Annotated in this window: 60 protein-coding genes (2 of these 60 running past the window's edge); 28 read left to right on the top strand and 32 right to left on the bottom strand. The window is 66.2% G+C overall.

What is annotated here, in order from left to right; all coding sequences use genetic code 11:
* The 8 genes from Q8R75_RS05240 to Q8R75_RS05205 all read left to right on the top strand — a co-directional run.
* Nucleotides 1-311, top strand: partial view of a rod shape-determining protein gene (locus Q8R75_RS05240; RefSeq protein WP_305626650.1) — the final stretch only. Its footprint begins 733 nt before the window's first position; 311 of the gene's 1044 nt are visible here — the last part of the coding sequence; its start codon lies off the left edge, out of view; its stop codon occupies nucleotides 309-311.
* A gap of 107 nt (nucleotides 312-418) precedes the next feature.
* Nucleotides 419-1333: a rod shape-determining protein MreC gene (mreC, locus tag Q8R75_RS05235; protein WP_305612645.1), complete on the top strand. Its 915-nt coding sequence runs from the start codon at nucleotides 419-421 to the stop codon at nucleotides 1331-1333.
* Nucleotides 1330-1854, top strand: coding sequence for a rod shape-determining protein MreD (gene mreD, locus Q8R75_RS05230; RefSeq protein ID WP_305612643.1), 525 nt, complete (start codon nucleotides 1330-1332; stop codon nucleotides 1852-1854). Before mreC ends, mreD begins: the two co-directional genes overlap by 4 nt.
* Nucleotides 1855-1926: 72 nt before the next feature.
* The gene (gene mrdA, locus Q8R75_RS05225; protein ID WP_305612641.1) at nucleotides 1927-3816 is read left to right on the top strand and encodes a penicillin-binding protein 2; all 1890 of its coding nucleotides are present in this window, start codon (nucleotides 1927-1929) and stop codon (nucleotides 3814-3816) included.
* Entirely contained in the window at nucleotides 3797-4963 is a 1167-nt protein-coding gene (gene rodA / locus Q8R75_RS05220) for a rod shape-determining protein RodA (RefSeq protein ID WP_305612639.1), read from the top strand. The genes mrdA and rodA overlap by 20 nt, the downstream gene beginning before the upstream one ends.
* A 4-nt stretch (nucleotides 4964-4967) precedes the next feature.
* Complete coding sequence (locus tag Q8R75_RS05215) at nucleotides 4968-5966, top strand: septal ring lytic transglycosylase RlpA family protein (RefSeq protein WP_305626649.1); 999 nt, start codon at nucleotides 4968-4970, stop codon at nucleotides 5964-5966.
* 158 nt (nucleotides 5967-6124) lie between these two features.
* On the top strand, nucleotides 6125-6709 hold the full coding sequence (locus Q8R75_RS05210; protein ID WP_305613565.1) for a YMGG-like glycine zipper-containing protein: 585 nt from the start codon (nucleotides 6125-6127) through the stop codon (nucleotides 6707-6709).
* 32 nt (nucleotides 6710-6741) lie between these two features.
* Complete coding sequence (locus Q8R75_RS05205) at nucleotides 6742-7737, top strand: DUF6515 family protein (RefSeq protein ID WP_305613566.1); 996 nt, start codon at nucleotides 6742-6744, stop codon at nucleotides 7735-7737.
* A gap of 21 nt (nucleotides 7738-7758) precedes the next feature.
* Here Q8R75_RS05205 and Q8R75_RS05200 read toward each other — a convergent pair whose 3' ends face one another.
* Nucleotides 7759-9087, bottom strand: a complete 1329-nt coding sequence (locus Q8R75_RS05200) for a hemolysin family protein (RefSeq protein WP_305613567.1) — start codon at nucleotides 9085-9087, stop codon at nucleotides 7759-7761.
* A 191-nt stretch (nucleotides 9088-9278) separates the two neighbouring features.
* On the opposite strand from Q8R75_RS05200, the gene Q8R75_RS05195 reads away from it, so the two are divergent.
* From Q8R75_RS05195 to Q8R75_RS05160, 8 genes are all read left to right on the top strand, one after another.
* Nucleotides 9279-9575: a hypothetical protein gene (locus Q8R75_RS05195; RefSeq protein ID WP_305614133.1), complete on the top strand. Its 297-nt coding sequence runs from the start codon at nucleotides 9279-9281 to the stop codon at nucleotides 9573-9575.
* A 53-nt stretch (nucleotides 9576-9628) separates the two neighbouring features.
* On the top strand, nucleotides 9629-9994 hold the full coding sequence (locus Q8R75_RS05190; protein WP_305614132.1) for a hypothetical protein: 366 nt from the start codon (nucleotides 9629-9631) through the stop codon (nucleotides 9992-9994).
* Between the two features lie 113 nt (nucleotides 9995-10107).
* Nucleotides 10108-11316, top strand: a complete 1209-nt coding sequence (locus Q8R75_RS05185) for a TolC family protein (RefSeq protein ID WP_305614131.1) — start codon at nucleotides 10108-10110, stop codon at nucleotides 11314-11316.
* Nucleotides 11313-11933 (top strand): hypothetical protein, encoded by a 621-nt coding sequence (locus Q8R75_RS05180; protein WP_305614130.1) that lies wholly within the window; start codon nucleotides 11313-11315, stop codon nucleotides 11931-11933. Before Q8R75_RS05185 ends, Q8R75_RS05180 begins: the two co-directional genes overlap by 4 nt.
* Nucleotides 11930-13051 carry an HlyD family efflux transporter periplasmic adaptor subunit gene (locus tag Q8R75_RS05175; RefSeq protein WP_305614129.1) on the top strand — a complete coding sequence of 374 codons (1122 nt, stop codon included), beginning with the start codon at nucleotides 11930-11932 and terminating at the stop codon, nucleotides 13049-13051. The genes Q8R75_RS05180 and Q8R75_RS05175 overlap by 4 nt, the downstream gene beginning before the upstream one ends.
* A gap of 13 nt (nucleotides 13052-13064) precedes the next feature.
* Nucleotides 13065-16205, top strand: coding sequence for an efflux RND transporter permease subunit (locus tag Q8R75_RS05170; RefSeq protein WP_305626647.1), 3141 nt, complete (start codon nucleotides 13065-13067; stop codon nucleotides 16203-16205).
* Nucleotides 16206-16277: 72 nt separating this feature from the next.
* On the top strand, nucleotides 16278-16658 hold the full coding sequence (locus Q8R75_RS05165) for a hypothetical protein (protein WP_305614127.1): 381 nt from the start codon (nucleotides 16278-16280) through the stop codon (nucleotides 16656-16658).
* Nucleotides 16655-17725, top strand: a complete 1071-nt coding sequence (locus Q8R75_RS05160; RefSeq protein WP_305614126.1) for a DMT family transporter — start codon at nucleotides 16655-16657, stop codon at nucleotides 17723-17725. The genes Q8R75_RS05165 and Q8R75_RS05160 overlap by 4 nt, the downstream gene beginning before the upstream one ends.
* Before the next feature lie 43 nt (nucleotides 17726-17768).
* Here the strand turns inward: Q8R75_RS05160 and Q8R75_RS05155 are convergent, their stop codons facing one another.
* From Q8R75_RS05155 to Q8R75_RS05135, 5 genes are all read right to left on the bottom strand, one after another.
* Nucleotides 17769-18107: a P-II family nitrogen regulator gene (locus Q8R75_RS05155; RefSeq protein ID WP_305614125.1), complete on the bottom strand. Its 339-nt coding sequence runs from the start codon at nucleotides 18105-18107 to the stop codon at nucleotides 17769-17771.
* Nucleotides 18108-18123: 16 nt separating this feature from the next.
* Nucleotides 18124-21225, bottom strand: coding sequence for an efflux RND transporter permease subunit (locus tag Q8R75_RS05150; RefSeq protein ID WP_305614124.1), 3102 nt, complete (start codon nucleotides 21223-21225; stop codon nucleotides 18124-18126).
* A 49-nt stretch (nucleotides 21226-21274) separates the two neighbouring features.
* Nucleotides 21275-22429, bottom strand: coding sequence for an efflux RND transporter periplasmic adaptor subunit (locus tag Q8R75_RS05145; RefSeq protein WP_305614123.1), 1155 nt, complete (start codon nucleotides 22427-22429; stop codon nucleotides 21275-21277).
* A 56-nt stretch (nucleotides 22430-22485) separates the two neighbouring features.
* Nucleotides 22486-23709 (bottom strand): TolC family protein, encoded by a 1224-nt coding sequence (locus Q8R75_RS05140; protein ID WP_305614122.1) that lies wholly within the window; start codon nucleotides 23707-23709, stop codon nucleotides 22486-22488.
* Between the two features lie 119 nt (nucleotides 23710-23828).
* Nucleotides 23829-24164 carry a hypothetical protein gene (locus Q8R75_RS05135; RefSeq protein ID WP_305614121.1) on the bottom strand — a complete coding sequence of 112 codons (336 nt, stop codon included), beginning with the start codon at nucleotides 24162-24164 and terminating at the stop codon, nucleotides 23829-23831.
* A gap of 158 nt (nucleotides 24165-24322) precedes the next feature.
* Here Q8R75_RS05135 and Q8R75_RS05130 point away from each other — a divergent pair, with 158 nt between their 5' ends.
* The 7 genes from Q8R75_RS05130 to lipA all read left to right on the top strand — a co-directional run bounded on the left by Q8R75_RS05130 (nucleotide 24323) and on the right by lipA (nucleotide 28404).
* Nucleotides 24323-25468 (top strand): D-alanyl-D-alanine carboxypeptidase family protein, encoded by a 1146-nt coding sequence (locus tag Q8R75_RS05130; RefSeq protein ID WP_305614120.1) that lies wholly within the window; start codon nucleotides 24323-24325, stop codon nucleotides 25466-25468.
* 9 nt (nucleotides 25469-25477) lie between these two features.
* On the top strand, nucleotides 25478-25738 hold the full coding sequence (locus Q8R75_RS05125; protein ID WP_305614119.1) for a DUF493 domain-containing protein: 261 nt from the start codon (nucleotides 25478-25480) through the stop codon (nucleotides 25736-25738).
* The gene (gene lipB / locus Q8R75_RS05120; protein ID WP_305614118.1) at nucleotides 25735-26358 is read left to right on the top strand and encodes a lipoyl(octanoyl) transferase LipB; all 624 of its coding nucleotides are present in this window, start codon (nucleotides 25735-25737) and stop codon (nucleotides 26356-26358) included. The genes Q8R75_RS05125 and lipB overlap by 4 nt, the downstream gene beginning before the upstream one ends.
* A gap of 53 nt (nucleotides 26359-26411) precedes the next feature.
* Entirely contained in the window at nucleotides 26412-26756 is a 345-nt protein-coding gene (locus Q8R75_RS05115) for a hypothetical protein (protein WP_305614117.1), read from the top strand.
* A gap of 120 nt (nucleotides 26757-26876) precedes the next feature.
* Nucleotides 26877-27101: an addiction module protein gene (locus tag Q8R75_RS05110; protein ID WP_305614136.1), complete on the top strand. Its 225-nt coding sequence runs from the start codon at nucleotides 26877-26879 to the stop codon at nucleotides 27099-27101.
* Nucleotides 27098-27391 carry a type II toxin-antitoxin system RelE/ParE family toxin gene (locus Q8R75_RS05105; RefSeq protein ID WP_305614116.1) on the top strand — a complete coding sequence of 98 codons (294 nt, stop codon included), beginning with the start codon at nucleotides 27098-27100 and terminating at the stop codon, nucleotides 27389-27391. The genes Q8R75_RS05110 and Q8R75_RS05105 overlap by 4 nt, the downstream gene beginning before the upstream one ends.
* 41 nt (nucleotides 27392-27432) lie before the next feature.
* On the top strand, nucleotides 27433-28404 hold the full coding sequence (gene lipA, locus Q8R75_RS05100; RefSeq protein ID WP_305614115.1) for a lipoyl synthase: 972 nt from the start codon (nucleotides 27433-27435) through the stop codon (nucleotides 28402-28404).
* A gap of 208 nt (nucleotides 28405-28612) precedes the next feature.
* Here lipA and Q8R75_RS05095 read toward each other — a convergent pair whose 3' ends face one another.
* The 4 genes from Q8R75_RS05095 to Q8R75_RS05080 form a co-directional block, all read right to left on the bottom strand.
* Nucleotides 28613-29734: a glutaredoxin family protein gene (locus Q8R75_RS05095; protein ID WP_305614114.1), complete on the bottom strand. Its 1122-nt coding sequence runs from the start codon at nucleotides 29732-29734 to the stop codon at nucleotides 28613-28615.
* A gap of 44 nt (nucleotides 29735-29778) precedes the next feature.
* Complete coding sequence (locus Q8R75_RS05090) at nucleotides 29779-30327, bottom strand: rhodanese-like domain-containing protein (protein ID WP_305614113.1); 549 nt, start codon at nucleotides 30325-30327, stop codon at nucleotides 29779-29781.
* A gap of 166 nt (nucleotides 30328-30493) precedes the next feature.
* A complete protein-coding gene (locus Q8R75_RS05085; RefSeq protein ID WP_305614112.1) occupies nucleotides 30494-30862 on the bottom strand; it encodes a hypothetical protein in 369 nt (122 codons plus the stop codon).
* Nucleotides 30863-30872: 10 nt separating this feature from the next.
* Complete coding sequence (locus Q8R75_RS05080) at nucleotides 30873-32228, bottom strand: FAD/NAD(P)-binding oxidoreductase (RefSeq protein ID WP_305614111.1); 1356 nt, start codon at nucleotides 32226-32228, stop codon at nucleotides 30873-30875.
* Between the two features lie 319 nt (nucleotides 32229-32547).
* On the opposite strand from Q8R75_RS05080, the gene Q8R75_RS05075 reads away from it, so the two are divergent.
* On the top strand, nucleotides 32548-33891 hold the full coding sequence (locus Q8R75_RS05075; protein ID WP_305614110.1) for a sigma 54-interacting transcriptional regulator: 1344 nt from the start codon (nucleotides 32548-32550) through the stop codon (nucleotides 33889-33891).
* Nucleotides 33892-34199: 308 nt separating this feature from the next.
* Nucleotides 34200-34823, top strand: a complete 624-nt coding sequence (petA, locus tag Q8R75_RS05070) for a ubiquinol-cytochrome c reductase iron-sulfur subunit (RefSeq protein WP_305614109.1) — start codon at nucleotides 34200-34202, stop codon at nucleotides 34821-34823.
* A gap of 59 nt (nucleotides 34824-34882) precedes the next feature.
* Here the strand turns inward: petA and Q8R75_RS05065 are convergent, their stop codons facing one another.
* The 7 genes from Q8R75_RS05065 to Q8R75_RS05035 form a co-directional block, all read right to left on the bottom strand.
* A complete protein-coding gene (locus tag Q8R75_RS05065; protein ID WP_305614108.1) occupies nucleotides 34883-35245 on the bottom strand; it encodes a hypothetical protein in 363 nt (120 codons plus the stop codon).
* Nucleotides 35242-36282 (bottom strand): HNH endonuclease, encoded by a 1041-nt coding sequence (locus tag Q8R75_RS05060; protein WP_305614107.1) that lies wholly within the window; start codon nucleotides 36280-36282, stop codon nucleotides 35242-35244. The genes Q8R75_RS05065 and Q8R75_RS05060 overlap by 4 nt, the downstream gene beginning before the upstream one ends.
* Nucleotides 36279-36407, bottom strand: a complete 129-nt coding sequence (locus Q8R75_RS05055) for a hypothetical protein (RefSeq protein WP_305614106.1) — start codon at nucleotides 36405-36407, stop codon at nucleotides 36279-36281. The genes Q8R75_RS05060 and Q8R75_RS05055 overlap by 4 nt, the downstream gene beginning before the upstream one ends.
* 906 nt (nucleotides 36408-37313) lie before the next feature.
* A complete protein-coding gene (locus Q8R75_RS05050; RefSeq protein WP_305614105.1) occupies nucleotides 37314-37607 on the bottom strand; it encodes a type II toxin-antitoxin system RelE/ParE family toxin in 294 nt (97 codons plus the stop codon).
* Nucleotides 37604-37828 carry an addiction module protein gene (locus tag Q8R75_RS05045; protein WP_305614104.1) on the bottom strand — a complete coding sequence of 75 codons (225 nt, stop codon included), beginning with the start codon at nucleotides 37826-37828 and terminating at the stop codon, nucleotides 37604-37606. The genes Q8R75_RS05050 and Q8R75_RS05045 overlap by 4 nt, the downstream gene beginning before the upstream one ends.
* A 123-nt stretch (nucleotides 37829-37951) precedes the next feature.
* Entirely contained in the window at nucleotides 37952-38368 is a 417-nt protein-coding gene (locus tag Q8R75_RS05040; protein ID WP_305614103.1) for a hypothetical protein, read from the bottom strand.
* A gap of 36 nt (nucleotides 38369-38404) precedes the next feature.
* Nucleotides 38405-39085 (bottom strand): MBL fold metallo-hydrolase, encoded by a 681-nt coding sequence (locus tag Q8R75_RS05035; RefSeq protein WP_305614102.1) that lies wholly within the window; start codon nucleotides 39083-39085, stop codon nucleotides 38405-38407.
* A 393-nt stretch (nucleotides 39086-39478) separates the two neighbouring features.
* Here Q8R75_RS05035 and Q8R75_RS05030 point away from each other — a divergent pair, with 393 nt between their 5' ends.
* Together Q8R75_RS05030 and Q8R75_RS05025 are read left to right on the top strand one after the other, a co-directional pair.
* Nucleotides 39479-40396: an alpha/beta fold hydrolase gene (locus tag Q8R75_RS05030; RefSeq protein ID WP_305614101.1), complete on the top strand. Its 918-nt coding sequence runs from the start codon at nucleotides 39479-39481 to the stop codon at nucleotides 40394-40396.
* A gap of 94 nt (nucleotides 40397-40490) precedes the next feature.
* Entirely contained in the window at nucleotides 40491-41489 is a 999-nt protein-coding gene (locus tag Q8R75_RS05025) for a cytochrome-c peroxidase (RefSeq protein ID WP_305614100.1), read from the top strand.
* 278 nt (nucleotides 41490-41767) lie between these two features.
* On the opposite strand, the gene Q8R75_RS05020 is transcribed toward Q8R75_RS05025, so the two are convergent.
* Nucleotides 41768-42619, bottom strand: a complete 852-nt coding sequence (locus tag Q8R75_RS05020) for a DNA ligase (RefSeq protein WP_305614099.1) — start codon at nucleotides 42617-42619, stop codon at nucleotides 41768-41770.
* A 203-nt stretch (nucleotides 42620-42822) separates the two neighbouring features.
* Here Q8R75_RS05020 and Q8R75_RS05015 point away from each other — a divergent pair, with 203 nt between their 5' ends.
* A complete protein-coding gene (locus Q8R75_RS05015; protein WP_305614098.1) occupies nucleotides 42823-43647 on the top strand; it encodes a DNRLRE domain-containing protein in 825 nt (274 codons plus the stop codon).
* Between the two features lie 33 nt (nucleotides 43648-43680).
* Here Q8R75_RS05015 and Q8R75_RS05010 read toward each other — a convergent pair whose 3' ends face one another.
* From Q8R75_RS05010 to Q8R75_RS04940, 14 genes are all read right to left on the bottom strand, one after another.
* Entirely contained in the window at nucleotides 43681-44058 is a 378-nt protein-coding gene (locus Q8R75_RS05010) for a hypothetical protein (protein ID WP_305614097.1), read from the bottom strand.
* Nucleotides 44059-44211: 153 nt separating this feature from the next.
* The gene (locus tag Q8R75_RS05005; protein ID WP_305614096.1) at nucleotides 44212-44913 is read right to left on the bottom strand and encodes an ABC transporter ATP-binding protein; all 702 of its coding nucleotides are present in this window, start codon (nucleotides 44911-44913) and stop codon (nucleotides 44212-44214) included.
* The gene (locus Q8R75_RS05000; RefSeq protein WP_305614095.1) at nucleotides 44913-45734 is read right to left on the bottom strand and encodes an ABC transporter ATP-binding protein; all 822 of its coding nucleotides are present in this window, start codon (nucleotides 45732-45734) and stop codon (nucleotides 44913-44915) included. The genes Q8R75_RS05005 and Q8R75_RS05000 overlap by 1 nt, the downstream gene beginning before the upstream one ends.
* Nucleotides 45731-46831 carry an ABC transporter ATP-binding protein gene (locus Q8R75_RS04995; protein WP_305614135.1) on the bottom strand — a complete coding sequence of 367 codons (1101 nt, stop codon included), beginning with the start codon at nucleotides 46829-46831 and terminating at the stop codon, nucleotides 45731-45733. Before Q8R75_RS04995 ends, Q8R75_RS05000 begins: the two co-directional genes overlap by 4 nt.
* A 2-nt stretch (nucleotides 46832-46833) precedes the next feature.
* Nucleotides 46834-47259 carry a PIN domain-containing protein gene (locus tag Q8R75_RS04990; protein WP_305614094.1) on the bottom strand — a complete coding sequence of 142 codons (426 nt, stop codon included), beginning with the start codon at nucleotides 47257-47259 and terminating at the stop codon, nucleotides 46834-46836.
* Nucleotides 47256-47522 carry a hypothetical protein gene (locus Q8R75_RS04985; RefSeq protein WP_305614093.1) on the bottom strand — a complete coding sequence of 89 codons (267 nt, stop codon included), beginning with the start codon at nucleotides 47520-47522 and terminating at the stop codon, nucleotides 47256-47258. The genes Q8R75_RS04990 and Q8R75_RS04985 overlap by 4 nt, the downstream gene beginning before the upstream one ends.
* 70 nt (nucleotides 47523-47592) lie before the next feature.
* Nucleotides 47593-48516, bottom strand: coding sequence for a branched-chain amino acid ABC transporter permease (locus Q8R75_RS04980; protein ID WP_305614092.1), 924 nt, complete (start codon nucleotides 48514-48516; stop codon nucleotides 47593-47595).
* Between the two features lie 7 nt (nucleotides 48517-48523).
* On the bottom strand, nucleotides 48524-49735 hold the full coding sequence (locus Q8R75_RS04975) for a branched-chain amino acid ABC transporter substrate-binding protein (RefSeq protein ID WP_305614091.1): 1212 nt from the start codon (nucleotides 49733-49735) through the stop codon (nucleotides 48524-48526).
* Between the two features lie 175 nt (nucleotides 49736-49910).
* On the bottom strand, nucleotides 49911-50945 hold the full coding sequence (locus Q8R75_RS04970) for a nidogen-like domain-containing protein (RefSeq protein WP_336623615.1): 1035 nt from the start codon (nucleotides 50943-50945) through the stop codon (nucleotides 49911-49913).
* A 363-nt stretch (nucleotides 50946-51308) separates the two neighbouring features.
* Nucleotides 51309-52241, bottom strand: coding sequence for an acyl-CoA desaturase (locus tag Q8R75_RS04960; protein WP_305614088.1), 933 nt, complete (start codon nucleotides 52239-52241; stop codon nucleotides 51309-51311).
* Nucleotides 52242-52405: 164 nt separating this feature from the next.
* Nucleotides 52406-52735, bottom strand: a complete 330-nt coding sequence (locus Q8R75_RS04955) for a c-type cytochrome (RefSeq protein ID WP_305614087.1) — start codon at nucleotides 52733-52735, stop codon at nucleotides 52406-52408.
* Between the two features lie 173 nt (nucleotides 52736-52908).
* Nucleotides 52909-53781 carry a DMT family transporter gene (locus tag Q8R75_RS04950; protein WP_305626637.1) on the bottom strand — a complete coding sequence of 291 codons (873 nt, stop codon included), beginning with the start codon at nucleotides 53779-53781 and terminating at the stop codon, nucleotides 52909-52911.
* Between the two features lie 39 nt (nucleotides 53782-53820).
* Complete coding sequence (locus tag Q8R75_RS04945; protein ID WP_305614085.1) at nucleotides 53821-54678, bottom strand: ParB/RepB/Spo0J family partition protein; 858 nt, start codon at nucleotides 54676-54678, stop codon at nucleotides 53821-53823.
* 35 nt (nucleotides 54679-54713) lie between these two features.
* Nucleotides 54714-55430 carry the 3' portion of an AAA family ATPase gene (locus Q8R75_RS04940; RefSeq protein WP_305614084.1) on the bottom strand. It continues 54 nt past the right edge of the window, so only the last 717 of its 771 coding nucleotides appear in the window; its start codon lies off the right edge, out of view; it ends in the stop codon at nucleotides 54714-54716.

Below are 55430 nucleotides of genomic sequence, written 5' to 3'. Positions count from 1 at the left end.
GCATTCCGCGCAGTTTTACCATTTCGTCCAACGAAATTCTCGAAGCGCTGACCGAGCCGCTGAATCAGATCGTGTCGGCGGTGAAGAGCGCGCTCGAACAGACGCCGCCCGAACTGGGCGCCGACATCGCCGAACGCGGCATGGTGCTGACCGGCGGCGGCGCGCTGCTGCGCGACCTGAATCGCCTGCTGATGGAAGAAACCGGCCTGCCGGTGGTGGTGGCCGACGACCCGCTGACCTGCGTGGTGCGCGGCTCGGGCACCGCGCTGGAAAAGATGGACCAGCTGGGCAGCATCTTCGCCAACGAGTGACGCGCCGCATGATGGCTCACCGGCCCCTGCCCGCCGCCTCGACGGTGCCGCGGGGCCGGCACCGCCCGCGCCGCGGGCACGCTTCGACCCCTTCGGTTTCCTGATTCATGGTTTCTCCGGTCGCCGGACATTCCCCGCCCCCGTTTTTCCGGCGGGGCCCGGCTCCGCTGGTGCGCCTGGTGGTGCTGGTCAGTGCAGCACTTACGCTGATCGTCGTCGATCACCGCCTGAACTACCTCGAACTGCTGCGACAGGGTCTGTCGGTGGTCACCACCCCGCTGCAGGTCGCCGCCGGCATGCCGGTCAAGGGCGTGCGCTCGGCCGGTGAGTACTTCGCCGACCTCGCGCGGCTGCAGGCCGAGAACGATGAACTGCGCCGCGAACAGGTGGCGCTGGGCACGATACGGCTGCGCCAGGAACAGCTCGATCTCGAAAACACCCGCCTGCGCGCGCTGCTCGACATGCGCGAACGGGTGCAGGTGAACGCCCAGGTGGCCGAGGTGATCTATGCGGTGCGCGACCCGTTCTCGCGCCGCGTGGTGGTCGACAAGGGTCTGACCCAGGGCATCGAACCCGGCAGCCCGGTGGTAGACGACATCGGCGTGATCGGCCAGGTCACGCGGGTCTATCCGCTGAATGCGGAAGTGACGCTGATTTCCGACAAGGACCAGGCGCTGCCGGTGCAGATCGCGCGCACCGGCGTGCGCGCCGTGATGTTCGGTGCCGGCAGCGGCACGCTTGAACTGCGCTATCTGGCGACCGACGTCGACCTGCGCGAAGGCGACCGCATCGTTACCTCGGGGCTCGACGGCGTGTTCGCACCCGGCCTGCCGGTGGCGCGCGTCAAATCGGTTGACCGTGACGGCTCGGGCGGCTTCGTGCGCATCCTGTGCGTGCCGCTGGCCGGCGTCGAATCGCATTCCACGGTGCTCATCATGGCACCCGGCAAGCCGGTGCTGCCGGCAGACGACGTGGCGGCCACCGCCGGCAGTGCCCGCGCGGAGAAGGCGATCAAGCCATGAATCAGCCCAGCTTCAGTTCGCGCCGCATCCTGCGCCCGGTCCGGCCGTGGTTCATCTGGCTGTCGATGCTGGTTGCGCTGCTGCTCAACCTGATGCCGCTCGGCCGCACGCCGATGCTGCCCGACTGGGTGGCACTGGTGCTGTGCTTCTGGTGCGTGCGCGAGCCGCTGCGCGCGGGCATGGGCGCGGGCTTCGTGTTCGGCCTGCTGATGGACATCGGCTACGGCAGCCTGATGGGCCAGCACGCGCTGGCCTACGTGCTGCTCGCCTACACCGCCGGCACGTTTTCACGGCGCATCCTGTGGTTCGGGCCGCTGCAGCAGTCGCTCCACGTGCTGCCCATGCTGGTCGGCACGCAGCTGGTCATGCTATTCGTGCGCCTGTCCACCGACGCGGAATTCCCCGGTCTGGGGTATTTCGCCGGCAGCGTCATCGCCACGCTGCTGTGGTATCCGATCAGCTTCGTGCTGCTGCTGCCGCAGTACCGGCCGGAGGACAAGGATGAAAACCGTCCGATCTAGGCCCCCACGCTCACTGCGTTCGCACGGGGCCGGCTTTGCACAGCCAGCCCGTTCGACAGGCGCAGCACCTGAATGAACGATCTTCACAACCAGGAAATCCAGCTCGTCCGCTTCCGCCGCCGTGTGCTGTTCGCCGGCGCGCTGGTGCTGGTGTGCTTTTCGCTGCTGCTGGCGCGCTTCGTCTGGCTGCAGGTGGTGATGCATGACTACTACCGCACGCGTGCCGAAGACAACCGCATTGCGCTGCTGCCGGTCACGCCGAACCGCGGCCTCATCGTCGACCGCAAGGGCGAGGTACTGGCGCGCAATTACTCAGCCTACACGCTGGAAATACAGCCGTCGCGCGTCGACAACCTCGACCGCACGATCGACGAGCTGGCCACCATCGTCAATATCGAGGCGCGCGACCGCAAGCGCTTCCGCAAACTGATGGACGAATCACGCAACTTCGATTCGCTGCCCATCCGCACCCGGCTCAGCGACCAGGAAGTGGCGCGCTTCATCGCGCAGCGCTACCGCTTCCCTGGAGTCGAGGTGCGCGCCCGGCTGTTCCGCCAGTACCCGAACGCCGAGCTCGCGTCGCACGTGCTCGGCTACATGGGCCGCATCAACCGGCGCGACGCCGAGCGCATCCAGGAATCGGACGACGCGGCGAACTATCGCGGCACCGACCACATCGGCAAGAGCGGACTGGAACAGCATTACGAGCGCGAGCTGCATGGACTGACCGGCGTGGAGCAGGTCGAAGTGACCGCCGCGGGCCGCGCGGTACGCGTGCTGTCGCGCACCCCGCCGCAGCAGGGCAACAACCTGCGGCTGACGCTCGACGCCGGCCTGCAGCGCGTCGTCGAAACCGCCTTCGGCGACCGGCGCGGCGCGCTGGTGGCGATCGAGCCGTCGACCGGCGGCGTGCTGGCGCTGGTCAGCAAGCCGACCTTCGACCCCAATCTGTTCGTCGATGGCATCGACACCACCAGCTGGGACGCGCTGAACAACTCGCCCGACTACCCGCTGCTCAACCGCGCCATCTATTCCGCCTACCCGCCAGGCTCCACCTTCAAGCCCTTCATGGCGCTGGGCGCGCTGACGGCCGGCAAGCGCACGCCTGAATACGCCATCGCCGACCCGGGCCACTTCGACTTCGGCGGCCACCGCTTCCGCGACGACAAGGTGGGTGGCCACGGCTCGGTCGACATGCACAAGTCCATCGTGGTGTCGTGCAACACCTATTACTACCGGCTCGCTTCCGACTGGGGCATCGACGGCATTTCGAACTTCATGGGGCAGCTCGGGCTGGGCAGCCGCACCGGCATCGACATCGATGGCGAATCGACCGGCGTGCTGCCGTCGCAGGCGTGGAAGAAGAAGCGCTTCAAGCGGCCCGACCAGCAGAAATGGTATGCCGGCGAGACGATTTCGGTCGGCATCGGCCAGGGTTACAACGCCTACACGATGATTCAGCTGGCGCACGCCACGGCGATCCTGGCCGCCGACGGCGTGGTGTACCGGCCGCATGTGGTGCGCCAGATCGAGAACTCGCGCACCGGCGCCATCCAGCTGATCGAACCGGAACCGGTGCGCCGGGTCGATCTCAGGCAGGCCGACATCGACGTGATCAAGCGCGCCATGGAAGACGTGAACCGCGTCGGCACGGGTAGCCGCGCGTTTGCAGGAGCGCCCTACGTCGCGGCGGGCAAGACCGGCACGGCGCAGGCCTTCTCGCTGCGCGGCGGCGACCTGAAAACCAGCAAGCTGGCTGAAAAGCTGCGCGACCACGCGCTGTTCATCGCCTACGCACCGGCCGACAACCCGAAGATCGCGCTGGCCGTGCTGGTGGAAAACGCCGGTTTCGGTTCGCAATCGGCGGCGCCGATCGCGCGCCAGGTGTTTGACTATTATCTGCTGGGCAACCTGCCGGCCGGCCCGGCGCCCGAGGACACGGATGCAACTGACAGCGAATAGATGGCTGTGGCTGCGCGGCATGCTGGGCAGCGTGCTGGGCAAGCTCGATCTGCCGCTGATGATCATCGCCGGCACGCTGCTGGCGCTCGCCACACTGGTCATGGCGAGCGCCACGGCCGATTTCGGTTTCCGCTTCGACGCCCATCTGGTCAATCTGGCGGTCGGTCTGTCGGTCATGCTGCTGGTGGCGCAGATTCCGCCGCTGCGCCTGATGCAGCTGGCGCTGCCGTTCTACCTTTTAGGCGTCGTGCTGCTGATCGGTGTCGAGCTGTTCGGCGAAACGTCGAAGGGCGCGCAGCGCTGGCTCGACATCGGCTTCACGCGCATCCAGCCGTCTGAAATGCTGAAGATTTCGGTGCCGCTGATGCTCGCCTGGTATTTCCACCGCCATGAGGCGCAGCTGCGGGTACGCGATTTCCTGGTCGCGCTGGTCATCCTGATCATTCCGGTCGGCCTGATCTTCCATCAGCCGGATCTGGGCACCGCCATCCTGGTGCTGGCAGCCGGCGTATTCGTCATCTTCTTCGCCGGGCTGTCGTGGAAGCTCATCATTCCGGTGCTGGTGATCGGCGTGGTGGCAGTCACCACGGTAGCGGTCGAAGGCGACGCGCTGTGCGCCGAAGGCGTCAAGTGGCCGGGTTTCAAGGACTATCAGCGCCAGCGTGTATGCACGCTGCTCGACCCGACCGCCGACCCGCGCGGCAGCGGCTTCCACATCATCCAGTCGAGCATCGCGATCGGCTCCGGCGGCGTGTTCGGCAAGGGCTGGAAGGAGGGCACGCAGACCCACCTCGAATTCGTGCCCGAGCGCCACACCGACTTCATCTTCGCCGTCATGGCGGAAGAGTTCGGCCTGCTCGGCTGCATCGTGCTGCTCGCCATATATATATTGCTGATCGGCCGCGGCCTGATGATCGCGGCCAGCGCGCCCCTGCTGTTTTCACGCCTGCTGGCCGGCGCGATCTCGCTGTCCTGCTTCACCTATGCCTTTGTGAACATGGGCATGGTGACCGGTGTGCTGCCGGTGGTCGGCGTACCGCTGCCCTTTGTGAGTTACGGCGGCACCGCGCTGGTCACGCTGTGCATCGGGCTGGGCCTGCTGATGTCGATCGAGGCGCACCGGCGGTCCCGCCGGCGCGACCGCTGAACCGATGATCGCCGCCCGCAGCCTGTGGCCGGTGGCGCTGTGCGCGGTGCTGGCCGGCTGCGCCGGCGTGCCGGTCAGCGAACCGCCGGCACCCGCTGCACCCGCCGGTTCCGCACCTGCCAGCACCGCGCCGGTTGCCACCCCTGCGCCCTCGGGCAAGCCGCGCCCGGGCGGCTACTATCTCGACGACGGCCCGGGCGACAACGCGCCCGATGCGCTGACACTGGCCGCGATTCCGGACGCCGCGCCGCGCGACGAGCCGCTGCACCGCTTCGCCAACCGGCCCTACAGCGCGCTGGGCCTGAGTTTCGTTCCGCTGTCCGAACACCGGCCGTTCCGTCAGCGCGGGCGTGCGAGCTGGTACGGCCGCAAATTCCACGGCCAGAAAACATCGAGCGGCGAGCCGTACGACATGTACGGCATGACCGCGGCCCACGCCACCCTGCCCATCCCGAGCTATGCGCGGGTGACCCATCTGGCCAGCGGCCGCTCGGTCGTGGTGCGGGTGAATGACCGCGGCCCGTTCAAGCCCGGCCGCGTGATCGACCTGTCGTGGACCGCTGCCGCCAAGCTCGGCTATGTGAATGACGGCAGCGCCGAAGTCGAGGTCGAGGCGGTGTTCGCACCGGGCAGCGCCGGCGACCTGCTGGCCCGGCGCGCCGCCGGGCAGCCGGAAATCGCGCGACCCGCACCGGGGCCGGCAGCCCCCGCGGCACCCGCCGACGACGTGATCGCCGCGCTGGCCGCCGACGGCGCGGATGGCCCTTCAACCACCGGCCACTGGCTGCAGCTGGGCGCCTTCAGCACGCTCGACAACGCGCAGGCCCTGTCGCGCCGGATCGCCGAAGCGCTCGGCGAGCTGGCCGACCGGATCAGCGTATCGAGCGACGGCGACCGCCACCGCGTGCGCGCCGGGCCGTTCGAGAGCCGCGACGCGGCGCAGGGCGCCGCCCGCGCGCTGCGCGACCAGCTCGGCCTCGAGGCACTGCTCCTCACACGCTGACTCTCCCGCTGACCTTGCGCTGATCGCACCGGGCATGCGGCTGGCCAGGCGCCGTAACACCTGCATACGAGCCATTACAGAGTTTGCTACATCCGCCTGCAACACTGCATGCGTCGCGGTCCCGCTCCGGTGACCGCATTTCGCAGGCAGCGTCCGCCATGCCCTCCCCTCGCAGTTGCCTTCAACCCGTCTGGCGACCCGGCCTGACGGCCGCCCTGTGCGCCGGTCTGCTCGCCGCCTGTGCCTCGCCGCCCCGGCCGGCGCCCTACACCGGATCGCCGCGGCCACCGCCGGTGAAGGCGGTAACCGATCTGTCGGTGTATCCGTCGCGCGGCCAGAACGCCACCACGCAGCGGCGCGACCGCTACGAATGCAATGCCTGGGCGGTCGGTGAATCCGGCTTCGATCCGGCGACCAGCCGCAACGTGCCGACACCGGTGCCGCGCGTCGAGGCCAACCCGCCGTCCGGCTACGGGCTCGCGGCCGGCACGGTGACCGGTGCCGTCATCGGCGCCGCGGTCGGCAGTCCTTATCACACGGGGCAGGGCGCAGCGATCGGTGCCGTGGTCGGCGCAGCCGCCGGTGCGGCATCGGACGCCTCGCGCGAAGCGCGTGCCGCCCGGGTCGAAGACGCCTATGCGCAGCGTGCCGCACAGCGCGACGCCGCTGGCAGCGACCAGGCGAACCGCTACCGGCGCGCGCTGGTCGCTTGTCTCGAAGGCCGCGGCTACGCCGTGCGCTGATCACGCCGCATTCACCACAGGGACGACGCATCATGGAACACGGTGACACGCAGCACACCCGTCACACCCGGCTCGGCCGTACCGGCGCAGCGCTCGTTGCGCTGCTGCTTCTGGGCAGCGGTGCCGCGTTTTCGCAGGAAGGCGGCGGTGACCGGGGCGACCCCGGCGAGCGCGGTGGCGCGCGCCAGGGTCAGGAATCGCGCGGCGAGCGGCCGGGACCGCGCGAAGACCGCGGCGCCCGGGCGCCCCGCGAAGGTCAGCGCGACGGACAACGCAGCGCCCAGCGCACCCAGGAACGAACGCAGGAGCGTACCGAACGAGGCGACGCCGGTCGCGGCGACATGCGCAGCGGGATGCGAGGCGACAACCGCGGCGAACGTCGTGGCGACGCCGGGCCGCGTGACGACCGGCGCGGCGATCGCGCAGTGCCGCGTGCCGCCTACCAGAACCGCATCGAGCGGCACGTGCCGCGGGCGCACCATGCAACCGGACACGGCCGGCATCCGGCGCACTACCCGGGCCGCGGCGCCGTGGTGCAGCGTCTGCCGCGCGACGTGCACGTGCATCACCATCACGGCCGGCCCTTCTACCGCTCGCACGGCGTGTGGTACCGGCCGAGTGGCGCCTGGTTTTCGGTGGTCGGCCCGCCGATCGGCGCCTTCATCACGGTGCTGCCCTACGGCTACTCGGTGATCGACTACGGCGGACGCCCGTATTACCGCTACGACGACGTGTATTACGCGCGGCGCCACGAGGGTTATGTGGTGGTCGAACCGCCGGAAGGCCGGTATGCCGACAGCGAACCGGCCGAATCGGACGAACTGTTTGTCTATCCCGCCGACGGGCAGAGCGTGGAACAGCAGGCGACCGACCGCTTCGAGTGCCACGACTGGGCGTCTTCCCAGACCGGTTACGACCCGACCCGGGTGTCCGGTGGCGTACCGCCGGACCAGGCCGCCCCGGCGCGCATCGCTTACCTGCGCGCCATGACCGCCTGTCTGGAGGCGCGCAACTACACGGTGCGCTGACGGGCCGGACGGTCGGGCGTTCTAGCCGGCCTCGGGCGGCGCGTCCGACAGTTCGGCACGAATCTGCTGCACCAGCACCTTGTCGATGCGGTTGCGATCCATGTCCATCACCTCGATCCGCAGACCCGGCATTTCGAAGTAGTCGGCCGGCACCGGGATGCGGCCCAGCACGTGCAGCACGAAACCGCCCACGGTGTGGAAGCCGCCGCTGTCCTCGCCCGGCAGTTCCTGGTCCAGGCCGACGACCGATTTGAGCTTGCTGATCGACGTGCTGCCGTCGACCAGCCACGAACCGTCTTCGCGCTGCACGATTTCCTGCGCCTCGTCGATGTCTTCGACCGAAATGTCGCCGACGATGGCGGCCAGCACGTCGTTGACCGTGACCAGGCCCTGCAGGTCGCCGTATTCGTCGACCAGCAGCGCAAGATGCTTGCGGGTACGCCTGAAGTTTTCCAGCAACTGCGCGGTGCTGACCGTGTCGGGCACATACAGCGGCGGCGTCAGCAGGGCTTCGATGCTGGCGCGGTCTATCGTGATGCCGGCGAGCGAGCGCTTGAGCAGGCTGCCGGTCTGCAGCACGCCGAGCACGTGCTCCACGCCGTCGCGGCACACCAGCACGCGGCTGTACGGGCTGTCGGCGATGCGCGCGCGAATCTCCTCTTCCGGGTCTTCGAGATCGACCGCAAAAATATCCTTGCGCGGCGTCATGATCGCGCCGACGCGTTGTTCATCCAGCCGCAACACGTTCGACACGATCTGCTGCTCGCTCTGGTGGAACACGCCGGCTTCGGCGCCCTGACCCATCAGTACATTGATTTCCTCGTCGGTGATCGGCGGCTCTTCGGTACGCCTGGCGCCGGCCAGGCGCAGGATGGTGTTGCTCGACACCGACAGCACGACCACCAGCGGCCGGGCGATCAGCGCAAGCATCACCATCGGACGGGAAATGAGCGAGGCGATGCTTTCAGGCGCCAGGAGTGCGAGCCGTTTCGGCACGAGCTCGCCAACGACCACCGAAAAATAGGTAATGCCGACCACGACGATGGACAGCGCAATCGTGCGTGAATACGGCTCGATCAGCGGGAAGCCGGCCAGCCAGCCAGCCAGCGGATCGGCCAGCACGGTTTCGCCCATGGCCCCGCTCAGAATGCCGATCGAGGTGATGCCGACCTGGATGGTGGAAAAGAAATTCGATGGATCATCGTGCAGACGGACGGCCGCCTCGGCGCCGCGGTTGCCATCGTCGGCGAGGCCGATCAGGCGCGCCTTGCGCGAAGAGACGATGGCGATTTCCGACATGGCGAACACGCCGTTGAGAAGAATCAGTGCAAACAGCAAGGCGATATCCATAAAGCAGGCCACCCGCGTTCATTTGCGTGGCCCCGGTGTGAACAAGCGCTTGATTATGGAGCTACTTCACGAAATTCGATAACCTCGCTTCAGCAGGGTGACGACAGGCCGGGGACATCAGGCGAACGCCTTCTGCCGACGTATTCATCTGGCCGCGCGTGACCGGATGGCCAATCACAGGAACCTCGCCTTTGCCAGAATTTTTCGTCGCCCGCTGGCACTGCCACATACCCATCGCCCGACTGTTCTGGTGGGACATGCTGCTGGTCGGCACAGCCGTCAATGGCGCACTGACGCTGGCGGGTCTGCTCGCGATCGCGAACAGGCTGCCCGATGCGGCGGCGCACATCGCATTTGCACTGCTGCTGCCGTACAACCTGTTCATGTTCATTGCAGTGGTGCGGACAAGTTCAAGACGGCGCACACCTTTCGCCCCGCTTTTCCAGCTGACCGGCCTGATCTGGCTCGTCACATTCACGCTGCTCTGAGCCACCATGACCGGCCGCCCGGCGACCCGTCGGGACCGTGCTAAGCTTTGGAAATGAAACCCGGCTTCCTGCCCCTGATGCTCGCGCTCTGCCTGTTCTGGCAGTCGCTCGCTTTCGCGGGTATCGGCCACAGTCTTGCCGCCCCGGCCGGAGGCGTCGATCATCATGGCCACGCCTTCCTGCACCTGACGGAACAGGCACATCATCACCACGAAGACGGCATTCATTTCGACGATTCGCCGGAATCGGCGCAGCACATGCAGGCTGACGGCATGATCGGCACGGCCGGACCGCTGCCATCGCCCTGCAACTTCCTTGCAACGCCCCCCCGGCTTGACCCTCTCCCGGCGTTCGCCGCATCCCATGTACCCGAGCCCTTCCTCGAAGGGCTGAAACGACCTCCCAGACCGTTCAGCTGATTGCGCAACGGCTGATCCGCCTCCGGCGGGTCGGATTCCCTTTGACTGGATGAACCGGTGCCCCGGCGTCTGCCCGGGCCGCGCGCGTGCATCCGTTCATGGATCGCTGAACGGTGAACACCTTTCGAATTTCCCTGCTGTACGGCCTGCTGCAGGTCGTACTGACCGCCCCGGCACAGGCCGGGCCACCGTCCGCGCTGGCAGGCGCACTGGATGCAGCATGGCAACGCGCCGTCGTGGCCCGCGAGGTCACTGGCCAAGCGCGGGTTGCCAGCGCCAATCTCGCAGCGTCCGGCAGCCGTTGGGCCGCACCGCCGTCGATCGAGCTGTCGCAGCGCGAAAACCGGCTGCTGCGCGACACGGGGCAGCGCGAAACCGAGGTCGGTCTGGTGTGGCCGGTATGGCTGCCGGGCCAGCGCGATGCACGACGAACCTCGGCGCTGGCCGAGGTGGCGCTGGCCGATGTTTCCGCCCAGGTTGCGCGGCTGCGGCTGGCCGGCGAGCTGCGTGATCTCGCCTGGCTGGGCGTGGCGCGACGGGCCGAAGTCGAGTTGGCCGGGACGCACGTCGCCCGGCTGGACGCACTGTCGGCCGACGTTGACCGGCGCGTGCAGGCGGGCGAACTGGCGCGCACCGACGCACTGGCTGCGCAGGCTGACGCGGTCTCCGCCGGCACCTCGCTGCGCGAGGCGCTGCAGGCGCTGGCTGCGGCCGAATCGCGCTGGACACTGCTGACCGGAATGCCCTGGCCGCACTCCCCGGATGAATCCCCCGGCGGCGGTATCGAGATCGAACAGCATCCCGAACTGGTTCAGGCCCGGTCCGCGCTCGAACTGGTCAGCCGACGGCTGGAGTCGGTCAATCTCACCCGTCGTGACGCGCCCGAAGTGACGCTGCGCTATCGCCACGATGAGCCCGGCAGCGGCCTCACTTCGGCCGACAGCATCGGCGTGAGGCTGCGCATTCCGCTCGACACCGACGATCGAAATCTCGCGCGCGACGCGGCTGCCGTCGCCGAACTCGAACGCGTTCGTATCCAGCTGGAGCGCACGCGCGACCGCATCACGGCCGAGCAGGCGCTGGCCGGACAAGTACTGCGAACGACCGAAGCCACGCTTGCCGAAGCCACGACCCGCGCGGCGCTGCTGGCCGAACGCGCCGCGCTGCTGGACAAGGCCTTCCGCGCCGGTGAAGGCGACCTGCCGGAACTGCTCCGGGTACGCAGCGCCGCGACCCAGGCGCAGCTCGACGTTGCGCGCCAGCAGGCAGCGCTCGGACTGGCGCGCGCCCGCGTCAATCAATCCCTCGGACTTCTGCCATGAACGCGAACATTCCTGCCGAACCTCGTCCGCGCAAGCGATCCGCTTTCCTGCCCGCGCTGCTGGTGCAACTGGCGGTGGTGATCAGCCCGCCTGCCTTTGCCGCACCCGGCGCTCACGGCCCCGACGGCGAGCATCTCGACACGCCTGCTGCGGCCAGCGAGGCCGGCGCTGCGCCGGGCACCGAAGCCCATTCCGAACAGTTCGAACTGGTGGCCAGGCTGCTGCGCGGAGAACTGTCGATCCTGATCGACCGCTATGACAGCAACGAACCGGTGCTCGATGCCAGCGTGGAAGTCGAGTCCGGCGGCTTGCGTGCGGCCGCCACACTGCATGCCGATCAGGGCGACTATTCGGTCACTGACGAGAAGTTGCTGGCCGCACTCGCCAGACCGGGCGAACACGCGCTGCTGTTCACCATCGTGACGCCGCAGGACAGCGATCTGCTCGACGCCACATTGCGCGTGGCCGACGCAGCGAGCACCGATGCCACGCATGATGAACACGAACACGGCCCGGGCATGCTTTCCCTGCTGTGGTGGGCCCTCGGCGCAGCCGTTGCGCTGGCGGTTGGCGTGCTGCTGCTGCGCGGCCGGGTCAGCAAGGGGAGCCTGCGATGAAGCGCCTGACGACACTCGGCTTCGCCTGGGCACTCGGCGTCGTATCCACCCTGTCGTGTGCCGCAGCCGGCGCGCACGGCCCGGACGGCGAACATCTCGACCAGCCCCCGGCCGCGGCGATCAGCCAGCTCGCCCGGCTGCCCGACGGCAGCGTGAACGTGCCCAAGCAGGCACAGCGGCGCATGGCCATCCGCACCCGCATCGCGCGGCAGACCGAAGCGGCCCGCACGGTCGAGCTTCCAGGTCGGGTGGTCATCGATCCCAATGCCGGCGGACGCATCCAGCCGCTTTACGGTGGCCGGATCGAAGCCGGTCCGAAAGGCTTGCCCATCATCGGCCAGACGGTGAAGAAAGGCGACACCCTGGCCTGGGTGCGCCATCAGACCGACCCGTTCGCGCTGGCCAATCAGCGCGCGCAGGGCGCCGAACTGCGAACTGCCCTCACGCTGGCCGAACAGCGGGTGGTGCGGCTCGAGGGGCTGGAAGGATCGGTCCCGCGCAAGGATATCGACGCCGCTCGGGCCGAACTGGCCGGACTGCGCGAACGTGAAGCCGGCGTTGCTGCCAGCCTCGGCGCGCGCGAGGCGCTGATTTCGCCGGTGAGCGGGGTGGTCGCGCGCGCCGACGTGGTGTCAGGGCAGGTCGTGGGCGCTCGCGAAACACTGTTCGAAATCATCGACCCCAGCCGCCTGCTGATCGAAGCCACGGTGCCTGACAGCGCCCTGGCCCGCCGCATCGCGTCGGCCACCCTGAAGCATCCGCCCGGCGCGCGCCTCGAACTGCTCGGCGCATCCGGCAGCCTGCGCGACGGCGTGCTGCCGGTCATGTTCCGCAGCCGGGCCGGCAGCACGGCACCGCCGCTGGCTGTCGGCCAGCCGGTATCGGTCATCGCGCAACTGACCGATCGCCTCTCGGGCATCGTGCTGCCGGCGCAGGCAATCACGCGCAATACGGCCAACGAACCGGTGGTGTGGATCAAGTCGGGCGCCGAGCGCTTCATCGCCCAACCGGTCCGCTTCCAGGCGCTCGATGCGGAGACCGTCGTCGTGACGAGCGGTCTGGCGGCCGACAACCGCGTGGTGGTGCAGGGCGCACCGCTGATCGCGCAGATTCGCTGACCGGAGACATCGCATGTTCAACTGGATCGTCCGGAACAGCCTGTCCAATCGCCTGCTGGTGCTCGCGGTGTCCGCCATGCTGATGGTGTATGGCGCGCTGACGGCGTGGCGCACGCCGGTCGACGTGTTTCCCGACCTGAACAAGCCGCTGGTCACCGTATTGACCGAAGCGGGCGGCATGGCGCCGGAAGAGGTCGAGCAGCTGGTGACCTTTCCGCTCGAGACCGCGCTCAACGGCATGCCGGGGGTGAGTCGTGTGCGCTCGACCTCGGGTGTCGGGCTGTCGCTGGTCTATGCCGAATTCGACTGGGGCACTGACATCTATCGCAACCGGCAACTGGTGGCCGAGCGGCTGGCGCTGGTGCGCACGCAGCTGCCCGAAGGGGTGGCCCCCGTCATGGGGCCGGTGTCGTCGATCATGGGCGAAATCATGCTCATTGCGCTGCCGATCAATCCGGACGGACCGGGCGCAGCGGCATCGATGGAAGCGCGCGAATACGCCGACTTCGTGCTGCGCCCGCGCCTGCTGTCGATCGCCGGCATTTCGCAGGTGATTCCGATCGGTGGCGAGGTCCGGCAGCTTCGGGTCGAGCCCGATACGGCGCGCATGGCGCAGCTCGGCGTGTCGCTGACGCAGATCGAGCAAGCGCTGCGCGGCTTCGCGCAGAACGCTGGAGGTGGCTTCATCGACCGCAACAGCCGTGAATACCTGATCCGCCATGTCGGGCGCACCCATCGCATCGAAGATCTGAACGGGCTCGCGGTGGCCTGGAAGGACGGTCGGCCGGTGCGGCTGGAACAGGTGGCCAGTGCCGGCTTTGCACCCGCGCTCAAGCGGGGAGATGCCGGTTACAACGGCGCACCGGCCGTCATCATCAGCGTGCAGAAGCAACCGACCGCCGACACCCTTCGCCTGACGCGCGACGTGGAAGCGGCGCTGGGCGAACTCAGACAGGGCCTGCCCCCGACGCTGGGCGAACCCAGGGTGCTGTTCCGCCAGGCCGACTTCATCAAGGCCTCGGTCGGCAATGTGGTTGAAGCGCTGCGTGACGGCACCCTCATGGTCGGCATCGTGCTGTTCGCCTTCCTGCTGTCGGCGCGCACGACGCTGATTTCGCTGATCGCGATTCCGCTGTCGCTGGCGGTGACGGCACTGGTGTTCAGCCTGCTCGGCCAGTCGATCAACGTGATGACGCTGGGCGGGCTCGCGATCGCCATCGGCGAGCTGGTCGACGACGCGGTGGTCGATGTCGAGAACATCCTGCGCCGGCTGCGCCAGAACCGCAGCCTTGCGCAGCCGCTGCCGGTGCTCGAAGTGGTGCGACAGGCCAGCGTCGAGGTGCGCACCGGCATTGTCTATGCGACCGTGATCATGGTGCTGGTGTTCGTGCCGCTGTTCGCGCTGCCGGGCATCGAAGGGCGGCTGTTCTCGCCGCTGGGTGTGGCCTACATCGCCTCGATCCTGGCGTCCATGCTGGTGTCGATGACGGTGACGCCCGCGTTGTGCAGCCTCCTGCTGCCGAACATGAAACAGCTCGACCGCGCAGATAGCCCGCTGGTGCGCTGGCTCAAGCGCGGCGACGCACGTCTTCTGAACGCCTCGTTTCCGCGTGCGCGCGCACTCATCACGGTCGCAGCGTTCACGGTGATTGCAACGGCCGCCACGGTGCCCTTCTTTCCGCGCGTCTTCCTGCCGGCTTTCAATGAAGGTTCGCTGGTGTTGTCGCTGATGTTCTCGCCCGGCACTTCGCTGGCCGAATCAAGCCGCATGGGCGCGCTGGCCGAAACGCTGATCCGCGACATACCGGACGTGCGTCAGGCCGGCCGGCGCACCGGGCGCGCGGAACTGGATGAGCATGCGGAGGGCGTGCATTCGGCCGAGATCGACGTCGACCTGTCGCGCGGACGCGATCGCGAGGCGGTGATGGCCGATATCCGGCGTGCGTTGTCCGTACTGCCGGCATCGGTGGCGATCGGGCAGCCGATTTCGCACCGGCTCGACCACCTGCTGTCCGGCGTGCGGGCGCAGATCGTGCTGAAGATCTACGGTGAAGATACCGACACGCTGCGCGGACAGGCCGAACAGTTGCGTGCGCGATTGGCAGGCATTCCGGGCCTGGTGGATCTGACGGTGGAAAAGCAGGTGCTGATTCCGCAGATCACGGTGCGCATCGATCACCAAAAAGCGGCTCAGGCCGGCCTGTCACCGGGCGAAGCGATCCGTGCGCTGCAGGCGCTGACCGATGGCGCACACGACGGCGCGCTCATTGTCGACGGCATCCGTCGCTATCGTCTGGTGTTGCGTCTTCCGGACGACGCGCGCGGACCGGTCGATCTGGCGCGTACCCTCATCGACACGCCGGCCGGACGACTGCCGGTGTCGGCCATCGCCAGCGTGGAGGAAACCGATGGACCGAACCAGATCGGACGCGAGAACGGGCAACGGCGGATCGTCGTGTATGCCAATACCGACGGCACCGACATGGCCCATGTGATCGAGGATATCCGGCGCATCATCGATGCCGCGCCACTGCCGACCGGGACGTTCATCAGGCTTGAAGGCCAGTTCCAGGCGCAGGAAGAGGCGACGCTGCTGATCGCCGGACTGTCGCTGGTGTCGCTGGCCATGATTTTCCTGGTGCTGTACACGCGTTACCGGTCGGCCGTGCTGGCCGCCATCATCATGGCCAATATTCCGCTGGCCCTGATCGGCAGCGTGATCGCCATGTGGATCGCGGGCGTCAGCCTGTCGGTGGCTTCCATGGTCGGTTTCATCACGCTGGCCGGCATTGCGACCCGCAACGGCATATTGAAGGTGAGCCACTACATCCACCTGTGCCAGTTCGAAGGCGAGCGCTTCGGGCAGGCGATGATCGTGCGCGGTTCGCTGGAACGGCTCACCCCGGTGCTGATGACGGCGCTGGTCGCCGCGTTCGCGCTGACGCCGCTTCTGCTGGCGGCCGATGCGCCGGGCAAGGAAATCCTGCATCCGGTGGCGGTCGTCATTTTCGGCGGCCTGATCAGCGCCACCGTGCTCGACACCCTGCTCACCCCGGTGCTGTTCTGGTGTTTCGGCGGGCCGGCCCTGCAGCGGTTTCTTGAACAGGATCGCGCGTCCGGGGACGTACGGGAACCCGCCACCGGAGCGACCTGACGGATTTTCTGTTCATGCCGTGCTTCGCCGCCTGACGATCGATTGCAAACCTCACCTGATGGAGACCGTGCCATGAAAAAGACCTTCCTGATCGCCGCACTTGTCTGCGCTGCCGCAGCAACCCCGCATACCGCATCTGCACACGACGAAGCAAAACCGCGCCACGGCGGCGTCGTGCAGAAGGTGAGCGATCTCGACTTCGAACTGGTCGCCGATGGCGCGGGCGCAACGATTCACATCGACGACCATGGATTTGCCCGGTCCAGCAGCGGCATGAGCGGCAAGCTGACAGTACTCGACGGCAAGACGAAATCCGAAGCGGTGCTCGAACCCGCCGGCGGCAACCGGTTGTTCGCCGAGGGCATCAAGCTGGCTCCCGGCGCGAAGGCGGTCGCCACGATCACGAACGCTGCGGGAAAAACAATGACGGTGCGTTTCAGCATCCCGCAGTGAAACGCGCTCCACCCGGCACCGTTGCCTCGCCCGCACTGCGCGGCGGGGCGCTCGCCTTGCTGGCGGCGCTGCTGTTCGGCCTCAGCACGCCGCTGATCAGCCTGCTCGGACGAGACGTCAGTCCGCTGATCACGGCGGCGCTGCTCTATGTCGGTGCCGCGGCGGCCGGACTGTCCCTGATCCAGCCAGTGACGCGCGAAGCCCGCGTGCGCCGCCGCGACATGCCGGTCCTGCTGGGCATGGCAGCGTGTGGAGCCGTCATCGCGCCGGTCGCCCTTGCATGGGGGCTTCAGCATGCCAGCGCCGCCGGCGCATCCTTGCTGCTTACGCTTGAAGCGCTGGTCACCGCGCTGCTTGCCCGTCTTCTCTACCGCGAGGACATGGGCCGGAAAGCCTGGCTGGCGATGCTGTTGATCACGGCTGGCGCGGCGGTGCTGATGACTGACCGGGCACAGACCGGTGGAGGCGAGTTTGCGGGCCTGCTTGCCGTGCTGGTCGCCACGGTTGCCTGGGGTGCAGACAATACGCTGTCACGCGTGCTGGCCGACCGCGACCCTGGTCAGGTGGTCGTTTTCAAGGGGCTGATCGGTGCTGGTGCCACCACGGCGCTGGCGGTGCTCATGGGTCATGCCGCGCCCACCGTGCTTGCCACGTGCGGACTGCTCGTCGTGGGCGCGACGGGGTACGGCTTCAGCCTGCGTTTCTATCTGCTGGCACAGCGCACTTTCGGTGCCGCCCGCACCGGATCGGTATTTGCCTTCGCACCGTTCATCGGTGCGCTCGGCGCGTTCGCGCTGGGCGAACGTGATCTCGGTATTGCGGGAATCGCTGCCGGCGTGCTGATGCTGGCCGGCGTGCTGCTTCACTTGTCGGAATCACACGCCCACCGTCACCGGCATCCGGCACTGATGCATGAACACGCGCACACCCATGACGACGGGCACCACACGCACCTGCATGACCCCGTACCGTCAGGTCCGCACAGTCATCTGCACCCGCACCCGCCCGCTACGCACACCCATGAACACCTGCCTGACGCACATCATCAGCACGATCACCGCCACTGACGTACGCCGCCATGCCGGTGATCGCCCTTTTTCAGCTTTTTCCTCAGCCCAACGGTGAGCCCACCGTGGTCTTGTTGATGAATACCGCTCGATCGACCGGCACCACCCACACCAGCCCGTCACCGGTCTGGCCGGTGCAGGCGACGCTGACGATGCGGCGCACGATTTCATCGACCAGTTCTTCCTGCGCAACGATTTCGACGCGTACCTTGGCCGAGTAGTCGGTCAGTTCGTCCTTGATGCCACGCGGCACGTGTTCGGTGGGCGACCCGCACCCTTCGACCTTGCTGATCGTCATGCCCTGGAAGCCGGGCATTTCGCGCAGCACGGTGCGCAGCCGGGCCAGCTTGTTCGGGCGGATGACCGCTCTGATTTCCTTCATCTCAATGCTCCTTGAATCAGGCCTCGTAGGGCTTGTCGTCAAACCAGGTATAGAGGGCGGGCACCACGACGAGGGTGAGCAGCGTGCAGGTGATCAGGCCGCCGATCACCACGATGGCGAGCGGCCGCTGAACTTCCGAACCCGGTCCGGTGGCGAACAGGAAGGGCACCAGACCCAGCGTCGCAACGGTGGCGGTCATCATCACCGGCCGGAAGCGCATCTTTGCGCCATGCACGACCGCCTGCATCAACTCCATGCCTTCGTTGCGCAGGTTGCGGATGTAGGACACCAGTACCACGCCGTTGAGCACCGCGATACCCCACAGCGCGATGAAGCCGACCGAGGCGGGCACCGACAGGTATTCGCCGCTGATGAACAGCCCGATCACACCGCCGATCGACGCGAACGGCAGCACCGTGATGATCAGTGTGGCGAACCTGACCGACCCGAACAGCAGGAACAGCAGGAAGAAGATCGCCGCCACCGTGATCGGTACGATGATCGACAGGTGGCCCAGCGCGCGCTCCATGTTCTGGAACTGGCCGCCCCACTCGAAGTAGTAACCCTCGGGCAGTTCGACCTCGGCACCGACCTTCTGTTGCAGTTCGGCCACGAAACCGCCGAGGTCGCGGTTGGCCACGTTGATGCCGATCACGATTCTCCGCTTGCCGGTTTCGCGCGAAATCTGCGCCGGGCCGTCGCGCACGTCGATGCTCGCCAGGCTGGACAGCGGCAGCTGCGCACCGTCCGGCGTGGTGATCAACATGTTGCTGATGGCTTCGATGTTGTCGCGGAAGCGCTCGGGCAGACGCACCACCGCGGCAAAGCGCCGCTCGCCCTCGAACACGTCGGTGACGTGGCGACCGCCGATGGCCGCTTCGATCAGGTCGTTGATGTCCGCCACATTGAGGCCGTGGCGGGCAATCGTGCGGCGGTCGATTTCGATGGTCAGATACTGCTGGCCGGTCACCCGCTCGATCTTGATTTCGGATGCGCCCGGCACGGTGCGCGCCACGCGCGCGATTTCCGCGCCCTTGTCGCGCAGCGTGTCGAGGTCGTAACCGAAAATCTTCACCGCCACGTCAGCCCGCACGCCGGTGACCATTTCGTCGACCCGGTCGGAAATCGGCTGCGCCATGATGATGTTGACGCCGGGCAGCGCTGCGAGCTTTTCGCGCATGGCGTCCTGGATGGTTTCCTGCGTCCAGCCTTCCGGCCACTCGTCACGCGGCTTGAGCGACACGATGGGCGTCGACTCGTTCTGCGACTGCGGGTCGGCCGGCGATTCGCCGCGACCCACGCCGGACACCGCCGACTTCACGCCCGGCACTTCCATCACCAACCGCATCGCCTCGCGCTCCATCTTCAGCGACTCTTCGAGCGAAATATTGGGCACCCGGTCCATGGCCGGCACGACCGAACCTTCCTTCATTTCCGGAATGAAGGCGGTACCGAGGAAGGGCAACATCGCAAGCGCGCCGATGAAAGTCAGCACCGCCAGCAACACCGTCTTCTTGCTGTTGGCCACCGCCCAGGTGAGCATCGGGAGGTAGGGCTTCTTCAGCATCCGGATCAGCCAGGTATCGTGGTCGGCCCCGCCCTTGAGCAGATAGCTCGACAGCACCGGCGTCAGCGTCAGCGCCAGCACCAGCGAAACGAACAGCGCGATGGCGATGGTGTAGGCGAGCGGCGCGAACATCTTGCCTTCCATGCCCTGCAGCGTCATCAGCGGCAGGAACACCAGAATGATGATGCCGATGCCGAAGATGACCGGCGTGGCCACCTCCATCACCGCGGACAAAATGACGCGGATGCGGCTTTCGCCCTCTTCCTTGGCATGGCCGAGCCGCTCGAAGGCGTTTTCGACCACCACGACCGAGCCGTCCACCATCAGTCCGATCGCGATCGCGAGCCCCCCGAGCGACATCAGGTTGGCCGACAGCCCGACCTGGTTCATCACGATGAAGGTGACCAGCGGCGTGATCACCAGCGTGGCAATGACGATGATGGAGGAGCGCAGGTCGCCCAGGAACAGATAGAGCACGATGACGACGAAGATGACGCCTTCAATCAGCACCTTGATGACGGTGGCGAGCGCGGCATCGACCAGTTCGGATCGATCGTAGTAAGGCTCGATCTTCAGGCCGCCGGGCAGCATGTTCTTGTCGTTGATCTCGGTCACCTTCTTCTTGATGTCCGACACCACGGCCTTGGCGTTGCCACCCGCCATCATCATGACGACACCACCAACCGCCTCGGTGGTGCCGTTCTTGACCACCGCGCCCACGCGCACCGCATGACCGAAGGCGACCTCTGCCACGTCGCGGATGTACACCGGCGTACCGCCGACCTCCTTCACCACGATGAGGCGGATATCCTCGAGGTTCTGCACCAGACCGACGCCGCGGATCAGGTACTGCTCGGCGTTCTGCGGCAGGATGCCGCCGCCTGCGTTGGCGTTGTTGCGGCCCAGCGCCTCGTACACATCCTTCACCGTCAGGCCGTAGTGGCGCAGCCGGTCCGGATTGACCAGCACCTTGTACTGTTTCTGGAAGCCGCCCTGCGAATTGATTTCCGCGACACCGGTGGTCGAGCGCAGCAGCGGCCGCACCACCCAGTCCTGTACGGTGCGCCGCTCGGTCAGTTCGGCCTGCGTCAGTTCGCGGTCACCGTCGTCCGGCTTCACCAGCGTGTATTGGTATACCTCGCCCAGTCCGGTGGACACCGGACCGAGCACCGGCACCACGCCCGCGGGCATGCGGTCGCGCACTTCGAGCAGGCGTTCCATCACCAGCTGGCGCGCGAAGTACAGATCGGTCTTGTCGGTAAACACCAAAGTGATCAGCGACAGACCTGGCTTGTTCAGCGAGCGCATTTCGACCAGGCCGGGCAGGCCGGTCATGCCGATTTCGACCGGCACGGTGATGAAGCGCTCGACCTCTTCCGGCGAGCGCCCGGGTGCGTCGGTGGCGATCTGCACCTGAACGTTGGTCACGTCGGGGAAGGCATCCACCGACAGCTTGCGCGCGGCATCCAGGCCGAAGGCCAGCAGACACAGCGCAACCACGACGATCACGAGGCGCTGTTTGAGCGCCCCGCGTACAAGAGCTTCAATCATGTTTCATCCGATCCGGTAGCGAGTGGGGACAAGGCGGCAGATCCGGACATCAGTCCGTTTCCTTGCGCTTGCGCTCGTTGTTCAGATGGAAGGCACCGTCGGTCACGATGCGCTGCCCTTCGGTCAGTCCGGACATCACCGGCCGCAATTCGCCGATCGCCTGGCCGAGCTTGACTGGCGTCATGCGGTACTGGCCCGGGGCCACCTCGACGAACACCTGGTCGTTGTCGCTTTCGCGTACCACCGCCTTGCCCGGTACGGCAAGTCGCCTGGTCGGGCGGGTTTCGATCAGTACGGTGGCCAGCATGGCGGGCTTGAGCGAACGGTCGCTGTTGTCCAGCTCACTACGCACGGTCACCGTGCGGGTGACCGGATCGACGATGTCGGCGATGTAGATCAGCTTGGCGGTGAGCTGCTGGCCGAGCGACGGAATTTCGACCTGGATGTTCTGGCCCGCCTGCACCTGACCGGCCTGCTGCTCCGGCACTTCCGCTTCGACCCACACACGTGACAGGTCGGCAATGGAAAACAGCACTTCGCTCGGCTGCACCACCTGACCCTGGGTGACCTTGCGCTCCACCACGGTGCCCGCCATGGTCGCCACCACCGGCGATACCGAATTGATGGCACCGGTTTCGGTCAGCTTGTCGAGTGCCCGCTGACTGACGCCAAGCACGCGCAGCTGGTCAGCCGCGGCACGCTGTTCGGACTGCGAAATCGCCAGTTCGCTCTCGCGCCGCTGCAGCTCGGCGCTGCCGATCACGTCGGCATCGAGCAACTGGCGGGCGCGCTCGACGCTGCGCTGGTTCAGTTGCGCCTGTGCGCGCGCCTTCATGTAGGAAAGCTGGGCGGCGCCCAGTTCCGTGCTGTTGAGCACCGCCAGCGTCTGGCCGACCTTCACCTGCTGGCCCAGCACGGCCTGCAGTTCGCTGATGCGACCGGTGACGGTGGCACCGATGCGGGTGATGCGCTGTTCGTCGAAATCGACCTGACCCGCCACGCGCAGCATGTCGGACAGTTCGACGCTGGTCACTTCACCCAGCTGGATGATGCGGGTCAGGTTTTCGCCGGCCGACACCAGATTGGGGTCGGCCGGTGCGGCGGCCTTGGCCGGTTCGGCCTTGTCGGCTTCGCCGCAGCCGGCGAATATCAGGGAAGCGCCAAGCAGGCTGGCGTAGAGCAGCGGACGGGTGATTGAAGTCATGTTCGGTCCAGGATCTTGAGGATTGGAATGGGTAGCGGAGCGGGCAGGGCGGCGCGTCAGCGGACGGCGCTGAGCCGCTCGATCTCGACCACGGCCGCGCTCAGGTCATAGCGCGCGCTGATCAGTTCGTTGCGCACGGCGCGGAACACGCGCTGTGCGTCGAGGAAGTCGAGAATGCCGCGCTCGCCGAACCGGTAGGCGGCTTCAGCCACCTTCAGTGCCGCTTCCGCTTCACGCACGATGCCGGTTTCGAGTGCGCTGACCTGGTTGCGCGACAGTTCGAACTGGCGGTAGGCCGCGTCGAGCTGCTGCTGCAGCTGGAACAGCCGGTTGTCCAGCTGCAGACGGGTGCGCTCGACCTGCGCGCCGGCCTGAGCAATCTGGCCCTGACGGCGATCGAAGATCGGGATGGTCACGGCGACGCCGATCCGATTGGCGTCGTATTCCGGGTCGCGGTCGCGCGCCAGCTTGAGCGACACGTCCGGCATGCGGCGCAGCTTTTCCAGCTCGCGCTGCTCGGTGAAGCGGTTGATCTCGGCCTTCAGACGGAAGATTTCCGGGTTGCGCGCCAGCATGTCGTCGCGCAGCTGACCCAGCGGCGGCAGCTCGGCGTCGCGCTCCAGTTCGCCCTGCAGGTCGAAATCTTCCGGCAGCTGACCGGCGACCAGCGCGCGCAGCCGGGTCTTGGCCTGCACGATGCGCAGCACGGCGGCGTCGGCATTCTTCTGTGCGGTCAGCAATTCGGTATCGGCGCGGATCAATTCATACCGCGGCGCCTCGCCGGTGTTGACGCGCACCTCGACCCGGTTGCGGATCGAGCGCGCCAGTTCCAGATCTTCCCGCGCGGCGCGCAGCTCGTCCTGAAAGCGGATGACCAGGTAGTAGTTCTGCTTGAGCTGCGCGAGCAGGTCGATTTCGAACGACTGCACACCGGACTGCGCCGACACCACGCCAGCCTCGGCCACACGCAGCCGGGCGTCACGCTGCGACGGGTAATCGAAGCGCTGCGACAGGCCTATCGTGCCGAGCGATCCGGGCGCGAGATTGGGACCGCGCGAGTTCCGGTCACCTCCCATCACTTCCAGCTCCGGATTGGGATAGGCACGCGCGGTGAGGGTGTCGGCGCGACTGACCTCGACATCGGCCCGCGCGGCGCCCAGCGAAGGATTCGCTTCCATTGCCAGCGCTTTCAGTTGTTCCAGCGTGTAAGGCTCGGCGGCGTGAGCCGCCTGCACGCAAAGGCCGATGACGGCCAGCAAGGCGATTGCTTTTGTTTTCATGGTTCTGCGTAGTGATTTCAATGGACGGGTCTGGCCGCGTGCACGTCCGGCCACGCAGCGCTGAAACGATCTGGAGCACCGGGTGAAAGCCCGGGCATGGCGCCCCGCGGGGCGCCCGGTCAGGCGAGCCGGGGCGGCCGCAGCAGAACCTGGGCAGGTTCCGGTTGCTGCAGTGAGAATATTTCGCTGTCCAGCGCGGGGCGTCCGGAAAAGGACCGACCGGGAATGATGTGAGCCGCAACCGGATCGGTCGGGTCACCCGCAATGCTGAGAAAATGGCTCAGCGCACTGTGCGGGTCCAGCGGCACGTCGAGCGACGCTTCGACGCCGGTGCATGTTTCGCACCCGAGCGGTGCATCGAAACTGTCGTCAACGGCGGTATCGGCGCTCGTCCAGAGGGACGACAGCGCGATCAACATCAAGCCGATGAAAAGCAACGTGCGTGCGAGAACCATAGAGGTCTCCGAGTCGTGGCGTCGGTCAAAAGTTCCTTCCCCTGGCGCGCCGCATATTTTGCAGCGCACCACAATACAGCATCAAGCACCATCCATGCCGGTCATCCGGCCAGCTTTGCTAAACTACGCCAGCTGTTCTCCCACACCGGTAATCCTACATGCTGAAGTTGTTGCGCTGCACTGCATTCGTCCTTCCTGTCCTGAGCGTACTGATGTCCTCCCCCGCCCTGGCAGACCTGATTCCGCCGCCGCAGCCGAATGCGAAGGCGTGGCTGCTGGTCGACCACGAATCCGGCACCGTCATGGCCGAGTCGCGGCCGGACGACCAGGTTGACCCGGCTTCGCTGACCAAGCTGATGACGGCCTATCTGACTTTCAAGGCCCTCAAGACCGGCCAGCTCAAACCTGAGCAGACGGTGCCGGTCAGCGTGAAGGCCTGGAAGACCGGCGGCTCGAAAATGTTCATTGCGCCGGATCGTCCGGTCACCGTGGAAGAACTGCTCAAGGGCATGATCATCCAGTCCGGCAATGACGCCTGTGTTGCACTGGCCGAAGTCATTGCCGGTTCGGAAGAAGCGTTCGCGCAGATGATGACGCGCGAGGCGCAGCGCCTCGGCATGACCGGCACGCAGTATCGCAACGCCAACGGCCTGACGGAAGCCGGACATTTCACGACTGCCCGCGACCTGTCGCTGCTGGCGCGCGCGCTGATCCGCGACTTTCCGGAGTACTACGGGCTGTATTCGACGCTCGACTACACCTACAACAACATCAAGCAGGGCAACCGTAACCGGCTGCTGACGATCGACCCCAGTGTGGATGGCCTGAAGACCGGCTTCACCGATGCCGCCGGCTGGTGCCTGGTGTCGTCGGCAAAGCGCGACGGGCGGCGCGTGGTGTCTGTGCTGCTCGGCGCACCGAACGAGAGCGGCCGCATCGAATCGTCGCGCGCCCTGCTGAACTACGGCTTCAACGCCTACGAAAATGCGAAGCTCGCGGCCGCCGGCGAGGCGCTCGGCCAGCCCGCTGTATACAAGGGTGCGGCGGCGCTGGTGACGGTCGGCCCGGTCAGCGACGTGGTGCTGACGCTGCCGCGCGGCCAGGCCGCCAGGGCCACGCGCGACATCGTGCTGACGACACCGGTGATCGCGCCGGTCGCCGTCGGCCAGCAACTGGGCACGATGAAGCTGCTGCTCGACGGCCAGCCGGTCGGCGAGGTGGCGCTGGTGGCGCAGACGGCGGTCGAGGAAGGCGGCTTCTTCCGCCGCGTCTGGGACACGATACGACTGTGGTTCGGCTGGTGACACGCTGACATGACCGACAGCCTGCTCGATTTTCCGACCGACTTTCCGCTGAAGATCATGGGCGAACGCCATGACGACTTCGCGCAGGAAATGGTCAATGTGGTGCTGCGCCACGCGCCGGACTTCGTGCCGGCCAGCCTCGAAATGCGGCCGTCGTCGGGCGGGCGCTACATCAGTCTGACCGCGACCATCCGCGCCACGTCGCGCGAACAGCTCGATGCGCTGTATCGCGAACTGAGCAGCCACCCGATGGTGAAAGTGGTGCTGTGACGGCACAGGTCGTGCCACTCGGGCGCGTCGGCTACAGCGAGGTGTTCGACGCGATGAAGGCGTACAACGCACGCGCTACAGCCGAACACCTGCCGGACCAGTTCTGGCAGGTCGAACACCCGCCGGTGTTCACGCTCGGGCTGGCCGGCAAGCGCGACCACCTGCTGCACGACATCGGCGTGCCGGTGGTCGAATCCGACCGCGGTGGCCAGATCACCTACCACGGCCCCGGCCAGGTGGTGATCTACACGCTGCTCGACCTGAAACGCGCCGGCCTCGGCGTGCGCGAGCTGGTCAACCGCATCGAGCAGGCGGTCATCGACCTGCTGGCCGGACACGGCGTCGAGGCCCGGCGGCGCGCCGGCGCGCCCGGCGTCTATGTCGGCCCGGCCGGTGACGACGCCAAGATCGCCGCGCTCGGCCTGCGCGTGAAGCACGGCCACACGTATCACGGCGTGTCACTCAACGTCGACATGGATCTTTCACCGTTTGCCGCGATCAACCCCTGCGGCTACAGTGGATTGCGCGTCACGCAGACGCGCGAGCTCGGCATCGATCTCCCACCGGAGGCGATCTGCCGGCAACTGACCGACGCGCTACAGCGCGCCCTCTATGGATGAGTCAGGTCGTTGGCTCGACCTTATAACCCGAGTACACCGTTAGGAACCATCCCGTGACCGACCCGCTCTCGTTGGAAACCCTAGTTTCGGAGTTCTCGGAAGATGCCGAGGCATGGGTATTGAAGGAGGCGACTTCTGAACAGTACCTTGCCATTCCTCACCCTGCGTATCCCGGTCGCAGGCCACTTCACTTCTTCATGAGCAAGAGTGATGCCGAAACCATACTGGTCGAAGTTCTCGATGTGAATCCGGGGTTGCGCAGCAGGGATGTTTTTGCGCACAAGGTTAGGCTGCTTGATGCTGTCCGCGCTATCGCTGAAAAGCCGGTTGCGGGTGGTATCGATGGATTTGCCGTCCACTCTCCCAATGAGGTTTACGAATTCCTTCGACAATCGTAGTTCCCGGCTGACACGCGGCCGAATACGACTGACCTGGGCTTGCGAGCTTTGTGAGCTGTTGATCGGTAAGATTTGGCTGCATGACGATTTAATCAGCGTGATTTATGTGAGGTGCGCGTGATGACAACATCCGTTGAAGTGCTCGAAGCAGAGTTTCTGCGGCTCTCGGTACCTGACCGGGCACGATTTCTCGACCGGGTCATCGCTCGGCTGGATGCCGACAAGTTGCTCGATGAAGCATGGGACCGCCTGGCGGCCAATCGTCAGGCCGAATTTGAGAGCGGCGCGGCGCGGTCGATACCCGGACCGGAATTTCTGGATCAGTTGCGTTCGGAACTGCTTTGACGTATTCGCTGCACGGCGGCGCAGCTGCCGATCTTGCCGCGGCAGCAGGTTTCTACCGTCGTGAAGGCGGGAAGGCGCTTGCCGCGCGGTTCATCAGTGAATTCGGACGCGTCGCGGAATTGCTTGCCGGCAATCCGGGGCTTGGAACACCGACAGAGGGAGGCAGGCGCTGGTTTCCGCTCTACCAGTTTCCGTACGCCCTCATTTATGTTGAAGAGGACAAGGGTATTCACATACTTGTCGTACGCCACCAGAATCGCGATCCCGGCCACGGCGACGAACGCCGCTGAAGAACCGGACGAATCCAGCGCCCAGACGGATACCAACCACCATGACCGACACCACCTACGACCCGACCCACAAACAGAAGGGTTCGCTGAAGACTGCCCGCATCCCGATCAAGGTGGTGCCGGCGGAAACGCTGCGCAAGCCGGACTGGATCCGCGTGCGCGCGGCGCGCCCGGACAGCCGCTTCGGCGAAATCAAGCAGATCCTGCGCGAACACGACCTGCATACGGTGTGCGAAGAGGCGAGCTGTCCGAACATCGGCGAGTGCTTCGGCAAGGGCACCGCCACCTTCATGATCATGGGCGACAAGTGCACGCGCCGCTGCCCGTTCTGCGACGTCGGCCATGGCAGGCCCGACCCGCTGGATGTCGACGAACCGGAAAAACTGGCGAAAACCATCGCCGCGCTGAAACTGAACTACGTGGTGATCACCAGCGTGGACCGCGACGACCTGCGCGACGGCGGCGCGCAGCACTTCGTCGACTGCATCCGGGCCGTGCGTGCGCATTCGCCGCGCACCACCATCGAAGTGCTGGTGCCCGACTTCCGCGGCCGGCTCGATGTGGCGCTGGGCATCCTCAACGCCGCGCCGCCCGACGTGATGAACCACAACCTCGAATCGGTGCCGCGGCTGTACGCACAGGTGCGGCCGGGCTCCGACTATGCGCATTCGCTGCGCCTGCTGAAGGACTTCCGCGCGCTGCACCCCGAGGTGCCAACGAAAAGCGGCCTGATGCTCGGGCTGGGCGAAACCGACGACGAAATCCTGCAGGTGATGCGCGACCTGCGCGCACACGACGTGCAGATGCTGACGCTGGGCCAGTACCTGCAACCTTCCGGCGGCCACCTTCCGGTGCTGCGCTATGTGCATCCGGACGGCTTCGCGATGTTCGAACGCGAAGCCAACGCCATGGGCTTCACCCACGCCGCCTGCGGCCCGATGGTGCGCTCCAGCTACCACGCCGACCAGCAGGCGCACGCCGCCGGTGTCGACATCGGCGGTCTTGGGGCGTAGTACGGATCGCCTGGAGGGGTGTAGCAGGGTTTCGGCGAGCACCCCCGTCCGAGCCCGCCATTCGTAGGAGCGGACCCCGTCCGCGATGCGGAGCTTCGCAATGCGACATCACGTATCTGGAGACCAGATCGCGGACGGGGTCCGCTCCTACGACAGACATCGCCAAACGTTGAATTCGTTGAATTTTTCTCGAGAACCTGACGGTTGATCAGACCAGCCAGTCGGGGCGCAGCAGCATCACCACACCCAGTGCCAACATCACCAGGCCGCTGATCAGCTTGAGCACGCGGCCGCCGCGCTCGGTGAGCTTGCCGCTGCCCAATGCGGCAACCGCAGTGCCGACCATGAGCGCGTCATCGGCGATGTAACCGGCGATGTACAACGCAAGATAGCCGTAGTGCGCCGCCGGGCTCAGTGCCTGCTGCGCCAGCACCGAGGTGTAGAGCGCCGGCAGACCCGCCGTGCACAGCAGCTCGATGAGGTTCACCAGCACGGCGAGCGCGGCCACCGACAACAACGACACAGGCAACGACGGCGCCTGCACGACGCGGCGCATGCGCGCGTACAGGCCGGGCTTGGCCACCTCCGGAATCGACATCGACAGCCCGCGGCCGAAGGCGAAGAAATCCTTCACATTGATCGCACCGATGACCAGCGCCAGCAAGCCCAGTGTGCCGCGCACCAGCGGCGTCAGTCCGACCGCCAGAAACAGGTTGAGCCAGGCCGCCATGAACACGAAATACACCGCACCGCTGACCAGCACGAAGGTGCCTGCGATCAGCGCCATGCGGCGCCTGTCCTGCAGCCGCACCAGCAGCGACAGCAGGAACAGCAGCACCCACATCGCGCACGGGTTGAAGCCGTCCAGAAGGCCGAGTGCGAGCGTGAATGCCGGCAAGCCGAGCCGCGCCACATCCAGTTCGCCGATCAGCGGCAGGTGCAGTGGGGCGGACGGTGGGGCGAGGCCGGTGTCGGCAATGAAGGCGAGCAGCGCCGGTCCGCCGTCGAAGCCGCTGATCACCCGCCCGCCCAGCACGAAGGTGGGCACGCCGGGTGGCCAGATGCCGGCCTGCTGCGACAGCGTGATCAGTTGATCGCGCGCCGCCTGGTCGGCGATCACGTCGTGATAGACGATGCGCAGCCCCGGCCGCTCGGAGGATTGCACATCGTCGAGAAAGCGCTTTGCCTCGGCGCAGTGCATGCAACCGCGCTGCACATAGACATGCAAGGTGCTGTCGGCGTCGCCGGCCCGGACCGCTGTCGCGGACAGGGTCAGCAACACGCACCACAACAGATGCAGCAGGAATGATCGGGGGCGGGCGAAGGTCATCGAGCAACGGTACCTTCAAGGAATGCCCGATTATCGCGCCCTTGTCACGGCCGGTCGCTGCGGTACATCTTGTCCGGATTCATCTTCATGCTCCACGGCAGGCCGGAGTTCTGCCAGCCGTTCTGCAGTCGGAAGCCCTTCTGCGGGCCGTCCTTGATTTGCGCGCCCTGGAAACCGTTTTCGACGAAACGCGCATTCGGGAAGCCATTGGCACGCAGGAAGGCAGCACTCGGTTCGCCGCGTTCGCTGCCGGAACGGCACAGGGTGATGACTTCGGCATCGGTGCCCAGCCCGCGCTTGTCCAGTTCGGCCTTGATCTGCACGGCGAAGTCGGGATTCTGGAAGGTCTTGAACACGTTCTTCTCGGCATTCCACTTCGTGCGGTCGACAATCAGGTAGGGAATGTTCACGTGCGCCGCGTCGGTGAAGCCGACGAACATGATTTCGACCGGATCGCGCACATCGACCAGCAGCACCTTGCTGTCGGCCTTCTGTACCGCGGCGTGCGCGTCGGCGGCGGAAATCGCGATGTCGACGGCGGATGCGGCAAGACTTGCCAGCGACAGCGCGGCAGCGAGGAACAGTCTTTTCATGATGTGTGGTTCTCCTGGTTCAGTGCGTTTGCATGGCTTCATCGTGCGCCTTTCGCGCGCCCCTGCCAGTGACTGCGATCACCGACGGAACGCGCGGGGTGGTCCGTGCCGGTCACGCAGCGTGCAGCACATTCGCATTCCGCCCCGAGCCGGTCTCCAGCAACCTTCATGTCTGTACGTCCGGCGTGGGGGTGTCACGGCGCGGGCCGGACACCGCAGTCAGCAGGGGCCAGACGAAGGCGAACACCAGCGCGCCGACAGCCACCGACAGGCCGATCAGATTGGCCCAGTCGACCCAGTAACCCATTTCGTCGATCGAGGACCGGGTCACCAACGGCACCAGCCAGAGCGCCAGCGCGGCAAAGGTCGCGCCGATGATCAGCGATGCCGGTAGCGCTTCCCGCCAGTGGGCGTGCCGGCGCAACAGCGCCGCCGACATGAGCGCGATCCATACCGCCGCGCCACCCGCGATCCACGGCAACTCCGTCAGTGCCAGTTCGAACACGATGTTCAGGGCCAGCCATATTTCGTACATGTCGTTCTCCTCAAACCCTGCCCTTGGCCACCGCCATGTAGGCGGGCTTGAGCAGGCGGTATTTCATCAACCAGGCGAAATAGCTGTCCTGCAGCGGTTCGATCATCGGCAGTGACGGCACCAGGCGGCCTTCGTAGTCGAATTCCACCAGCAGCGCCGAGCCTTCGCGCAGCAGCAGCGGGCAGGAGGTATAGCCGTCGAAGCGCTGCGACGGCTCACCGCCGGCGATCACGTCGATCAGGTTCTGCGCGACGACGGGTGCGCTCTTCTTGATCGTCGCCGCCGTCTTGCCGCGCGGCGTGCCATTGATGTCGCCCAGACCGAACACGTTCGGATAGCGTCGGTGGCGCAGCGTTTCCTTGTCCACCTCCAGCCAGCCGCCGGCTGCGAACGGACCGTCCTGCCAGGCGAGCGTGCTGTTCTTCACCGCGTCCGGTGCGCGCATCGGCGGCACCACGTGGATGAAGTCGTAGCCCATTTCGTTGCGCTCGCCCTCCGGCGTCAGGAAGGTGGCGCGGCGCGCGCCGATGTCGATCGCCACCAGCTTGCTGTTGAAGGTGACCGGCACGTTTAGGTCCGCCCATCGGCGGAGCACATCGTCATTGACCGGCTTCACGCTGAAGATATTGTCCAGCGCGGAGTGGAAGCTCACTTTCGACGACGCGCGCGTGCCGGCCTCGCGTAGCCGGTCCGCCAGCATGAAGGTCATCTTCAGTGGCGCACCGGCGCACTTGAGCGGCGTCGCCGGAAGGGTCATCAGCGCCTCGCCACCCTGGCGGCGAAAGGCGTCCATCGCCAGCCAGGTCGCCTGCGCCGCCTGCGGGCCGGGGTAGACGCTGGTCAGGCCGTTGGCCCCGATGGCCGACACATCCATGCCGTCGATCTGCGCATAATCCAGATGCAGGCCGGTCGCCACCACCAGATAGTCGTAGCGGATGCGCTGGCCGCCTTCGGTGATCAGCGTGTTGGCATCGGGCTCGAACCCGGCCGCCATGTCCTTTACCCATTCGACGCGGCCGGGCAACAGGTCGGCATTGCGGTCGCTCACCTTGTCCACCGGCCAGATACCGGTCGCCACCAGCGTGTAGCCCGGCTGGTAGTTGTGGATTTCCTTGCGGTCGACAATGGTGATCTTCGCGCCGTCGAGTTCGCGCGCCAGCCGGTTGGCAATCGCCACACCGCCCAGGCCGCTGCCGGCGATGACGATGTGCGCCGAGGTCTTCACCGCCGCCCGTGCCGGGCGCGATGTCGCCGCGCCAAGTGCTGCGGCGCCCAGCGGCAGTGCCGAAGCGCGCAGCATGAAGCGGCGCCGGCCGATGTCCGGCAGCACTGTCGTTCCAGCGACGTCCTGTGTTCGGTGTTTCATGAATGTCTCCTCCCGGCTTTTCGCCTTGTCGATTGCCTTTGTCGCCCGGTGGGTGATCGCCGCCAGACGGGTTTCCGAGCGGTATCGCCGATGAAGGTCCGGCGCGCGCACGCGTCACGCGCAAGCGTCCGGCCTGCCAGATCCAGGGCGGATTCCGCTTGCACAAGCATCACTGAACAAGTCTCGTGCCAGCCTCGGAAAGAAGATTTAAAGTATTTATCAATCAGGGGCTTGACGAAGATTTCGAATGGCAACGCTTGACCGTGAGGCTGACAGCGACACAGACTGACAGCCCGAGCACGTCAGAACTGTCAGCCCCATGTCAGACGAACTGCGTCCGCTGCCTGAACTGGTGTCGTTCATCGAACTGGCACCCGAACCGCACATCCTGTTCGACCGCGACTACCGCGTGATCGCCGCCAACAAGGCCTATCGCAGCCAGTTCGGCGGCAACCGCAGCGTGATCGGGCGCACCTGCTACGACGTGTCGCACCACTACAGCGTGCCGTGCGACCGCGCCGGAGAGGCCTGCCCGCTGGCGCGCAGCCTCGAATCGGAACAGCGCGAGCGCGTGCTGCATCTGCACCAGACGCCGCGCGGCGAGGAATACGTGAACATCGAACTGACGCCGGTGCGCAACGGCAGCGGCGACATTGCGTGGTTCATCGAAAAGATGGAACCGCTGAAGGTGGCGCGGGGCGTATCCGATCGCAGTGGCCTGATCGGCCGCGCGCCGGCCTTCCAGCGCATGCTCGAACTGGTCGCGCGGGTGGCGCCGTCGGACGCCAGCGTGCTGCTGCAGGGCGAATCCGGCAGCGGCAAGGAACTGGTGGCGCAAGCGGTGCATGACGCCAGCCGGCGCGCCGACCGCGCCTTCGTCGCGGTTGACTGTTCCGGCCTGCAGGACACGCTGTTCGAAAGCGAGCTGTTCGGCCACGAAAAGGGCGCCTTCACCGGCGCCATCGCGCGCAAGGCAGGACTGGTCGAGGCGGCCAGCGGCGGCACGCTGTTCCTCGACGAACTGGGCGACATTCCGCTGACCATGCAGGTGAAGCTGCTGCGCCTGCTGGAAACCGGTACCTATCGCCGCGTTGGCTCCACCGAACTGATGCGCGCCGATATCCGCCTGGTGTCGGCCACGCACCGGCCGCTGAAGCAGATGATTGCGGAAGGCCGCTTCCGGCAGGACCTGTACTACCGGCTGAATGCCTTCCCCATCGTTGTGCCGCCGCTGCGCGAGCGACGCGAGGATCTGCCGCTGCTGGTCGAATCGCTGCTGGCGCGTGTCGCACCGGGTCGGCGGCTGACCGTGTCACCATCGGCCATGCGTGCGCTTCAGGCGCACGCCTTCCCCGGCAATGTGCGCGAATTGCGCAATGTGCTGGAGCGTGCCAGCCTGCTGTGCGACGGCGAAGAAATCGGCACGCAGCATCTCGATGAGGAGGTGCGCGTGGGTTGCACCGGTCCCGCCCGCCGGAACGCGACCGACGGGCAGCCGGTGGAGGGCGAGGCGGCGGTGGATCTGGAAGAGGCGCAGCGTCAAATGCTCGCGCGAGTGGTGCGCAACCACACCGGCAGCCGTCATGAGCTCGCCCGCAAGCTCGGCATCAGCGAACGCACGCTGTATCGCCGGCTGCGCGCGCTGGGCATCGCACAGGACTGAATCCGGGCAGCGACCGGCGCGACTGCGCCATCGCTGGCAGGCAGCCCTGCCTGCGCTGGCAGCGCGGCAGTGGATGCTGGCCGACACTTCGGCCGCAAACGGCGCGCAGTGCTGAAAGTACCGGATGGCACGCGGATTGCGAATGTCCAGTGACAGAAACCGGCAACCGGGGCAGGCAAGCGCCCCGATCGACCGTGCTGGCCGCGCCCTTCCACACCGCACTCGGCCAACGCGTCCGCGCCCGATGCCAGCCGTGACCCGGTCCGCCGGCTTCGTCCTTTTCCGCATGCATCACCGGAGCCCGTGCCATGACCCACACGATCGAACTGCCCGCCCTCCTCCCGCACGCGATGTGCGCCGACCGCCGCCGCCTGCTGATCGCCACCACCGGTGTCGGCGCAATCGCCGTGGCGGCGACCGCCGTCCCCTTCCTGTCCAGCTTTGCGCCGTCCGACCGGGCGCGCGCCGCCGGTGCGCCGGTCGAAGCCGACGTGAGCAAACTTGCGCCCGGCAGCATGATGACCGTCGAATGGCGCGGCAAACCGGTGTGGGTGCTGCACCGCACGTCGGACATGCTGGCACTGCTCGAGCAGCACGAAGCCCGGCTGGCTGACGCCACATCCGCCGAAGCGCAGCAGCCTGCTTACGCCGCCAACCGCGAGCGAGCGCGCCGCGCCGACTATCTGGTGGTGATCGGCATCTGCACCCACCTCGGCTGCTCGCCGACCGAAAAGATCGACACCGGCAGCAGCTCCGGGCTGGGCGACGACTGGCCGGGCGGCTTCCTGTGCCCCTGCCACGGCTCGACGTTCGACCTCGCGGGACGCGTGTTCCGCAACCAGCCGGCGCCGACCAATCTCGAAGTGCCGCCCTACCAGTGGCTGTCGGATACGCGGCTGCTGATCGGCGATGAGGGCGCCACAGCGGCCTGAAGCCGGGAACCGAAGTCGATCAAGGCCGTGGGCGCGATCAGCCCCTTTTGCGGATGACCTCACAGATCCCAATGAGGCGACAGCCGCTCATCCCATCGCGTCACCGACCTGAACCGCATCACGAGTTCGGCGACCGTTCCCCACGGTTCGCCAGCCATCTCGTCTGCCTGTGCGGGTCTCGGTTCGGAAAACTCATGCCAGACGTGGTCATCCTCGGTCGGCGTGCTCTTGTCTTCCTCCGGCTTCGCATACGCGGCCGGAATTCCGAGCTGTTCGGCGATGAAGAACTCACCACGGTCAAGGCTTGCCTTGACCGCCTCAATGTCGGCTGAAGTCGCGCGGCCTTCGAGCAACACGCTGCGCCACGATTTGTAGTTGCCTGCATCGCGGCAGAGGTAGTCGAAAATGCTGTACTCATTCATGCGAAACCTGCCCAGCGGTTGTCGAGAAACACCTCGCTGCGGTGCCTTCGAAGAAAGGCGGCCTCAGGCACAAAGCGATGCGGCAACTCGATCGCACGGCCTTCGAGCGGCTTGAAGACGGACTCGACGAAGGGCTCGTCGGATCGGCGCAGTTTTTCCGACAGCAGGACTTTCCAGTCGTCGCTCAGCGAAATGAGTCCTTGGTCAAAAGCACGGTCATGGATGGCGGAAAGACACAGCCCGTTGCCCGGATTGAGCCGGTTTGCCTTGTCCGCCTTCCACGGCACGATATGGCTTGCAATGAGCAGCCGCGGTTCCGAAACTCCGGACATGCAACAGCGACCGCGATAACTGGCCAGCACAGCGCGGCGGAAGAAATTCTGCTTGATGCGCTGTTCGGTCAACACGCGGCGGGATTCGCCGGTGAAATCGTCCGGAATCTCGAAGCCTTGGAGCTTTTCGTCTTCCATCGGGTCGGCCGCAGCATCCGTCACGAATTGTTTGCGCAGTCTCTCGCACTCAAGTGCCAGACTTTCCCAGTCAGCATGGAAATCCGCCCAGATCTCACGGTCGAGCGCAGACGCGCCATCAAGGCCCCTGCGGCCCGTACTCGTGATCGCCGGATCGAGGCTGGCGAAGTTCACAAGCTTCATGGCCACGGCTGACGGCGTTCTGCCGATCTGGCTGGCCAACTGCATGACCTCGTTATTGCGCGAATGCAGCTTTCCGAATGGAAGCTGGCAATACAGGTGAAAGGCGAGCTTCAGTTGATCTCTTGTCCAACGACCTTCACGCATGAAGATTTCAGGCAGTGCAACCGAAGCTGCCGCTGCCGGCTCCCTGAGGGCCAATGACGTGACGATGAGTTTAGCGACTGCGCCGGTCATTGGTACAACGAAGTGTACGGATCGTCGCTCGCAGGCCCTGTCTTCCGTGGCGGAGGCGGGCAGCGAGTTGAGCAGCAGCGCCGTGACGGGAAATGATGCTAAGGGATGCCGCTGCCGATCGCTTCGTTTGACATATCGCCCCTTGTTCATTTCGCCGTGAGCAGGCTAACAACCTGCAACACCAGCGACCAACCTTGTTCGTTCAGCGCCGCACCGAGCGCGACAGCAAGACCAAGGATAAGACAAAGGGCCTTGAAGGAGAGATGAGCTTCCATCGGAGTGTCTCCGAGTGATGTGTGTCGTGGTCATGTTAGGAACGTCCCGCCGCCGCCAACAGGCTGAACTGGTTCAGCGTCGAACAGTCCCTCCGAGTTGGTCTATGGCGCCAAACCAGAATGCGGGCCTAGGCACCCGTGATGTGCGGACAGTTTGGCCGTCTCCACCCGGTGCATAGGGGGTGAAGTGATTCAGTGAACCGAGACGCCCCGCTCTCGTGTCCACGAATTTGCAGGCCGCTGCATGGCCACTCCGCCGCCCTCGGTCAAACAGGGGCGCCCTTGCACGCTCTCATCACCCGCGAATACCAAGGCCAAACGTTCACGTTCCGGGTGTCACCGACCGGCGCAATGGAGCCAGAGTGTGATCGGCATATAGGCGCCAGTCGCGAATCGACGGTAAGCGTCCGACCGCCGTCTTCCCCTCCCTGATGCCAACACGCTGGTGCTGAGGCTCGCGCGGCTGGCTGCGCGATGCTGATTCCGTCGGGCACCAGTACCTGGCTGGCGGCCGGCGCGGCGACCGGGTCAAGCTGCTGGGGTGGGATGGCGACGGGCCTTCGGTGTCCCGATCAGCCGACGGCCTGCTGGTACTTAAGGCATGAACCCGACTTATCTCGACACCCCGTCTGCTGACGACGCAGGTCGTGCCGCTGGTGTTCGTGGAGACCTTCGCGCTGAGAGGTGGCAGTAGCTCACGGATACGCGCTCGAACACGCGCAAGCGCCTCGTCGCCAGAAACCATGGCCGTGTTGCCGGTCTTCACATCATCCCGACGCGTTATGCTTACTCTCGGCCCGGCAGCTTGCGACGCAGAATCAGGCTCAAAGCTGGCGATCAGGCGCTCGACAAACTGCATCGGTCTTCCACAGACCTGAGAGGCGGCTCTCTACGCAGGCAAAAGCCTCATGAACGGCGTTCCCAGTAGGAGGGGAGCCGGCTGTGGTGAGCGATGGCGCTGATCCTGATCACTCCGGAGTCCGCGCGGTACAGAAGGGAGTATGGGTATCGGCCGATCGGGAAGAGAAGCCGCCCCTTGCTCGTCGGCGTACCAAGACCCGGAAATTCCGAAAGCAGCCGCGCCTTCTCATCGAATATGGCCAGGAAGTTGCGAGCCACGTTCGCACTAACATGCTCAGCATAGAAGCCGACGGCTTCGGCCAGTTCAGCCTCGGCTTCCGGGGAAAGAAAGTAGCTCACGCAAGCTTTGATCGGATTCGCGCCACCGCGTCTTCGCCGCGCACCCATGCCGCTTCGCCGCTGGCGATGCGAGCCTCCCGACGATCGGCCTCTTTCGACCAGGCAGTCGCCCACTCGGGATCTTTCTCCAGGCTCGATATGAGCCGGTCGATGAGCCTGGCGCGTTCTGCTTCAGGGAGGCTCAGGACCTCGGCTTCGAGAACATCAATTGGAATGGTCATTTCACACCTCGCTTGCGGAAAGCATGCCACAGGTGGAAGACCGCGTGGATGGCGGCGAGTGCGCGAAGCGGTCGGTGAGCGGGCGCAGGCGGCCCGCCTGTCGCAGACCGCCCGCCGCGAGAATCAGAACGCCACGACCTTGCGGTTCGGCTCCATCAGCGCACGACCCATGGCATCCGGCTTGGCCGGCGTGATGCCGTCCTTCAGCATGTCCGGCTTGTGGCCGGTGTTCGGCAGGTAGATCGCGCACACGGAGGCGGTGGCGCCCTTCTTCATGGCGGCATCCAGCAGTTGCGCGGGCGTGACGTCCTTGGGCTTGAGCGGCGTGCCGCCGGCGCCCTTCAGCGCGAGGTCGCCTGCCTTGTCGCACAGCAGGATGTCGACCTGGCCGCCCTGTTCCTGCATCTGGTTGGCCAGCACCATGGCCATGCCCTGGGTCATGCCGCTTTCGGAACTGAGGATGACGGTGACCGCCTGCTTGTCGGCCAGTGCGACCGACGACAGGGTGGCGAGTGCGAGGGTGACGAGTGCTTTCTTCATGGGTAAGTCTCCGGTGGTGAGTGGAAGGCGTGCGTTTCAGCGCCGCTTCGCTGTCGGCGAAGGACGCGCGTGCCGCAGATGTGCGGCGCGTCTGGATGTCATGTCGGTGATGAAGGTGTCGCGGCTGCCGGCGAGCAGCGGCGCGCTGCGCAGGCGCAGTTCGCCCAGCGTGGCTACGCGGCGCCCGTGCAGCGGATGGGCCGGAAAGACGAGGGTCTGTTCCGGCAGCATAAAGAGGCGACTTGTCAGGCTGTCGTACAGCAGGCCGGCATCGGCGTCGTCATCGCCATCGGCGCAACTGCCCAGATCGAAGGCATCGCCGCAGAACAGGCGGTCGCGCCACAGATAACTCACGCAGTGCGCGGTATGGCCGGGCGTGGCCAGCACGCGCAACACCTCCTGCCCGAACACCAGCGTGCTGCCATGCACCGCGCGCTCGACCTTTGCCGGGCAGGCGGCATTGATGCCGACGCCATCGGCGATCACCAGCGTGGCACCGGTCAGCTCGCTCAGCGCACTGCAATTCAGCGGCTGGCTCGTATGGACATGGGTGCGCAGCACGTGGCTCAAGCGGAATCGGCGCTCGGCCAGCAGCGCCAGCAGCAGTTCGGTGCTGCGCGGCGGCGGATCGATGATGACCGCAGCCAGCGAGGCGGCATCGGCCAGCAGATAACCGATGTGGCCGGCGTCGGGTTCTTCGATCGGATGAAAATACACGGTAGGCTCGGCAGTGCTTGAAGGATGTCGTGCACTGTCCTATCAAGTGCCGTGCCAGCCGCGTCCGCCGCGAAAATAGCCATTCCAATCAGTCGCATGAGCGCTGGTCGCGCCAACCCGATAGTGCGGACGCACTGCCGTTGGCAGTCTCGCTGCCATCTCGGGCAGTCGACGGCGCAGCGCTGGCAGCGCCGCAGGACAAAGGCGGTCGCCGGGCGCGACCCAAGCCGATGAATGGACGCGTTTTTTGCGGCAGAAGGACGAAAAGTCGCGCACGGCACGCATCTTGATAGGGGAACAAGGACCGGCACCGGCAACTGCGCCGGCATGGATTCAGCGGACCGAACAGGACGCGCGATCCGCCGATGGTCTTTCGATCACCTTGTCCAGCCCATGACTCGAAACCTTGTCTTCGCCTTGATCAGCGCCACCTGCCGGCATGGAATCGCACCGGAACCGCCGACGGCGTCGCCCGCCGGGGCGCACGGCGACAGGCACGCATCGCCGTTCAGACGCTGGCTGCTGCGACGTTTCGCGGCCGCCCGCGAGCCGCATGCGACCACGCCGGCGGACCATGACCTGCAGGCTGCCACGGTATGGCTGACGGCCCGCGACGGTCGGCGCCTGCACGGCTGGTTCGTGCCGGCCGGCACCGACGGACGCGCATCTGCCGCACTGGTGATGCACGGCTGGGGCGCCAACGCGTCGATGATGCTGCCGCTCGCGCGCCCGCTGCACGAAGCCGGTCACGCCGTGCTGCTGCTCGATGCGCGCGGCCACGGCGCCAGCGATGACATCGACTTCATGTCGCTGCCACGCTTCGCCGATGACGTGGCCAGCGGGCTGGACTGGCTCGGCGCGCGGAGCGACGTCGATCCGGCGCGCCTGTCGCTGATCGGCCATTCGGTCGGCGCCGCCGCCGTGCTGCTGGAAGCGAGCCGCCGCCCGCGTGCGCAGGCGGTGATCAGCCTGTCGGCCTTCGCGCACCCGCAGGGCATGATGCGGCGCTATCTCGCGGCGATGGGTATCCCGTGGCGTCCGTTCGGCGCGCTGATCACGGGCCATGTGCAGCGCGTGATCGGTGCCCGCTTCGACGACATTGCGCCACTGGCCACGCTGCCGAAAGTCCGCTGCCCGGTGCTGCTGGCGCACGGCGTTCACGACAGCACCGTTCCGATCAGCGAAGCGCACCGGCTGGTGGCCGCGCGGCCCGGCACGGCGCTGATTTCGCTTGATGCGGAGCATGACCTGGGCACCGCACTGCCTCAGGCGCGCGCCGCGCTCGTGGCCTTTCTCGCCACATCGGCGTGACTGCGCCGACCGAAAGCATCGTTGACTTTGATCATTCTGGACTGAGTCCAGATTGACCACACTGTGGTCAGTCATTTACACGGGAGTATCCAGCATGAAACGCATTCTTCTGGCCGCGGCGATCGCCGCGGTGTCGGGCGTGGCGGTCAGTCAGGCCTTCAGGGAGGAGCCCATCAAGCCCATCCGTCCGCCGCAGAACATCAATCTGGGCATGGTCGAACTGGGCAAGAAGCTCTACTTCGATCCGCGACTGTCCAAGTCCGGTTTCATCTCGTGCAATTCCTGTCACAACCTGTCGATGGGCGGCACCGACAACATTCCGACCTCAATCGGCGACAGGTGGCAGCAAGGGCCGATCAATGCACCGACGGTGCTCAATTCGAGCCTGAATGTCGCGCAGTTCTGGGACGGCCGTGCCGCGGACCTGAAGGAACAGGCGGGCGGCCCGATCGCCAACCCGGGTGAAATGGCGTTTTCGCACACGCTGGCCATCAGCGTGCTGGGCACCATTCCGGGCTATGTGCGCGAATTCCGCCAGGTGTTCGGCACGGAGAAGATCGACATCGATCAGGTGACGCTGGCGATCGCCGAATTCGAAAAGACGCTGGTCACGCCGAACTCGCGTTTCGATCAGTGGCTGCTCGGCCGGGACGACGCACTCACCGCGCAGGAGCTGGCCGGCTACGAGCTGTTCAAGGACAGCGGCTGCATCGCCTGCCACAACGGCGAGGCGGTCGGCGGCGCGACATTCCAGAAGATGGGGCTGGTCGAGCCGTACAAGTCCACGAGTTCGGCCGAGGGGCGTTCGGCGGTGACCGGCAAGGATATCGACCGTTTCAACTTCAAGGTGCCTACGCTGCGCAACGTGGAATTGACCTACCCCTACTTCCACGACGGTGCAGCCAATACGCTGGCCGAATCGGTCACCATCATGGGCCGGCTGCAACTGGGCCGGAAGTTCTCGCCGGACGAGAACGCGCGCATCGTCGCCTTTCTGAAGACACTGACCGGTGACCAGCCCAGCTTCACGCTGCCCATCCTGCCGCCGTCAGCCGACAGCACGCCCCGCCCGACGCCGTTCGCGAAGAACTGAGCCCGGAGACAGGCCCCCCGGGGAGCGGGGGAGCCTGTAGGCGGCGCCACCAGAGACCATAGCAAGCCCTCAAACGCAGCGACTGTGGGAGCGACGGCCCCGACGCGATCAGCGCCATGACCATCGCGGTGCGAAGTGCGTATCGCGGCGAGGCCGCCGCTCCTACAGGGGCGGAGCAGAGGTTTCGGCGAGTACTGCTCGCCGCCCGCAGAGCCGGTTGGCCCTGCAGGGCCAACCGTGGATCGCCGCTCCCGCAGGGGAGGCTCCCACAGGAAACGCTACGGCAGGTCACGCACCCGAAGAAACACCGGGAAACGCGGCATGCCGCGGGCGGTGAGTTCGCGATAGCGATAGGTCACCCGTGCGCCGATGGCCGGCGGAGCGGCGCGTGCCGCGTCGCTGAAGCCACTGCCGATGCGAAAGCGCCGGCCTTCGGCGTCCATCACCTCGAGCGCTCCGAGCCGACCGCGATGGCGGCCTTTACCCGGCACGTGACCGGTCACAGTGGCTTCGGCGTCGAGAAACGGCGTGAGTTTGAGCAGCGCGTCGCTGCGCCCGGCGCTCCACAGCGCGTCGGCCCGGTGCAGCATCAGTCCTTCGCCACCACCGGCGACCACCTCATCGAAAAGTGCTGCCAGTTCGGCGCGGTCGGTCACGCGCCGTTGCGGCACGACCTGCAGCCAGGGCAGGCCCGCGTCGGCGACGATGCGCGTCAGGCGCGCGAAGCGCTGGCTGAAGTCGCCCGGCGCGCCCGGCTGGTCGAACAGCAGGTAGCGCACTGGCTGCCAGTCGGCATCGGCCGGTACATCGCGTCGAACAATGCCTGACAGTACATCGAAGCGGCCGCGGGCGATCCACAGTTCGCCATCGAGCGGCAGTTCGGGCAGGGGCCCGGTGAACCAGACCGGCGCAGCGATCGGCCGGCCGCTGCGAAAGCGCAGCACCCGACCGTCCCACACCGCGCGCACCCCGTCGAGCTTTTCGCTGACCCAGTAGGCGGCCGGGTCGATGCCGTCGTGATGGCGCTGCGCGTGCATCAGCGCCGGCGGCGCAGCCAGCGCAGCCAGCGCGGCCGGCATCGACAGCACTGCGCACAACACAAGGCGCAGCCATGCGGGCAATCGAATCATGCGACCGGTTCCTCGGGCAGCGGGGTGCAAAGCTTAACCCGTTAATGCGAATGGCATCCACGATGCCGGTCCGACGAAGTTCGCGGGTGACATTGCATCTGATGGTGCCGTGGCTGCGTAGACGTCGCGAACCTGGCCGTGTCGTCGACACGGGTCCGGGTTCCCGCATGACGCAGTCACCCCACAACACTCCGGAGGTTCAGATGAAAGCTTCAACCCTGTTTGCACCGGCTGTCCTGGCAGCCGCCCTGTCGTTCGGACACGCCGCGAACGCCGCCGTCAATGTCACGCTGCAGCCGGACGAAGCGTCGAGCGAAGACGTGTTCATCTACGAATTCGGCATTGACGGCGTATTCGGCATTCCGGCCCCGCGCCGCACCAATCTCGACACGACCACGCTGTCGGCGCTGAACCCGCCGGCAGCCGTGCCGTTCGGCAACTTCCTCGGCACGGCGGACACCGACCCGCGTTTCGGCGACGGCGGCGTCGAGCGGGCGCACGACACCAAAACCCTGATCCGCTTCGACCTCGGGCTGCTGAACCTGACGTCGGCCGGCGTCGCCAGCGCGACGATCAACCTGTATGGCGTGCCGTCGCTGTCGCCGTTCGAAAGCCCGAGTGCCGAACATCCGGCCACCACCGAAATGTTCCGGGTCCTCGAAGCATGGAACGAAAGCAGCGTGACCTGGGAAACCGCACCGATGACCGCCATGACGGCCAGTTCGAGCACGGTGCAGAACAGCGTGAATAGCTGGGTCAGTTTCGATGCCACGGCGCTGGTGCGCAGCTGGCTCGACAATCCGTCGTCGAACTATGGTGTGCTGCTGGCGCAGCGCGACGTGGTGGAATTCGACGTCGATGGCAACAGCCGCTATGTCGGTGCGCTGTATGCCTCGTCGGCGTCGGCCGATGCGTCGATGCGCCCCTTCCTGCAGATCAGCGCGGTGCCGGAGCCGTCATCGGTGCTCATGATGGGCGCCGGTCTGGGCCTGCTGCTGGTGGCGCGTCGCCGCCGCAACAGGGCCTGAACGTCGTCGCAGCAAACCGGCCGGGCGCGTCGGTCAGCGACCGTCGCGCAGGCTGTCGATGACGGCCATGTTGTGTTCGATAAGCCGATTGCATTCGTCGCTGCGTCGCTCGAAGCTGGCGTCCAGTGCGGCGGCGCCCGCCGGGTCGGCACGTCTTTCGGCCAGCGCCTTGCGCTCCGTGCTCAGCGTGGCCGACGTGACTGAACGGTCGGCCAGTCGCATGGCCAGCTGCAGCTGATTCTTGCCCGCGTAGCCCAGCCGCGACGCACGCGACGCTTCACCGGCCGCGGCCGCATCGGCAAATGCGGCGGAGCACGCCGCCAGCTGATTGGCGAGTGACTGCCGCGGGTCATCGCCGGCGCTGCAGGCGAAGGACACGGCGCACAGCGTCATCGCAAAGGTCGTTTTCATGGGTGTGCTCCGCAGGGATCGAGCGCGCAAGAATAGTCGGCGACCGCGCCGGTCAGCCGGCGGCGCGCACGGTCGGGCGAATGTCACCGCAGGCGGGGGAGAAGTCTTGCGATCGGCGGCACCAGCCGTCACGCGCGCGCCGGTCGCCGCCCTTCACTCGCCCAGATACGCGGCGCGCACGGCGGGGTTGTCGAGCAGTTCGGCCGAAGCTGCGGCCAGCGTGATGCGGCCGCTGTCCATCACGTAGCCGCGGTCGCACAGCGACAGCGCAAGGCGCGCGTTCTGTTCGACCAGCAGCAGCGTGACGCCGTCGCGCGCAATGTCGCGGATGACGCCGAACACCGTATCGACCATGACCGGCGACAGGCCCATCGACGGCTCGTCGAGCAGCAGCAGACGCGGCCGGCTCATCAATGCGCGGCCAATGGCGACCATCTGTTGTTCGCCGCCGGACAAGGTGCCCGCGGTCTGGCCGGCGCGTTCCTTCAGCCGCGGCAGCAGCGTAAAGACGCGATCGAGGTCGGCCGCGATGGCGGCGCGGTCGTCGCGCGCATAGGCACCCATATCGAGGTTTTCGCGCACCGACAGGCGGGCGAACACGCCACGGCCCTCCGGCACCAGCGCCAGACCGCGACCGACCAGCGTGTGCGCAGGTGCCTGCGAAATGTCGCTGCCATCGAAGCGCATTTCACCGCCAGCCGGCAGCATGCGCGCCAGCGCCTTCAGCGTGCTGGTCTTGCCGGCGCCGTTGGCGCCGATCAGCGCCACCTTCTCGCCCGCCGCGATGTCGAGATCAATACCCTTGACCGCCCGGATGCCGCCGTAGTGCACGGTCAGCCCGCGTACTTCCAGCATCAGGCGGCCTCCGGGTCGGCCTGCCGGCCCAGATACGCGGTGATGACGCGCGGGTGGCGGCGCACCACGTCGGGCACGTCTTCGGCGATCTTCTCGCCGTAGTCGAGCACGGCCACGCGGTCGCACAGGCCCATCACAAGTTTCACGTCGTGTTCGATCAGCAGCACGGTGAGCCCGTCGTCGCGAAGCTTTTCGATCAACGTGCGCAGGCCGGCCGTTTCGGTGGCGTTCATGCCGGCCGCCGGTTCATCGAGCGCCAGCAGCTTCGGTTCGGACGCCAGCGCACGGGCGATTTCGAGCCGGCGCTGGTCGCCGTAGCTCAAGTGGGTCGACTGCTGGTTGGCCAGATGGTCGATGCCGACGTAGCGCAGCAATTCATGCGCGCGCGCCTCGGTGGCCGCTTCTTCGGCGCGCGCGGCAGGCGTGCGCAGGATGGCGCCGATGACGCCGGTGCGCAGCCGGATATGCCGGCCAACCATGACGTTCTCGAGCGCGCTCATGGCGCCGAACAGCCGGATGTTCTGGAAGGTGCGCGCAATGCCGGCGCCGGCGATGCGGTGCGGTACGCCCGGCGGCAGGTCATGGCCGTCGAAGGTGACGCGGCCTTCGTCCGGGCTGTACAGGCCGGTCAGCACGTTGAAGAAGCTGGTCTTGCCGGCGCCATTCGGTCCGATCAGGCCATACACCTCGCCGCGCCGTATCGTCAGCGACACGTCGAGCAGCGCCTGCACGCCGCCGAAGCGCTTCGACACGCCGCTGGCCGACAGCAGCACGGCGTCCTGCGCAGCTTTGTCCTCGGGGCGGCTTGCGGGGTCGCTCATGTCGCCTCCGCGTGCGCGGCCAGTTCGCGTTTGCGCAGCGCCGACGGCCACAGGCCGGCGGGTCGCCACCGCATCACGAGCACCAGCGCCACGCCGAACAACAGCAGGCGCAGCGATTCCGGATCGACCAGCACCTTGCCGAACAGCCACTGCTGCACCGGTGCGGCGCCCCAGCGCAGCACTTCAGGCAGCAGCGCCAGCAGCAGCGCGCCCAGGATGACGCCGGCGATGTTCCCCATGCCACCCAGCACCACCATGCACAGCACCATGATGGATTCGAGCAGGCCGAACGATTCCGGACTGACGAAACCCTGGAAGCCGGCAAACAGGCCCCCTGCCACGCCGCCGAACGTCGCGCCGAGCCCGAAAGCCAGCAGCTTCACGTTGCGTGTGTTGATGCCGCACGCACGCGCCGCCAGTTCGTCTTCGCGGATGGCGACCCAGGCCCGGCCGAGCCGCGAATCCTGAAGACGCACGCAGATGAAGATGACCAGCAGCGTCAGTGCGAGGAAGAAGTAGTAGTGCGCGGTGACCGACGGGATCTGCAGCCCGAACAGTTCGAAGCTGCGGCCGAGCGACTGGCCGGCGATCTGCGCCGACTGGATGTTGTTGATGCCCTGCGGTCCGTTGGTCAGGTTCAGCGGCGCGTTCAGGTTGTTCAGGAAGATACGGATGATTTCGCCGAAGCCGAGCGTCACGATGGCGAGGTAGTCGCCGCGCAGCTTGAGCGTCGGCGTGCCCAGCATCACACCGAACAGGCCGGCGACCAGCGCGCCCAGCGGCAATACCAGCCACACCGACCAGGCTGGCGCGCTGGCGAAAACGGCTGGAAATGCGATGGCAAGATGCGGGCTCGACAGCAGCGCATATAAATAGGCGCCGACCGCATAGAAGGCGATGTAACCCAGATCGAGCAGACCGGCGAAGCCGACCACGATGTTCAGGCCAAGCGCCAGCATGACGTAGAGCAGCGCGAAGTCGATGATGCGCACCCACGAATTGCCGAAATTCGCGCCGACGACGAAGGGCAGCACCGCCAGCGCGATGCCGATCAGCACGATGCCCAGCCGGGCGCGCAGTTTCGGGTCGCCGGGCAGGGTCACGCGGCGTTACCGAGAAATGGGTTCTCGATACGCATGCCGTCTATCACCTGGCCGTGACTGAGGCCTTCGGTGATCAGCGTGTCGCATCCGGCATGGGCGGCGGCCGATACGATGAGCGCGTCCCAGAACGACAGTCGATGATGCTGACTGCGCCGCGCCGCGATCAATACCAGTTGCGGCGTGACCTGCACGACGTCCAGCACGGTCAGCGCCTCGGTCATGCGGAAAGCGTCCTCCGCCGGAACGGTGGACGCGAATCGTGCCCGAAGCACGTAATGGAATTCCTGCATGACTTGCGTGCTGATGACTGCGTTGCCGGCTTCGGCGTGGTGATTGAAGCACGCGCGGGCTGCCTGCTGCTTGGTCGGGTCAGCCGTATCTATCCGGTACAGCAGCACATTCGTGTCGAAGAAGAACTTCACTGCTCGCGCGCCGGGCCGTGGCGGGGCATCCGCTCTTCGTAGATGTCATTGCGATCGAAGGTCCGGCCGCCTCCGCTGGAGGGCTGGAGGCGGTCGACCAGTGCGTCGAGTTCGGCCAACGCGCGCAGGCGCGCCTCACGGCCGCTGGCGTAACGGGCAATCTGCTCGCGCACGACCGCATTGACCGAGGTCCCTTCGCTCGCTGCGCGGATTCGCGCCTTCTGCAGCAACTCGTCGTCAATCACCAACGTTAGATTGGCCATGTCGCCCTCGACATTGAAATATCACACGGGACCAGTGTAGCACAGGTTATGTGCTAATGACGCCCTGCGCTCATGCCCGCTCCGCCACCTTCTCGCCCATCAGGCCGGACGGGCGGAACACCAGCACCAGGATGAGCACGAAGAAGGCGAACACGTCCTGATAGTGGCTGCCGAGGAAACCGCCGGTCAGGTCGCCGATGTAGCCGGCGCCCAGACTTTCGATGACGCCCAGCAAGAGGCCGCCCAGCATGGCACCGCCGACATTGCCGATGCCGCCCAGCACGGCGGCGGTGAACGCTTTCAGGCCGAGCATGAAGCCCATGGCGTAGTGCGCGATCGAATAGTTGGCCGCGACCATGACACCGGCCACCGCCGCCAGCGCCGAGCCGAGCACGAAGGTGTAGGCGATGACGCGGTCGACGTTGACGCCCATCAGCCGCGCCACCGCCGGGTTTTCGGCCGTCGCGCGCATTGCGCGGCCGAGCCGGGTGCGCGTGATGAGCCAAAGCAGCGCCGACATCAGCACTGCAGCGGTGACGACGATGAGGATCTGCAGATCCGTGATCGCTGCGCCAAGCACCTGATGCGGCGTGGTCGGCAGGATGGCCGGGAAGGTGTGGTAATTGCGGCCCCAGCCGATCATCGCGAGCTGCTGCAGCACGATGGACACGCCGATGGCGGTGATCAGCGGCGCCAGCCGCGGCGCGTTGCGCAGCGGCCGGTAGGCGATGCGCTCGATCGAAAAGCCGACCGCCATGCAGACCGGAATGGCGATCAGCAGGCCGCCGAGCACCACCAGCGGACCGGGCAGGCCGGACGGTACGAGCAGGCCGATGGCGGTCAGCGCGGTCAGTGCGCCGATCATCACCACCTCGCCGTGCGCGAAGTTGATCAGCCCGAGAATGCCATAGACCATCGTGTAGCCCAGTGCCACCAGCGCGTAGATGCTGCCGAGCACCAGACCATTGATGATCTGCTGGATGAAAATGTCCACGCGGCGCTTACGGCGTCGCGTCGCCGCCCACTGTCTCCAGCGGAGACCACGCACCGGACTTTGCCTGGTACAACGTCACTGCGCCGTTCTTGATGTCGCCCTTTTCGTCGAAGGTGATCTGCGCGGTCAGGCCCGGGTAGTTGATCTGTTCGAGCTCGGGCAGGAATTTCATGCGGTCGGTCGAGCCGGCTTTCTTCATCGCCTCGGCCACCACGCGCACCGCGTCGTACGCATACGGCGCGTAGAGCTGGATGTTGGTGTTGAACTTCGCCTTGTAGCGCTCGCGGAAGGCGGTGCCGCCGGCCATCTTGTCCAGCGGCACACCGGGCAGCGAGCAGTAGTGACCTTCAGCGCCCTCGCCGGCCAGCTTGTGGAATTCGACCGTGCAGCCGCCGTCGCCGAACAGCATCGGGATGCCCAGATTGAGCGTCTTCAGCTGGCGCGCCATCGGCCCCGCCTGGGTGTCCATGCCGCCGTAGAACAGCAGGTCGGCCGAAGTCGATTTCACCTTGGTCAGGATGGAAGCGAAGTCGGTCGCCTTGTCGGTCGTGTACTCGCGGGTGACGATTTCTGCGCCGGCTGCCCTGGCGGCCTTCTCGAATTCGTCGGCCAGGCCCTGGCCGTAGGCGGTGCGGTCATCGATGATTGCGATGCGCCGCGCATTCAGGTTCTTCATCGCGAAGGTACCGAGTGCGCCGCCCTGCTGCACGTCATCGGCGAACACGCGGAAGGCGCCGGCGTAACCCTGCCGGGTGTACTGCGGGTTGGTCGCTGACGGCGACACCTGCACGATGCCGGCGTCGTGATAGATACGTGATGCGGGAATGGTGGTGCCGCTGTTCAGGTGACCGATGACCGCATTGACGCGCGAATCGGCGAGCTTCTGCGCCACGGTCGTGCCCTGGCGCGGGTCGGCCTGATCGTCTTCGCCGAGCAGTTCGAAACGCGCCAGCTTGTCACCGATCTTGAAGCCTTCGGCATTCAGGTCGTCGATCGCCAGCCGGGCCCCGTTCTCGTTGTCCTTGCCCAGATGCGCCTGCGGCCCGGTCAGCGGCGCCACATGACCCAGCCGCACGACGAGCGGCGCTTCCATCGACGGTGCTCCGGCCACGGGTGCCGCCGACGGCGCCGTATCGGTCTGTTCGCCGCACGCCGCGAGCAGGCAGGCCGACAGAATGAGAAGCGCAGGCAGGGGACGCGACGGGAAGGGCTGGGTCATGGAAAAGTCTCCGCAAGGCTGGAAAGAAGGTCAGCGCCGGATTTTGCGGGCGGCTGCGGGCAGCGTCAATTTTGTTTGCGCGCGATTGCGCCGGAGGGACGGGCGACAAAAAAGCCGGCGTGCGATTACGTCGGCTCGCACGCCGGCTTTTCGGCACCCCGGAACCGCGTCTCCGTCAGCTGCGCACGCGGCGGCGCGCCGCCGCGATCAGGCCCAGACCGGCGAGGAACATCGCATACGTTTCCGGCTCGGGCACCGGCAACGACAGCACGATCGGGTTCTGCGACAGCTGGACCGCACCGGCTCCGGCGAAGGTCAGTCCGGTCACGAAGGCGGTCGGGTTCAGCGGATCGAGTGCCAGGCTTTCTTCGATGCCGAGCACGCGGAAGCGGTCGACGCCCTCGCTCAGCAGATACTCCTCGCCGGCCAGCACATTGTCGGCGAACACCCACTCGGCGCCGTTCCACAGCCAGACTTCGTAGGCGTCGTCGCCCAGTTCCGGCAGCAGCACGCTGGCGAACAGCGGGCCGCTTTCGAGGAAGTAGTCGTAGCCGATGGCGATGTCGGGATCGATGAAGAAGATTTCGCCCGGCCGTACGTTGAAGGTAAACGACCAGCCTTCGTCGGTGGCCACCGGCAGCAGCGGGTTCGACGGCGACGATCCGGGCGGTGCGCCGTTGCGGATTGCGAACGTCCACAGACCCGGAGTCTCGGACGACACATTGCTGCTGTGCTGCAGATCGAGCACGTCATCGGAGCGCGATCCGGGCAGCGTCAGGAAATTGACGCCATCACCGGCGTCATAGCCGGCCTGTGCAGGGATTCCACCCAGGCCAGCCGTGCCTTCACTGGCGTCTCCGGTGGTCCATTCGAGGCGCGCGTAGCGGAAATCCACATCGAAGTTGCCAGTGCCCGTGTCGGCCCGATTGCGCAGCACCAGCTGGAAGCTGTTCGTCTTCGGACCGACGGCCGCGGCGAGCAGCGTTTCACCGCTGCCTTCGCCGCCTTCTTCACCGCCACCGGGAATCTGGTCACCGAAGTAGCCGACGGCCGACCAGGTCACCGCGAGGGTGTCGGCATTCGGCGAGTGGATCCACAGATTGCCCGCCACACGCGTGTCGACGTCAGCCCAGTACGGCGCAATCATTGGCTGACTGGCGACGGGGAAGGGATCCGGCGTGAAGGTGCCGAGTGCAGACTCGAAGGTGATGTTGCCGTTGTTGTTGGCGAAAAAGCTGCTGTACGTGCTGCCGAAGAAGTTGATGTCGAACGGCAGGTCCAGCAGGTTGGTCGAGCCGTCGTCATTCGCGGGCAGGAACTCGGTGCCGAAGCCTTCTTCGCCGACGCCGAAATCAAGCAGCGGAATGGCCTGCGCCGAACCGACGAATGAGGCGAGCAGCAGGGGCAGGGCAAGACGACGAAAAACTATGGTGGAGCTCCTTGAACGCGATGCTGGCGTTCAGCAACTATCGTTCCATCACAGTCACGTCATAAAAATGATGTACGGGAACAAGGCACTCCGGTCATGCGTTGCAGCACTGCCATCCGCTCTGTAAAAAAGTGCGACACGCCATCAGCGGAGGTCACCGACCTTCGAGGCAGCCGGCGCCAGTCCGCCTTCTTCGCGCACATCATCCGGAAGCTGGTCGCGCAGGTCGCGGATGATACCCAGCGCGGCCAGCAGCTTGAGGAGGTAGTACGTCAGGTCGATTTCGTACCAGGCGAAGCCGGCACGTGCGCTGGCGCCGTAGCGGTGGTGATTGTTGTGCCAGCCGCCACCCATCGTCAGCAGCGCCAGCAGCGGGCGGTTGACCGAATCGTCGTCGGTATCGAAGCGGCGGTAGCCGCCCGGCAGTTGGCCGAAATGACCGATCGAATTGACCAGTGACACTGTCTGCACGCCGAGCGCGGTCGGCAGGAAGAAGCCCCACATCAGCGCTGCGCCGCCGGTCACGGTCGGGCCGAAGGCACCCGCCGTCGCCAATAGCCAGATGAAGAATGCGCCGGACAGCATGAGCAGCGTGTAGTGCTTGTTCACCCACTGGATTTCCGGAAAGCGGGCGAAGTCGGGCACCACGTCGAGATCGGTGTCCTTGTAGCGCTCGCACCACACCCAGCCGACATGCGACTGCATCAGCCCGTGCTGGCGCGGCGAGATCGGATCATCCGGCTGTTCGACGTTCTGGTGATGGACGCGATGCACCGACGCCCACCACAGTGGCCCGTGCTGGCCGCACTGCGACGCAATCACCGCGAGCACGAACTGCACCGGGCGCGAGCACTTGAAGGCGCGGTGCGAAAAGTAGCGGTGGTAGATGGCTTCGACGCCGAACATGCGCAGCGCGTAGCTGGCGACTGCGAGCAGCACGAGCGGCCAGGTCGGCGGAAAGAGGAAGGGGGTGGCAAACGCGCAGCCGAGCAGGATGACGTAGCGCACCCGGGTCTGATTGATCGATTCGGTGACCTGCTTGCCGTAACGAACGCGCGGCGGGGCCGTTTCACTCATGCTCGAATTCTCCTGACAGACACATGTCCGATGCGAGCTTAGCAAGGTCGGCGTCACCCTTTGGCCCGATGAAAGGGGGTGTAAGGGCTCCTATTCCAGCTGAACAAACGAAAAAAGCCGGCTGTCGCCAGCCGGCTTTCTGTTGCGCAGCGTACTTTGCAGCCTTACTTGGCGCCCGCGAGAATCCAGGAAGCGAGCTTCTTGGCGTCGGCTTCACTGAGGGCAGGGTTGGCCGGCATCGGCGCCGCACCGCCCCACATCAGCTTCGAGCCGGCCGGCGTGCCGGCGCGAATGAAAGCTGCCAGCTTGCCTTCGGCGTCCTTCTGGCCTTCATACTTCTTCGCCACAGCCTGATAGCCCGGGCCGAGAACGCCAGCCTTTTCGATGGCGTGACAACCCAGACAGCCCTTGGCGGTAGCCAGATCCTTGCTGGCGAAAGCCGGCGCGCTCACGAGCGCGATGGCACAGACGGCGGCGGAAATGATCGTTCTCATGACGTTCCTCGACAGTAGTTTAACCAATGATTATCGCGGGGCCGGGCTCTCCGGAATCAACTCGGCGGCGCGGGTCGCAAGTCTAGTCCAGCCGCAGAAGGTGAACAAGTCATGCGAAGCGCAACGGCCCTTGCGCATAACGGCAGTCCCCGGCAGTCCGTTGACCGGGAATATTACCCGGACGTTCGCCGCCATCCCAGGGTCAGCGCGGTGCCGACCAGAATGACCGCAGTGCTGGCAAGCATGGCGGGTGTCGGCACCTCTTCGAACAGCAGATGACCCCACAGCATGGCGAAGGGCGGAATCACGAAAGTGACGCTCAGCGCCGGCGTCGCGCCGATGCGGCCAAGCAGCCGGAAGTACATGACGTTGCCCAGCGCGGTCGACACCAGGCCGAGTACCAGTATCGCAGCGATGGCCGGCCACGACGGCAGCGCAACGGGCAGCGATGCAAGCGCCCAGGGCAGCAGCAGCAGCGCGCCAGCGACCGAAAACCCGGTTGCGACCGAGGATGCATTCAGCTCGCCGAGCTTGCGCCGCGCCAGCTGCACGCCCAGCCCGTAGCAGGCGGCGCCGGCAAGGCCGAGCAACACAGCGTCGATACCGATGCGCAACGGACCGAGCTCGCGCAAGCTGGCCAGCAATGCGACGCCGGCAAAGCCCAGCATCAGGCCGACCGCCTTGCTGCGCGACAGCGCCTCGTGCCACACGCACACCGCGAGCAGAGCGGAAAAGAGCGGCGAACTGGCGTTGAGCACGGCGGCAAAACCGGCGCTGGAACGCATGACGGTTTCAGCAAACAGCGTAAAGGGCAGCGCGGTGGTGCCGGCGCCGATCAGCGCTAGCCAGCCGAGCGTGCGCCGCCTGTCGAGGGGCGCGACGCTGCGCAGCGGCGAACCGAACACGAGGCAAAGCGCCGTCGCCGCCAGCAGCAGGCGCAGGCTGACAGTCGCCGCGAGGCCGAATTCCGGTATCGCCACGCGGTACAGCGCGAACGACGCCCCCCAGACGAGACCCAGCAGCATGAACTCGATGGCTGAACGCATGGGCGTGCGGGCGGCGGCAGAACGCCGGGTAGACCGCGCTCAGCCGCGCAGGCGCGCGATCAGGCCGTCGAGCTGGTCGAGGTCGTTGAAGCGGATGGCCACCTTGCCGGCACCACGCGCGTTGGCCTGCACACTGACCACGGCGCCCAGCAGGTCGGACAGTTCCTCTTCCAGCCGCGCCAGATCGCGCGGCACGCTGGCCGCGCGCTTGCCGCCCTGTTCGGCCACACCGCCCTGCGCCACCAGCTTTTCGGTGTCGCGCACGGTCAGGCCCTGCGCCACGACGCGATTGGCCAGCGCAATCTGGTCGGCGCGCGGCAGCGTCAAGAGCGCGCGCGCATGGCCCATGTCGAGGTCGCCGGTGATCAGCTGTTCCTGTACCGGCTCGGCCAGCTGCAGCAGTCGCAGCAGATTGGTGGTGGCCGATCGCGAGCGGCCGATTGCTGTGGCCGCCTGCTCATGCGTCATGCCGAATTCGTCGATCAGCCGCTGCACGCCGGCCGCCTCCTCGAGCGGATTCAGGTTCTCGCGCTGGATGTTCTCGATCAGGCTCATCGCCAGCGCGGCTTCGTCGGCGATCTCGCGCACCAGCGCCGGCACTTCGGTCAGCCCGGCCAGCTGTGCGGCACGCCAGCGGCGTTCGCCGGCGATGATTTCGAAGCGCTCGCGCGCGACCTCGCGCACCAGGATGGGCTGCATGATGCCCTGCGCGCGGATCGACTCGGCCAGCTCTTCGAGCGAGCCGGGATCCATTCGCGTGCGTGGCTGGTACTTGCCCGGCTGCAGGGCGCCGACTGCCAATGTTCGCAGCTCGCCGGCGTTGCCCGACTCGCCGGAATTGCCGGCCAGCAGTGCGTCCAGCCCGCGGCCGAGACCTTTCTGTTTGGGTGGGGTCATTGTTTGCCTTCTTCTTTTATGGCGGATGTACGCCGCTAGAGGGTTTTCACCCGCTCGATCATTTCCTGCGCGAACGCGGTGTAGGCCTGTGCCCCCTTGGCGCTCTTGTCGAACAACACCCCCGGCACGCCGTAGCTGGGCGCCTCGGCCAGGCGGACGTTGCGCGGGACGACCGTTTTGAACACCTTGTCGCCGAAGTGCGATTCGAGCTGGGCTGATACCTGTTGCGACAGCGTGCTGCGCGGGTCGAACATGACGCGCAGCAGGCCGATCACCTTCAGGTCGCGGTTCAGGTTGGCATGCACCTTCTTGATGGTATTCACCAGATCGGACAGGCCTTCGAGCGCGTAGTACTCGCACTGCATCGGAATGATGACGCCGTGCGCCGCGCACAGACCATTCAGCGTCAGCAGGCTCAGGCTGGGCGGGCAATCGATCAGCACGAAGTCGTAATCGTCTGCGCACTCCGAAATGGCATTCTTCAATCGGTTTTCCCGATTTTCAATCTGGACCAGCTCGACTTCTGCACCCGCCAGATCGCGGTTGGCCGGCAGCACGTCCAGACCGGCATGCGGGCTGGCGACGCGCGCTTCGGCGAGCGAGGCAAGGCCAAGCAGCACCGGGTAGACGCTGGACTTGAGCGCGCGCTTGTCGACGCCGGCACCCATCGTGGCGTTGCCCTGGGGATCGAGGTCGACCAGCAGCGTGCGCTGGCCAGCTTGACCCAGCGCGGCGGCGAGGTTGACGCTGGT

It is taken from the genome of Methyloversatilis sp., from assembly GCF_030696805.1.
Classification (GTDB): domain Bacteria; phylum Pseudomonadota; class Gammaproteobacteria; order Burkholderiales; family Rhodocyclaceae; genus Methyloversatilis.
The sequence above is the reverse complement of the archived record's forward strand: the minus strand, read 5'-3'. Positions and strand labels throughout refer to the sequence as shown.

Excerpts from the sequence above, each read along its gene's own strand:
- mreC (WP_305612645.1), top strand. The coding sequence starts at position 419 with ATGGTTTCTCCGGTCGCCGGACATTCCCCGCCCCCGTTTTTCCGGCGG.
- mreD (WP_305612643.1), top strand. The coding sequence starts at position 1,330 with ATGAATCAGCCCAGCTTCAGTTCGCGCCGCATCCTGCGCCCGGTCCGG.
- mrdA (WP_305612641.1), top strand. The coding sequence starts at position 1,927 with ATGAACGATCTTCACAACCAGGAAATCCAGCTCGTCCGCTTCCGCCGC.
- rodA (WP_305612639.1), top strand. The coding sequence starts at position 3,797 with ATGCAACTGACAGCGAATAGATGGCTGTGGCTGCGCGGCATGCTGGGC.
- Q8R75_RS05215 (WP_305626649.1), top strand. The coding sequence starts at position 4,968 with ATGATCGCCGCCCGCAGCCTGTGGCCGGTGGCGCTGTGCGCGGTGCTG.
- Q8R75_RS05210 (WP_305613565.1), top strand. The coding sequence starts at position 6,125 with ATGCCCTCCCCTCGCAGTTGCCTTCAACCCGTCTGGCGACCCGGCCTG.
- Q8R75_RS05205 (WP_305613566.1), top strand. The coding sequence starts at position 6,742 with ATGGAACACGGTGACACGCAGCACACCCGTCACACCCGGCTCGGCCGT.
- Q8R75_RS05200 (WP_305613567.1), bottom strand. The coding sequence starts at position 9,087 with ATGGATATCGCCTTGCTGTTTGCACTGATTCTTCTCAACGGCGTGTTC.
- Q8R75_RS05190 (WP_305614132.1), top strand. The coding sequence starts at position 9,629 with ATGAAACCCGGCTTCCTGCCCCTGATGCTCGCGCTCTGCCTGTTCTGG.
- Q8R75_RS05180 (WP_305614130.1), top strand. The coding sequence starts at position 11,313 with ATGAACGCGAACATTCCTGCCGAACCTCGTCCGCGCAAGCGATCCGCT.
- Q8R75_RS05175 (WP_305614129.1), top strand. The coding sequence starts at position 11,930 with ATGAAGCGCCTGACGACACTCGGCTTCGCCTGGGCACTCGGCGTCGTA.
- Q8R75_RS05170 (WP_305626647.1), top strand. The coding sequence starts at position 13,065 with ATGTTCAACTGGATCGTCCGGAACAGCCTGTCCAATCGCCTGCTGGTG.
- Q8R75_RS05165 (WP_305614127.1), top strand. The coding sequence starts at position 16,278 with ATGAAAAAGACCTTCCTGATCGCCGCACTTGTCTGCGCTGCCGCAGCA.
- Q8R75_RS05155 (WP_305614125.1), bottom strand. The coding sequence starts at position 18,107 with ATGAAGGAAATCAGAGCGGTCATCCGCCCGAACAAGCTGGCCCGGCTG.
- Q8R75_RS05150 (WP_305614124.1), bottom strand. The coding sequence starts at position 21,225 with ATGATTGAAGCTCTTGTACGCGGGGCGCTCAAACAGCGCCTCGTGATC.
- Q8R75_RS05145 (WP_305614123.1), bottom strand. The coding sequence starts at position 22,429 with ATGACTTCAATCACCCGTCCGCTGCTCTACGCCAGCCTGCTTGGCGCT.
- Q8R75_RS05140 (WP_305614122.1), bottom strand. The coding sequence starts at position 23,709 with ATGAAAACAAAAGCAATCGCCTTGCTGGCCGTCATCGGCCTTTGCGTG.
- Q8R75_RS05135 (WP_305614121.1), bottom strand. The coding sequence starts at position 24,164 with ATGGTTCTCGCACGCACGTTGCTTTTCATCGGCTTGATGTTGATCGCG.
- Q8R75_RS05130 (WP_305614120.1), top strand. The coding sequence starts at position 24,323 with ATGCTGAAGTTGTTGCGCTGCACTGCATTCGTCCTTCCTGTCCTGAGC.
- Q8R75_RS05125 (WP_305614119.1), top strand. The coding sequence starts at position 25,478 with ATGACCGACAGCCTGCTCGATTTTCCGACCGACTTTCCGCTGAAGATC.
- Q8R75_RS05110 (WP_305614136.1), top strand. The coding sequence starts at position 26,877 with ATGACAACATCCGTTGAAGTGCTCGAAGCAGAGTTTCTGCGGCTCTCG.
- lipA (WP_305614115.1), top strand. The coding sequence starts at position 27,433 with ATGACCGACACCACCTACGACCCGACCCACAAACAGAAGGGTTCGCTG.
- Q8R75_RS05095 (WP_305614114.1), bottom strand. The coding sequence starts at position 29,734 with ATGACCTTCGCCCGCCCCCGATCATTCCTGCTGCATCTGTTGTGGTGC.
- Q8R75_RS05090 (WP_305614113.1), bottom strand. The coding sequence starts at position 30,327 with ATGAAAAGACTGTTCCTCGCTGCCGCGCTGTCGCTGGCAAGTCTTGCC.
- Q8R75_RS05085 (WP_305614112.1), bottom strand. The coding sequence starts at position 30,862 with ATGTACGAAATATGGCTGGCCCTGAACATCGTGTTCGAACTGGCACTG.
- Q8R75_RS05080 (WP_305614111.1), bottom strand. The coding sequence starts at position 32,228 with ATGAAACACCGAACACAGGACGTCGCTGGAACGACAGTGCTGCCGGAC.
- Q8R75_RS05075 (WP_305614110.1), top strand. The coding sequence starts at position 32,548 with ATGTCAGACGAACTGCGTCCGCTGCCTGAACTGGTGTCGTTCATCGAA.
- petA (WP_305614109.1), top strand. The coding sequence starts at position 34,200 with ATGACCCACACGATCGAACTGCCCGCCCTCCTCCCGCACGCGATGTGC.
- Q8R75_RS05065 (WP_305614108.1), bottom strand. The coding sequence starts at position 35,245 with ATGAATGAGTACAGCATTTTCGACTACCTCTGCCGCGATGCAGGCAAC.
- Q8R75_RS05060 (WP_305614107.1), bottom strand. The coding sequence starts at position 36,282 with ATGAACAAGGGGCGATATGTCAAACGAAGCGATCGGCAGCGGCATCCC.
- Q8R75_RS05055 (WP_305614106.1), bottom strand. The coding sequence starts at position 36,407 with ATGGAAGCTCATCTCTCCTTCAAGGCCCTTTGTCTTATCCTTGGTCTT.
- Q8R75_RS05045 (WP_305614104.1), bottom strand. The coding sequence starts at position 37,828 with ATGACCATTCCAATTGATGTTCTCGAAGCCGAGGTCCTGAGCCTCCCT.
- Q8R75_RS05040 (WP_305614103.1), bottom strand. The coding sequence starts at position 38,368 with ATGAAGAAAGCACTCGTCACCCTCGCACTCGCCACCCTGTCGTCGGTC.
- Q8R75_RS05030 (WP_305614101.1), top strand. The coding sequence starts at position 39,479 with ATGACTCGAAACCTTGTCTTCGCCTTGATCAGCGCCACCTGCCGGCAT.
- Q8R75_RS05025 (WP_305614100.1), top strand. The coding sequence starts at position 40,491 with ATGAAACGCATTCTTCTGGCCGCGGCGATCGCCGCGGTGTCGGGCGTG.
- Q8R75_RS05020 (WP_305614099.1), bottom strand. The coding sequence starts at position 42,619 with ATGATTCGATTGCCCGCATGGCTGCGCCTTGTGTTGTGCGCAGTGCTG.
- Q8R75_RS05015 (WP_305614098.1), top strand. The coding sequence starts at position 42,823 with ATGAAAGCTTCAACCCTGTTTGCACCGGCTGTCCTGGCAGCCGCCCTG.
- Q8R75_RS05010 (WP_305614097.1), bottom strand. The coding sequence starts at position 44,058 with ATGAAAACGACCTTTGCGATGACGCTGTGCGCCGTGTCCTTCGCCTGC.
- Q8R75_RS05005 (WP_305614096.1), bottom strand. The coding sequence starts at position 44,913 with ATGCTGGAAGTACGCGGGCTGACCGTGCACTACGGCGGCATCCGGGCG.
- Q8R75_RS05000 (WP_305614095.1), bottom strand. The coding sequence starts at position 45,734 with ATGAGCGACCCCGCAAGCCGCCCCGAGGACAAAGCTGCGCAGGACGCC.
- Q8R75_RS04985 (WP_305614093.1), bottom strand. The coding sequence starts at position 47,522 with ATGGCCAATCTAACGTTGGTGATTGACGACGAGTTGCTGCAGAAGGCG.
- Q8R75_RS04975 (WP_305614091.1), bottom strand. The coding sequence starts at position 49,735 with ATGACCCAGCCCTTCCCGTCGCGTCCCCTGCCTGCGCTTCTCATTCTG.
- Q8R75_RS04960 (WP_305614088.1), bottom strand. The coding sequence starts at position 52,241 with ATGAGTGAAACGGCCCCGCCGCGCGTTCGTTACGGCAAGCAGGTCACC.
- Q8R75_RS04955 (WP_305614087.1), bottom strand. The coding sequence starts at position 52,735 with ATGAGAACGATCATTTCCGCCGCCGTCTGTGCCATCGCGCTCGTGAGC.
- Q8R75_RS04950 (WP_305626637.1), bottom strand. The coding sequence starts at position 53,781 with ATGCGTTCAGCCATCGAGTTCATGCTGCTGGGTCTCGTCTGGGGGGCG.
- Q8R75_RS04945 (WP_305614085.1), bottom strand. The coding sequence starts at position 54,678 with ATGACCCCACCCAAACAGAAAGGTCTCGGCCGCGGGCTGGACGCACTG.